Here is a 57,671-nt window from a genome sequence, read left to right as displayed (position 1 = left end):
GGTATCGTTTGCGTAGACCCGTCATACTTCACGTTGCAGGTGTGTTGGCTGCTTTCGTTCACCCCAGTCACTTACTTGAGTAAGCTCCTGGGGATTCGCTTAATTGCCGCCTTCCTGCAACCCGAACTATCTAGGGTATAGGCCTGTTTATGGTGAGTTAGAGTCTCTAACACTCATTGCATGAAACTGTTTGAGGGAGAGTAGATGTCTAAGCAGACCCCGCTGTATGACCAACACGTGGCGTGCGGTGCGCGCATGGTAGATTTTCATGGTTGGATGATGCCATTGCATTATGGCTCTCAAATTGATGAGCATCATATCGTGCGCCAAGATGCCGGTATGTTTGATGTCTCGCACATGACAATTGTCGATCTGCACGGTGCCCAAACCCGTGAATTCTTGCGTTATCTGTTAGCCAATGATGTTGCCAAACTGACCCAACCGGGCAAAGCCCTGTACACCGCGATGCTGAATGCTTCCGGCGGTGTTATCGATGATTTAATTGTCTACTTCCTGCGCGAAGACTATTTCCGTTTAGTGGTGAACTCCTCCACCCGAGAGAAAGATCTGGAATGGATCATTCAGCACGCTGAGCCTTATCAGGTGGGCGTGACGGTGCGTGACGATTTAGCACTGGTGGCGGTGCAAGGCCCGACAGCGCAACAGAAAGTGGCGACCTTACTGACTCCTGAGCAGCAACAAGCGATTACAGGAATGAAACCATTCTTTGGTATTCAAGCTGGTGATTTGTTTATCGCCACCACCGGTTATACCGGCGAAGCAGGCTATGAAATCGCGCTACCGAAAGAACAGGTGGTTGAATTTTGGCAACAATTGCTAGCCGCTGGCGTGAAGCCCGCCGGCCTTGGTGCACGTGATACTTTGCGCCTGGAAGCGGGGATGAATCTCTACGGCCAGGAAATGGACGAAAGCATTTCGCCACTCGCCGCCAATATGGGGTGGACAGTGGCCTGGTTGCCAGAAGACCGCCAGTTTATTGGCCGCGAAGCCCTGGAAAAACAGCGTGCGAACGGCACTGAGCAACTGGTCGGCTTGATCATGACTGAAAAAGGCGTATTGCGTAATGAGTTACCGGTGCATTTTTCTGATGCTTTAGGTAACCAGCATGTTGGTGTGATAACCAGCGGGTCATTCTCGCCGACACTGGGCTTCAGTATTGCTCTGGCTCGTGTCCCTGCGGGGATAGGTGAAAGTGCGGTGGTGCAAATTCGTAACCGTGAAATGCCGGTACGCGTCACAAAACCGGGTTTTGTGCGGGCGGGTAAGCCGGTCGCGCTGTAATTATTTAGAGTATTCCGCATTCTACGAGCCACACTTTTTGGCTCTACCCTTTTTAAGGAGCAGCAATGAGCAATGTACCAGCAGATTTAAAATATGCGTCATCCCATGAGTGGGTTCGTGCCGATGGCGATGGTGTGTATAGCGTCGGGATCACTGAGCATGCGCAAGAGTTACTGGGCGACATGGTGTTTGTTGATTTGCCGGAAGTGGGCAGTGAAGTTTCTGCGGGCAGCGACTGCGCTGTTGCCGAGTCAGTTAAAGCCGCTTCTGACATTTATGCCCCAATCAGTGGTGAAATCATCGCCGTGAATACTGAGCTGGAAAGCTCCCCAGAATTGGTGAATAGCGCGCCTTATACTGATGGCTGGCTGTTCAGCATCAAAGCTTCTGATGAGGGTGAGTTGGCGAATTTGTTAGATGCCGAGGCTTATCTGGCGACCATTGAAGAATAAATGAAAAAAGCCTGAGGTGAGTGAAGTGCAATGAGCTAAGGGTTGACCACGTCTACGGGTGCTCCGGTGGCTTACGCCACTACGACCCGAACGACGTGCTTTCCCTTAGTTCGGCTTTGTGAGTATTTCTAAAACCTCTCCAAGGCGCGGTTAATTTCAAATATCTCCCGTCCCATGCCCTATTCAGGAATGTGTAGCAAATGACTCAGAATCTCAGCCAGCTTGAACATAACGATGCTTTTATTCAGCGCCATATCGGCTCCTCAGCTGAACAACAACAGCAAATGTTGGCCGCTGTTGGTGCCAGCTCGTTAAGCAGTTTGATCCAGCAGATTGTTCCGGCAGATATCCAATTGCCAAGCCCACCACCAGTGGGCGATGCCGCGACCGAACATCAGGCGCTGGCGGAACTTAAAGGGATTGCCAGCCAGAATCAGCGTTATAAATCCTATATTGGCATGGGCTACAGCCCGGTTCTGACCCCGCCAGTTATCTTGCGTAATATGCTGGAAAACCCCGGCTGGTACACCGCCTATACTCCTTATCAGCCAGAAGTTTCACAGGGCCGCCTTGAAGCATTGCTGAATTTCCAGCAATTGACTCAGGATTTGACCGGTCTGGATCTGGCTTCTGCTTCTTTGCTGGATGAAGCCACCGCAGCCGCAGAATCTATGGCGTTGGCAAAACGTGCCAGTAAGCTCAAAGACGCAAATCGTTTCTTTGTCGCCGATGATGTCCACCCGCAGACCCTTGATGTGGTGCGAACTCGTGCTGAAACCTTTGGGTTTGAAGTGATTGTTGACCGCGCAGAAAAAGTGCTGGAGCTAGAGGGCGTATTCGGGGTGCTGCTGCAACAAGTCGGTACCACTGGCGAGCTGCATGACTACTCAGCGCTGCTGTCTGAGCTGAAAAAACGCAAAATCATTACCAGTGTTGCCGCTGATATTATGGCGTTGGTTCTGCTGACCGCACCGGGTAAACAAGGCGCTGACGTGGTATTTGGCTCGGCTCAGCGCTTTGGTGTGCCGATGGGTTACGGTGGCCCGCATGCTGCTTTCTTTGCTTGTCGCGATGAGTTTAAACGCTCAATGCCGGGCCGGATTATTGGCGTATCGCGCGATGCTGCCGGTAATACCGCGCTGCGTATGGCGATGCAAACCCGTGAGCAACATATCCGCCGCGAAAAAGCTAACTCCAATATCTGTACTTCTCAGGTGTTACTGGCCAATATCGCCAGTTTGTACGCGGTTTATCATGGCCCACAAGGCTTGCAGCGTATTGCTGGCCGCATTCACCGCATGACCGATATTCTGGCTGCGGGCTTGCAACAAGCCGGTCTGACTCTGCGTTTCCAGCATTGGTTCGACACATTAACGATTGAAGTCAAAGATAAAGCCACTGTACTGGCCCGTGCATTGAGCTTCGGTATCAATCTGCGCACTGATATTCACGGCGCTGTGGGCATCACGCTGGATGAAACCACTTCTCGCGAAGATATTCAAACCTTGTTCACCTTGTTAGTCGGTGATAATCATGGTTTGGATATTGATCAACTTGATGCCCAAATCAGTCATAATAGCCAGTCAATTCAATCGACTATGTTGCGCCAAGATCCTATTTTGACTCATCCGGTATTTAACCGTTATCACAGCGAAACTGAAATGATGCGCTATATGCATCGTTTAGAGCGCAAAGATTTGGCACTGAATCAGGCGATGATCCCGCTGGGATCTTGCACCATGAAGTTGAATGCCGCAGCCGAGATGATCCCGATCACCTGGCCGGAATTCGCTGAATTGCACCCATTCTGCCCGCCTGAGCAAGCTGCCGGTTATCAGCAAATGATTGGCCAATTGTCACAATGGCTGGTGCAATTGACCGGCTATGATGCAGTTTGCATGCAGCCAAACTCGGGTGCGCAGGGCGAATATGCGGGTCTGTTGGCTATCCGCCGCTATCACGAAAGCCGCAATCAGGCGAGCCGCCATATCTGTTTAATCCCAAGCTCTGCTCACGGCACGAACCCGGCATCGGCACAAATGGCCGGGATGTCCGTGGTGGTGGTGGCCTGTGATAAGCAAGGCAATATTGATTTGCACGATTTGCGCCAAAAAGCGGGCGAAGCGGGCGATGAACTCTCTTGTATTATGGTGACTTACCCGTCGACTCACGGTGTATATGAAGAAACCATCCGCGAAGTTTGTCAGATTGTTCATCAATTTGGTGGCCAGGTTTATCTTGATGGCGCGAACATGAATGCGCAGGTTGGGATTACTACACCGGGCTATATTGGCGCGGATGTTTCCCACTTAAACTTGCATAAAACTTTCTGTATTCCACACGGCGGTGGCGGCCCAGGTATGGGGCCAATTGGTGTTAAAGCGCACTTAGCGCCGTTTGTTCCCGGCCACAGTGTGGTGCAAATTGACGGCATGACCACCCAACAAGGTGCGGTTTCGGCGGCACCCTTTGGCAGTGCATCAATTTTACCTATCAGTTGGATGTACATCCGCATGATGGGGGCCGATGGGCTGAAGCAAGCCAGTCAGGTGGCGATTCTGAATGCCAACTACATTGCAACTCGTCTGAAAGAAGCTTATCCGGTGCTGTATACCGGTCACGATGGCCGGGTGGCGCATGAATGTATTCTGGATATTCGCCCGCTGAAAGAAGCGACGGGAATCAGCGAGATGGATATCGCCAAGCGCTTGATTGACTTCGGTTTCCATGCGCCCACCATGTCCTTCCCGGTGGCGGGCACACTGATGGTGGAGCCGACAGAATCTGAAAGTAAAGTCGAGTTAGACCGCTTTATTGATGCCATGCTGGCTATCCGCGCGGAAATCGAGAAAGTTGCCCGCGGTGAATGGCCACTGGAAGACAACCCGTTAGTGAATGCGCCGCATACTCAGGGCGAGCTGGTAGGTGACTGGCAGCATCCTTACAGCCGAGAGCTGGCGGTGTTCCCGGTCGCGGGTGTGATGGAGAATAAATATTGGCCGACCGTAAAACGTCTGGATGATGTGTACGGCGACCGTAATTTGTTCTGCTCGTGTGTGCCGATTTCCGACTATGAGTAATACGCGTTGTAAATGAAAAAGGGTCGCGCAAGCGGCCCTTTTGTTTTATTGGTATTTACCTGGCTAATGGCTACGCTTACTCTTCAAATTAAGAGAAATACATACGGCTGAATAAAGGGGCAGGGAGATGCATAAAAAAGTCGCGTTAGTGACAGGGGGCAGCCGGGGGATTGGCCGTGCTACGGCATTGTTGCTGGCAAAGCATGGTTATCGGGTCGCAGTAAATTATATCAATGATGAACAAGCCGCTCGGCAAGTGGTGGCCGAAATTGCCGCCTCGGGTGGGCTGGCGGTGGCAATACAGGCAGATATTGCCGATGAATATCAAGTGGTTGCGCTATTTGAAAAGCTTGAAGCCCAGCTAGGGCCGATCACCGCGCTGGTCAATAATGCCGGTATTTTATTCCCGCAAACCACCATCGAGGGATTAACTGCCGAGCGCATTAATCGAGTGTTGAGCACCAATGTGACGGGCTATTTTTTATGTAGCCGCGAAGCCGTCAAGCGCATGGCATTGCGCCATGGTGGTAATGGCGGCGCGATTGTTAATGTCTCTTCTGCCGCAGCCCGCTTGGGCGCACCGGGGGAGTATTTGGATTATGCCGCCTCCAAAGGGGCTATTGATACGCTGACGACCGGTTTATCATTGGAAGTGGCCGCAGAGGGCATCCGAGTTAATGGGGTTCGGCCGGGTTTAATCTATACCGATATACATGCCAGCGGCGGTGAGCCGGGCCGAGTTGACCGGGTGAAAAATTCACTGCCAATGAAACGCGGCGGACATCCACAAGAAGTGGCAGAAGCCATCGTCTGGCTGCTCTCAGAAAATGCCTCTTATGTCACTGGCAGTGTGTTGGATTTAGCCGGTGGGAAATAAGCGGGGATTTGGTTACTTCAACCAGCCTTTTTGCTGTGCTACCTGCAACTGTGGCAGCAAATACTGCCAAATTTCAGGATAGTATTCGGCAACTAATAGGTTGCGATCCAGCACTTGCTGCAACCGAATGCCATTTTCTATCCAACTTTGACCCTCAGTATGCAGATTAATCAGCATGGGTAAAATGCGATCCAGCACCGTCGCAAAGCGCGCCTCGGCAGTTTCTTCCGCTTCATACTCATCCCACAGCGCCATAAATTGTGCCCCTAATGCAGGGGGCAGCATGCCAAATAAGCGCTTGGCGGCAGCCACTTCTTGCTCATGAATAGCCGCTCTGGCCGCCAGATCATAAACGATGACATCACCGGCATCTATTTCGACAATATCGTGCAGCAGCGCCATTTTAATCACGCGATTAATATCAATATCTGAGCCAGCGTAGGGAGCCAAACTCATAGCCGCCACTGCGAAATGCCAACTGTGCTCGGCTGAGTTTTCCTGACGCAAACTGGCAATCACTTTGGTCCGGCGCTGGATATCTTTCAGCTTATCGATTTCCATCAGAAACTGAATGGTTTCGGTTAGTGGGCCGAAATCTAGTGTTGCTAATGACATAAATTACCCTTCGTTTTTGGCGCTGCAGCGGTGTTGCTGCTCTCACGCACCCGAATCACTGACTTGTGTCAGCTCATCGGGACTTATTCGTTTGCGGCCTACCTGCAACACCAATGACTTTGGGTAAACCCTTCGTTTTTGGCTGTTTTGGGCGCTGAGTAATAATTGCTGTTCCCAATAGATTTGTCACCTGAATACTTTGAACCACAGACATGACGGGTTACATGTATTGACAGAATATTTAAGCGTACACGTGTACACTGGAATTATTCTCAGTTAATCTGTTGGCAGTTTTTCTGTACCGATTTTGTACGGATTTTATACAGTCATTGTGCTCAGCGGATGAGATAACGATTCATTTTCAGGATAATCAGTATTGAAGAATAAATCAGTTATACCCACGGCCCCGGCCGCTCCTGGGGTAGCAACAACACCGTCTTACCCATGGGCGGAAGAAATAGCCAATAGCATCAGCCATGGTATTGGCGTGGTGTTCGGGATTATCGGTTTGGTTTTGCTGTTAGTGCAGGCGCTAGATAATGGGGCTGATACCAAGGCGCTGACCAGCTATAGCCTGTATGGCGGCAGTATTATTTTGCTGTTTTTGGCCTCAACGTTGTATCACGCCATCCCACATCGCAGGGCAAAGCTCTGGCTACAAAAATTTGACCATTGCGCCATTTACATATTAATCGCCGGGACATATACACCGTTTCTATTGGTGGGGCTGGATTCTCCCCTGGCTCGCGGTTTGATGGCCGTGATATGGGGGCTGGCACTGGTGGGCGTCATTTTCAAATTGGCCTTTGCGCATCGGTTTGAAGTGTTGTCATTAGTGACTTACCTGACGATGGGTTGGCTGTCATTGATTGTGATTTATCAACTGGCGGTAAAGCTTGAGATTGGCGGGTTAGCATTATTGGCGATTGGCGGCTTGTTATACACATTGGGGGTGATTTTCTACGCCTCTAAGCGCATTCGCTTCGGCCATGCTATTTGGCACGGTTTTGTGCTGGGCGGCAGTGTTTGCCACTTTATGGCGATTTATTTGTACGTTTAATCGTTGATTTTTAGGAGGCTGGAGAAGCCAGCCTCCCAGTATTAAATATTATTTATCTTCAGCCAATGAATAGGGTAACTGCTGAATACTAAGCACGCTTTCTACATCATCACGTACACGCAGCACACTGTCGGCGGCCAAATCATTATTCAGCACCGCTTGAACCCACACCGTGCCATCATTGAGCGCTATGGCGGCCAATACGCTACCGGTACGCCGCCAGTTATCACCTAATTGCCATTCTAAATCTTCACCGGCTGTTGGCACGCGACTGGCGCTGCCCGCTAACCAGTAAAGTGCGCGTTTGTTGGCACCCCGGTATTTTGCTCTGGCGACCATTTCCTGCCCGGTATAACAGCCTTTACTGAAGCTAATGCCATTCAACGCCTGAATGTTTGTTGCTTGCGGAATAAATTGCGCACTGTTATCGGTATCAATGATAGGAAAGCCCGCTTCTATATCCAATGCCAGCCATTGTTTACTGTCATTAAGCTGTGCTTGGTCAGACAGCTTTTCGACTAACTGCTGCGCTTGCTCGGCATCCATCACCAGCAAGAAACGCTCGGCGGGCAGTGAAAAATGCAACAGCGTGCTATTACCTTGCTGTACCACTGGGTGTTCAGCATCAGGCAATTCGGCGAAAATACTCGCCAGCGCGGTTTTTGCCTGTGCGCCCGCCACTCCTAATAAAGCGGCATCAGGTTGCGCGGCAATCACCACTTTGGAGAACACCGCATATTTCTTCAGCTCTCTTAACTGGTTATCAAGCACACTGCGACGTTCGATAAAGGCCAGCCCTTCACCACGATAAAATAACCGCAGATTGCTCCACATTTTCCCTTTAGCATCACAATGGGCGCACAGAACATGTTGGTCAGTGGGCAAAGCATCAATATCCGCCGTGACTTGCCCTTGCAGATACTTTACGCGGTCCGCACCAGTTAATGTCACCAGCGCCCAGTCATCAAGTGAAATCAATGTTAGTGGCAGCTCAGAAGAGGCGACCGGTGGTCGTGCAGTAAATGGAGTGTTATAAGCCATGGTTTACCTGAAAAGAAAGAGTACCTGCGGATAAATAACCTCTGCCCGCAAAGTACAGTGAACCGATACCCCAATGGTAAAATAGCCGGGTTGCTTTGCAAGCAGTAATTCCACGGATTGAGGATTATTATTCAATATCTAAATTCGACGATATCTGAGGTACAATAACCACAGATTTTATGGCGGAGTGCTGAATATGATTAAAAAAACAGCAAAAAAACCGCCATTTTCCTATCAGCATCCTTCATTGAGGAGTCAATCAGGACATGGAAATCGATAATAAAGCCCGCATTCACTGGGCATGCCGTCGGGGTATGCGTGAACTGGATATCTCTATCATGCCATTTTTCGAACATGAATATGATGGCTTGAGTGACAACGAAAAGCAGGTTTTTATTCGTTTACTTGAATGTGATGATCCAGACTTATTTAACTGGCTGATGAATCACGGGGAGCCGCAGGATAGCGAGCTGCGCCAAATGGTCAAATTGATTCAAATACGAAATAAAGCCCGTGGCCCAGTGGCGATGTGACCTGCGGGTATCCTGGCACACTCAACTCTTCTCCTTATTAGCGCATGGCGTTTTGGTGATACTTACATTGGTTGCGCCTTGGCCTCAGGGCTATACCGCACTGTGGTTAGTATTACTGACGCTGGTGGTGTTTGAGTGTATCCGCAGCCAGAAAAACATTAAGTCTTGTCAGGGCGAGATCAGGCTGAAACCCGGTAATGTGGTGCTCTGGAAAAGGCATGAATGGGTGGTCGTTAAACAGCCTTGGATCACTCGCTATGGCGTGTTATTGAGTTTACAACAGACAAGCAACCGCTCAACCCGTAAGCGTTTATGGTTGGCTGCTGACAGTATGCCAGAAGAGGAATGGCGGCAATTATGTCTGCTGTTGCGTCATTCGTTTGGCTCGGATGAGGGCATTAATTAATGAAGCCCTTAATCTGGCTGGTGGAAGATGAGCCGAGTATCGCCGACACCTTAATTTATACCTTGGAAAGCGAAGGTTTTACCCTCCGGTGGTTTGACCGGGGGCAACCCGCTCTTGCCGCCCTTGCTGATGGCCCGCCTGCGTTGGCGATAGTTGACGTGGGCTTACCTGATATCAATGGTTTTGATCTGTGCCGCCGCATATTGGCTCAGGTGCCGGAGCTACCTGTGGTGTTTTTAACCGCTCGTAGCGAAGAATTGGACCGGATTGTCGGTCTGGAAATCGGCGCTGATGACTATATTGCCAAACCTTTTTCACCGCGTGAGGTGAGCGCCAGAGTTCGCACCGTGTTGCGGCGGCTGCAAAAGTCACAAACACGAACTGTCTCTGCCACACTGCATCAATTCGGCCCTTTCACTCTGGACGAAGCAGGGGCGCGAGTTACTTATCATCAGCAGGTTTTATGGCTCACCCGCTATGAATATCTGTTGCTGAAAACATTATTACTGGCCCCTGAACGCGTATTTTCACGCCAGCAATTGATGGATATTGTCTGGGCGCAGGCGGAAGAGAGCCAAGACCGCACCGTCGATACTCACATTAAAACCCTGCGCTCAAAGCTGCGTATGACCTGTGATGAAGAATCACCGATCCGCACCCACCGTGGGCTGGGTTACAGCTTGATGTATCGAATATGAGCCATCACCCATGAAAATAGGTGTGCGTTTGTTGCTGGGCTATTTTCTGATAGTCGCCATTGCCGGTTACTTTGTCATTCGTATTTTCGTGCAGGAAGTAAAACCTGGCGTGCGGCGCGCCACCGAAGGGACATTGGTTGATACTGCCACTTTGCTGGCACAATTCGCCCGCCAAGATATGTTGCAAGATAAAGTCGCCGGTGGTCAGTTGGCGCAAGCTTTTGCTTCATTAAATCTGCGTCCAATCGGCGCGAATATTGAAGGTATCCGCAAGGATCGCAACGAATATCGGGTTTATTTAACCGATGCTGATGGGCGGGTGATTTTTGATTCATCCGGTAAAGCTGTCGGGCAAGACTATTCACGCTGGAATGATGTTTGGTTGACTCTGCGTGGCGACTATGGCGCACGCAGCACCCGCAGCGACCCCACAGACGAACAAAGTTCGGTGATGTATGTGGCAGCACCAGTTATTGTTGATAATAAAATTATTGGCGTGCTCAGTGTAGGCAAACCCAATATCTCTATGGCCCCGGTTATCAAGCGCAGTGAGCGCAAAATCTTGCTGGCGGGCGGGGTGTTGCTGGGGATTGCGTTGCTGATTGGTTTGGGATTTGTCTGGTGGATTAACCGGGCGATTGGCAAGTTGGTGGATTATGCCGAACGGGTTTCTGAGGGGCAGCGCGTTGCACTACCCGCGATGGGCAGCAGTGAACTGAATGATTTGGCGCGAGCATTGGAAAGTATGCGGCTCAAATTGGATGGCAAAGCCTATATTGAGCAATATGTCCATACGCTGACTCATGAGTTGAAAAGCCCGTTGGCGGCGATTACTGGCGCGGCTGAATTATTACGGGAATCCCCACCGCCGGCCACGGCTCAGCGTTTTTTACTCAATATTGAACAACAAAGTGCGCGTATTCAGCAATTAGTGGACAAAATGCTGATACAGGCTCGGCTGGAAAGTCGGGTTGATTTGCAACTCTCCCCAGTAGAAATAAGCCATATTATCAAACAAGCCATTAGCGCCAAAGAAGCTCAGGCAGCCAGCCGGGGAATTGCCTTGCGGCTCATCCGTGCCGATAGTGCAATGTTAACCGGCGATAGCTTGTTACTCAGTCAGGCGCTGACTAATCTTATTGATAATGCACTGGATTTTACTCCAGCGGGGGGCGAGGTGACAGTCAGTGGTGACCGGCAAAATGATAAATATCTGATGACAATTGAAGACACCGGCAGCGGTATCCCAGATTATGCGCAGGAGAAGATTTTTGACCGTTTTTATTCATTACCGCGGGCCAATAGCCCAAAAAGTACCGGACTGGGGCTGAATTTTGTGCGTGAAGTGGCAGCCATTCACCAGGGCAATATCTCCCTTGAAAACCGCCAGCCGCACGGGGTTTGTGCTCGTTTGACCCTGCCGCTAGATATCACTTAAACCGCTAACTTCACTTTCACTTCACATAGCCTCATTTTCCTTTCACTTCACTCACTTAAGCTGCTCTCCTGACCTTAAAAGGAGCGCAAGTCATGTTCAAATCTGTACTGTTTTGGAAAATAGCCGCGTTATTGGGACTCATTCTTTTGATGATGATTCCGAAAGAAATGCTTTTGAATGTTATTAATGAGCGCAGTGGCTATCGCCAAAGTGTGGTCGACAAAGTCAGTGACAGCACCAGCCGCGCACAAAAGATCCTTGGCCCGCTGATTGTGGTGCCTTACAGCGAATGGATTGAAACTGAAGTTGACGGCAAGAAGCAGGGGCAGCGGGTGAGCCGTCATCGCTACTTATTGCCAGAGGTGATGACAGTCACCGGCGCACCGGATGTAGAAGTCCGCCAATTGGGTATTTACCAAGCTCAGGTCTATCAGGGGAAGCTCAATTTCCATGGGCAATTTGAATCATCCTCGCTAGATGATTTAGACCGTGAAGATGTCACCATCGGCACACCGTCACTGGTGTTGGCGCTGAGTGATTCGCGGGGTATTCAGCAGATTTCGCCGTTAAGTCTGGGCGATACAAAAATTAATTTCGAACCGGGGTCTTTCTTGGGGCGCAAAGCGCAGGGGGTACATGCGCCGCTGACTATCGAGCAGGTTCGCCAGAGTAAATTTGATATTAACTTTACACTCACTCTCGCGGGCACGAATAGTCTGGCGGTGGTGCCTGTCGGGCGCAGCAGCGAACTGACTTTACAGAGCAATTGGCCGCATCCTAATTTTGTCGGTGAGTTTTTGCCCTTACAACGCAAGGTGGATGAAAAAGGTTTCCGCGCGCATTGGAGCAGTAACTGGCTGGCTAACAACATGAATATCAATTTTGCCGGTGACAATGTGCGCTTTGATTTTGACGAATTACCGGCTTTTACCACCAGCTTGATTGAGCCGGTCGATCACTATCAACTCACCGCGCGGGCCATTAAATATGCCATTCTGTTTATTGGCTTAACATTCTTTAGCTTCTTCCTGTTCGAGAGCCTGACGTCACTGCGAGTCCACCCGATCCAATATCTGCTGGTGGGTGCGGCATTGGTTTTGTTCTACTTAATGTTGCTGGCGTTCTCGGAACACTTTGGTTTTACGTGGGCTTATATTATCGCCAGTATGAGTTGTAGCTTATTGATTGCTATATATTTAAGTGCCGTATTAGGTGGGTGGCTACGCGGCGCATTATTTGCTGGAGGGTTATTGTTGCTGTACGGCGTATTGTTTGGTTTGCTGCAATCAGAAGACAATGCCCTGTTATTAGGCGCGGGTTTACTGTTTATTATTCTGGCCGCAGTAATGTTACTGACACGGCGGCTGGATTGGTACCAAGTGGCTTCCCCGCAACGTTTTGCTGGGCAGAAAGATTCTGCATCAACAGGCAGCGAACTGAACGCCGAAGCGATATCGAGCTGCGCTACTACGGCTGGAGGCGGCTCTCAAGATTCCTTCCGATTATGGAAATAACATAGCAGAAGTCAGCGCAGGGATAGCAAGCGGGCACAATAAGTGCCCGTTTGTCACATCCGTGCCACTACCATCAAAGCAAGGCGTCCATTTCGAGCAGGATTTGCTCACACCACTGTTCGATGCGCTCTTCACTTAAATCGTATTGATTGACCTCATCTAGCGCCAGGCCGACAAAGTGTTTGCCGTCAGTGCTGAGCGGTTTCGGGCTGGTAAACTCAAAGCCCTCTGTCGGCCAAAAACCAATAAATTTCACCCCCAGCGGGGCAATATGGTCGTGCAGCATCCCAAGAGCATCGAGGAACCATTCGCTATAACCGAATTGATCGCCCATGCCATACATGGCGACAATCTTTCCCTTCAGATTCAGTTGGGTTAATTGTGGCCAGACGGCTTCCCAATCTTCCTGTAATTCGCCGAAATCCCAAGTAGGAATACCCAGAATGAGAATGGAGTATTCTTCCATCAGGCGCGGGCTGACATCTTTTAGGTTATGTAAATCAACCAAATCTTCGCCGAGGATGTCGCGGATTTTTTCTGCCACTATTTCGGTATAGCAGGTGCTGGAGCCGTAAAAGAGACCAATCTTCATGATGTATAGCCATAGCATTACTAATAAGGAATAGTATCGAGTGTATCAGATTTGTCCCGTCATCAGGCATAATGGCAGCCCATCCCATCAAAGAGAGGAACAGTCATGCAACAGCAAAATAACCCGCTGATTGAACAGTTTCTTGATGCCTTGTGGCTGGAGCGGAATTTGGCGGAGAATACATTGGCCTCATACCGTTTGGATTTACATGCATTGAGCGGATGGTTAGAGCACCACGGTAGTGATTTATTGCGCGCCGGTTCGCAGGACTTGCAGTCATTCCTTGCCGAGCGTATTGAGGGCGGTTATAAAGCCACCAGCTCAGCCCGCTTGCTCAGTGCGATGCGCCGGCTATTCCAATATTTATACCGCGAAAAATTGCGCGAAGATGACCCGACCGCATTGCTGTCATCACCCAAATTACCGCAGCGCTTACCTAAAGATTTGAGTGAGGCGCAGGTTGACGCGTTGCTCAACTCTCCCAATGTCGATATTCCGCTAGAGTTGCGTGATAAGGCTATGCTGGAGGTGCTCTATGCCACCGGTTTGCGGGTGTCGGAACTTGTTGGACTGACCATCAGCGATGTGAGTTTGCGCCAAGGGGTGGTGCGAGTTATTGGTAAAGGGAATAAAGAGCGGTTGGTGCCTTTGGGCGAAGAAGCAGTGTACTGGATTGAGAATTACATGGAGCACGGCCGCCCGTGGCTTATCAATGGTCAATCGTTGGATGTGCTATTCCCCAGTAACCGCAGCCAGCAAATGACGAGGCAGACTTTCTGGCATCGAATCAAACACTATGCGATCCTTGCCGGTATTGATAGTGAACGGCTTTCGCCCCACGTATTGCGGCATGCTTTTGCCACGCACCTGTTGAATCACGGTGCGGACTTGCGTGTGGTACAAATGTTACTGGGCCACAGTGATCTGTCGACGACCCAGATTTATACCCATGTAGCGACTGAGCGTTTGAAGTTGCTACATCAACAGCATCATCCGCGCGCATAGTTGTTTTTTATGAAAACCACAGCGTGTGGAATAAAGATAGGATTTATAAATGAAAAGAAGTTTATTGCTGCTGCCGATTGTTATCGCCACCCTCACTGGTTTGGCTCATGCTGATGATGCCGCTATTCAACAAACACTGAAAAAATTGGATATCCAGAAAGCTGACATCCAACCATCGCCTATTCCAGGGTTGAGTTCAGTGATGACTGACAGCGGTGTGCTTTATATTTCCGCCGACGGCAAACATCTGCTGCAAGGGCCACTGTATGACGTGAGTGGTAACCAACCGGTGAATGTGACTAACCAGATGCTGCTGAAAAAATTGGAAGCATTGAGCAGCGAAATGATTGTGTATAAAGCGCCACAAGAGAAACACGTTGTCACGGTATTTACCGATATCACCTGCGGCTATTGTCATAAATTACACGAGCAGATGAGTGACTATAACGCGCTAGGGATTACCGTACGGTATTTGGCCTTCCCGCGTCAGGGTTTAAGCTCTCAGGCAGAAAAAGACATGCGTTCTATCTGGTGCATGGCTGATCGCAATAAAGCTTTTGATGATGCAATGAAAGGCACCGCGATATCACCAGCTACCTGTAAAACTGATATTTCCGAACACTATAAGCTCGGTGTTCAGTTTGGTATTCAGGGTACACCGGCCATTGTGCTACAAAATGGCACTATCGTTCCGGGATATCTGGAGCCGAAAGAAATGCTACAGATGCTGAATAAGCATCAGGCTTCCTCAAAAGTGGCGGGTTAATCACTCGTGACATTGAAAACTCAGCTTCGCCGTCGTGAGGCGGCTGATGATAGCCACTTGCCCACACAGTTACATCCGCTGTTGCGCCGTCTCTATGTCAGCCGTGGGGTAAAAAGTGCCGAGGAACTTGAACGTGGTGTAAAAGGCTTACTTGCATGGCAGCAACTCGACGGGATTGATGCCGGTGTTACTCTATTGCAGCAAGCATTGGCGGATCGACGGCGCATCGTGATTGTCGGTGATTTTGATGCTGATGGCGCGACCAGCACGGCGCTGGCAGTGCTGGCGTTGCGTAGCATGGGCGGCAGCAATATTGATTATCTGGTGCCCAATCGTTTTGAAGATGGCTACGGGCTTAGTCCTGAAGTCGTCGAGCAAGTTGCCGCCCGTGGTGCAGAACTGATTGTTACTGTTGATAACGGTATTTCCTCCCATGCTGGAGTGGACTTGGCTCATACCCTGGGTATCCAAGTGTTGGTGACCGACCACCATCTGCCGGGTGAAACCTTGCCTGCAGCTGAAGCTATCATTAACCCGAATTTGACCGGATGTGATTTTCTCTCCAAATCACTGGCCGGGGTGGGTGTGACTTTTTATCTGATGCTGGCGTTACGTGCTCGTCTCAGAGACAGTGGTTGGTTTGAGCAACGGGCTTTAGCTGTACCTAATTTAGCCGAGTTGCTGGATTTGGTGGCATTGGGGACTGTGGCTGATGTGGTGCCATTGGATGCCAATAACCGAATTTTGGTACATCAAGGGCTAAGCCGTATTCGCGCTGGAAAATGCCGTCCGGGGATTCGTGCATTATTGGAGGTTGCCAACCGTGATGCTCGCCAATTGGCGGCAAACGATCTGGGCTTCTCCCTTGGCCCACGGCTCAATGCTGCCGGGCGTTTGGATGATATGTCCATCGGAGTGGCGCTGTTACTTAGTGATGATATTGCTCAGGCCAGAGCACTGGCAATCGATCTTGATGCGCTAAACCAAACGCGCCGCGAGATAGAGCAAGGTATGCAAGTCGAAGCTTTGCAACTGTGTGACCAATTAGAGCGCACCAGCACAGAATTACCTTACGGTATCGCGATGTACCATCCAGAGTGGCATCAAGGGGTCGTCGGGATTCTAGCTTCACGTATTAAGGAGCGTTTCCACCGGCCAGTGATTGCTTTTGCTCCAGCAGGTGACGGTTTACTTAAAGGTTCGGGGCGCAGTGTGGCTGGCCTACATATGCGGGATGCTCTGGAACGACTGGATACCTTGAACCCAGGATTGATGTTGAAATTTGGCGGCCATGCCATGGCGGCGGGATTATCGTTGGAGCAGGATAAGTTCGATGAATTTCGTCAGCGCTTTGCAGATTTAGTCGGTGAATGGATGGATGCCTCACAGTTAGAGGGCGTTATCTGGTCAGACGGCGAACTGAAAGGCAACGAGTTATCGCTGGAAACCGCAGAGTTGCTGCGTGATGGTGGCCCATGGGGGCAATCCTTCCCGGAACCCACATTTGACGGGAAATTCCGCATCTTGCAACAACGGCTGGTGGGCGAACGTCATCTGAAGCTTATGATTGAACCCTTGAATGGTGGGCCTTTGCTGGATGCTATCGCCTTTAATATTGATACCACTTTATGGCCTGACAGCAGTGTGCGTGAAGTTAAGCTGGCTTATAAACTCGATATTAATGAGTATCGCGGCAATCGCAGTGTGCAATTACTGGTTCAGCACTTATGGCCTTATTAATTAGCTACGATATTGTTATATACCCAAAGTAGTTGGTGTTGCAGCAAGGCAGCAAGTGAATGACCCCCGATGAGCTGACATTAGTCAGTGATTCGGGTGAGAGAGAGCCGCTAACACAGCTGCAGCAGCAAATAGGAAAGGGATAGCTATAAATACAGTCAACTTGCTATAAACCGCCGTACAGATCCGTTAGAATTACGGGTTCTAATGACATTCCGTCATCTACGACCTAACGTAAGACTTTAAATTATGTTTGAAATAAACCCGGTAAAAAACCGAATTCAGGACTTGTCTGATCGGACGGCCGTTCTTAGGGGGTATCTTTGACTATGATGCCAAGAAAGAACGGCTGGAAGAAGTAAACGCCGAGCTGGAACAGCCCGACGTCTGGAATGAACCTGAGCGCGCTCAAGCGCTGGGTAAAGAGCGTTCAACGCTAGAAGAGATTGTCACCACCATTGATCAACTGGATCAGGGGATGGAAGACGTGTCTGGCTTGCTGGAGTTGGCTATCGAAGCTGACGACGAAGAGACATTTAATGAAGCGGTTGCCGAGTTAGATATCCTTGATGGCAAGCTGGGCCAACTTGAATTCCGCCGCATGTTCTCCGGTGAATATGATAGCGCCAACTGTTATCTGGACCTGCAAGCTGGCTCCGGTGGTACAGAAGCTCAGGATTGGGCCAGCATGTTGCTGCGCATGTACCTGCGTTGGGCTGAAGCTAAAGGTTTCAAAACCGAAATTATTGAAGAATCTGATGGTGATGTTGCGGGCCTGAAATCTGCCACTATTAAGATCATTGGCGAATATGCGTTTGGTTGGTTGCGCACCGAAACTGGCGTACATCGCTTGGTTCGTAAAAGCCCATTTGACTCTGGCGGCCGTCGTCATACTTCCTTCAGTTCTGCTTTTGTCTATCCAGAAGTTGATGACGATATTGATATCGAAATCAACCCGGCGGATTTGCGTATTGACGTTTACCGCGCATCTGGTGCGGGTGGTCAGCACGTCAACAAAACAGAATCTGCGGTGCGTATTACCCATATTCCGACCAATATTGTGACTCAGTGCCAGAATGACCGTTCTCAGCATAAGAACAAAGATCAAGCCATGAAACAGCTGAAAGCGAAGCTGTATGAGTTTGAGATGCAAAAGAAAAATGCTGATAAACAGATGCTGGAAGATAATAAGTCCGATATTGGCTGGGGTAGTCAGATCCGTTCTTATGTACTGGATGATTCCCGAATCAAAGATTTGCGTACCGGCGTGGAAACACGCAACACGCAAGCGGTACTGGATGGTGATCTGGACAAATTCATTGAAGCAAGTTTGAAAGCTGGGCTATAACGCTGGGCTATAAGGAACTGAGATGTCAGAGCAAAAACCACAAGTCGCTGAGCAAGCGCAAGAACTCAATAGTGAGTTACAAGCTCGTCGGGAAAAACTGGCTGCACTGCGGGAGAAGGGAATTGCTTTCCCTAATGATTTCCGCCGTGAGCATCTCTCTGACCAGCTACATGCTGAGTACGGCAGCAAAGAGAATGAAGAATTAGAAGCGCTGAATATAGAAGTCACTGTTGCTGGCCGTATGATGACTCGCCGTATTATGGGGAAAGCATCATTTGTGACGCTGCAAGATGTCGGTGGCCGTATTCAACTGTACGTTTCCCGTGATGACCTGCCGGAAGGCGTGTATAACGAAGAATTCAAAAAGTGGGATCTGGGCGATATCCTGGGTGCGCGCGGTAAGTTGTTCAAAACTAAAACCGGTGAGTTGTCTATCCACTGTAGTGAATTGCGTTTGCTGACCAAAGCACTGCGCCCATTGCCGGATAAATTCCACGGCCTGGCTGATCAGGAAACGCGCTATCGCCAGCGCTATCTGGATCTGATCGCTAACGATGAGTCCCGCAATACATTCAAAGTTCGTTCGCAAGTGATGGCCGGTATTCGTAGCTTCATGGTGGAAAAAGGCTTCATGGAAGTCGAAACACCTATGATGCAAGTGATCCCTGGCGGTGCTTCAGCACGTCCGTTTGTGACTCATCACAATGCGCTGGATATCGATATGTATTTGCGTATCGCGCCAGAATTGTATCTGAAACGCCTGGTTGTCGGTGGTTTTGAACGTGTGTTCGAAATCAACCGTAACTTCCGTAATGAAGGTGTTTCACCGCGCCATAATCCAGAGTTCACTATGATGGAACTCTATATGGCTTACGCGGACTACAAAGACTTGATCGTGCTGACTGAAGAGTTATTCCGCACTCTGACTGAAAATGTGCTGGGCAGCAGTGTGGTGCAGTATGGCGAACAGACATTTGATTTTGGTAAGCCTTTCGCCAAATTGACCATGAAAGAAGCTATTTGCAAATACCGTCCTGAAACCAATGTGGCAGATTTGGACGATATGGACAAAGCTGTGGCAATTGCCGAGTCATTGGGTATTAAAGTTGAGAAAAGTTGGGGCCTGGGCCGTGTTCAATGCGAGATCTTTGAAGAGACCGCCGAGAGCCATCTGATTCAGCCAACCTTCATTACTGAATACCCAGCCGAGGTTTCTCCATTGGCTCGTCGCAATGACGATAATCCGTTTATCACTGACCGTTTCGAATTCTTCATCGGTGGCCGTGAGATTGGTAACGGCTTCTCTGAGCTGAATGATGCTGAAGATCAGGCTCAGCGTTTTGCTGATCAAGTCAGTGCTAAAGAAGCTGGTGATGACGAAGCGATGTTCTACGATGAAGACTATGTTACCGCGCTGGAACATGGTTTGCCGCCAACTGCGGGTCTGGGCATCGGTATCGACCGTATGGTCATGTTGTTTACCAACAGCCATACTATCCGTGATGTTATCTTATTCCCGGCGATGCGCCCGGTAAAATAAGTTTATCCGGTTAACAGTAAATCTTATTAGGGCGCTATGGCGCCCTTTTTACTGAGCAAAACATCCGTGGTTATACTTTGTTTAATCTAATCGCTTAAAATACCGACGCTTAGACTATATCTTCACTTGCCCATGCCAAATAACCGGTTATAATGCAAACCGCACACCGAAGCGGGTGTAGTTCAATGGTAGAACGAGAGCTTCCCAAGCTCTATACGAGGGTTCGATTCCCTTCACCCGCTCCAACTTAACGTCTCTCAGTATCTCCCGAAGTCCATCAAACCCAGTAAATCTGCACTTTTCAGGCTAATCTAGTTATTCCTATATACATGTTCGTCTATTGAAATCTACTTATAGCGGGGGGTATATATGGGGGTATCAAATTATACCCACCTAAAAGGTACCCCCAGATGAAGCTAAACACCCGACAGGTTGAAACAGCCAAACCCAAAGACAAAGCCTATAAGCTCGCGGATGGGGGCGGTTTGTACTTATTGGTCAATACCAATGGCTCGCGTTATTGGCGTTTAAAGTACCGCTTTGCGGGGAAAGAGAAGTTGTTGGCCGTGGGGGTGTATCCAGACGTGTCGTTAGCGGTTGCCAGAGTAAAACGTGACGAGGCTAAGAAGATTGTCGCTGGTGGCGGTGATCCCAGCCAGAACAAACAACAGGAAAAACTAGCCCGACAAGGTGAAGCGACGAATACCTTTGAAGCTATCACCCGAGAGTGGTATCAGCGGCGTTATGATAGATGGTCTGAATCCTATCGTTTAGAAATGATGAGCACGTTTGAAAGAGATGTTTTTCCATATATCGGTTACCGGCCAATCAAAGAAATTAAACCACTTGAGCTAATGGCCGTGCTGTCCAAGTTAGAAAAACGGGGTGCCACTGAGAAAATGCGTAAGATTCGGCAGCGATGTGGTGAGGTTTGGAAATACGCCATCATCACAGGCCGAGCTGAATATAATCCCGCCCCTGACCTTGCCAGTGCTTTTGCTCCCCATAAACGCGAACACTATCCACATCTTACGATTAATGAAATCCCTGAATTTCTTTCCAGCCTTGCCAGTTATAGCGGCAGTATGTTGGTTAAATTAGCTATGCGGTTGCTTATCCTCACCGGTACCCGCCCGGGTGAATTGCGGCAGGCCGAATGGGCAGAGTTTGATTTTGATAATGCCTTATGGGAGATCCCCGCGGTGCGAATGAAGATGCGTCGGCCACATATGGTGCCGCTTCCGGATCAAGCCATTACGATACTAAAGCAGATTCAACCTATCAGCGGGCGCTATCAGTTTGTGTTCCCCGGCAGAATACAGCACAGCAAGCCTATCAGTGAGATGACACTCAATGTACTAATCCGACGTATCGGTTATGGAGGCAGAGCCACCGGCCACGGTTTTCGCCACACAATGAGCACTATTTTGCATGAGCAGGGCTTTAATACTGCCTGGATAGAAACACAACTGGCTCACGTCGATAAAAACAGTATTCGCGGTACCTATAATCATGCTCAATATCTGGATGGTCGCAGAGAAATGCTGCAATGGTATGCCGACTATATGGATAGCCTGGAAAATGGCGAGAATGTGATTCATGGCAGATTTGGGAAACGGGCATAGGGGAGGGATATTTGCTATCTGGCTGAAATAGTTATCCAAACTTTTTAAAGGCATCTCACGATGCCTTTTGCATTTAGGGGTTATTCGGCCTCGAGAGGCTCGCTGGTGGCTTGATGATAAGTTTGATGTAGCAGGTCTATTTGCTGTTGTAGGACAAAGTTGAGTATTTCTTTCACTTCCTGCGATTCGAGTGTGATAACGGCGTGGATCAGTGCACGACAGTGATCGATAACTTCTTCTAATTCTGGGGGCGTATTATCGTACATGGCGCACCTCCGGCGGGAGAGTGGCGGCCAGTGATGTTGGCAGGTGAAGAAAAGCGGTACGGCAAGGGGCTTTAGTCGTCGAATCCATGATGACAACCTCTCAGTTGATGGCTTTAAAATCACCACCAAGAGACGCTAACCTCAAGAGGGTGGTGAGCTGAACGAGGTTAGCGTAACCGGTCAACAGAGAACCCGGCGCATCTTTCGATGCCCCCGTCCAGCCCACCATTGCTTTTTCACAGGTGTAACTGTACCCGCACATAGTAACCGCCTGTGCGGTCGTGCGCTCTATTGAATTCCGGGACGCTAATCACGGCAGCGGAATTTGCCGCTGCGGGGGCACTATATCCGGCCATCTCCTACTGTTCAATTAACCAGTGGTAAATTAGGACAAACATTTTTGTAGATGCGAGAGGGGCCGCATTTGTGGGTGTAATGCGTATGTAATTCATCAATATTAATTATTATTTAGACTCATGTATTAGTTTTTAATAAGATTAAAATTAGCCAATAATCAGCTTTTTGTGTTGACCATGCTTACATATAGCTCTACTATTTGACCATAACAGCGGATGTGATCACTTATAAAAGTGAGGAAACGATGGTCAAGGTTGACTGGTCGAGGAAAGCGGTTAAGCAGTTACTTTCAATAGATGTCAGATATCGAAAATCCATCAGTGAAAAAGTGAATAAACTGGCAAATTTCCCTGCTGTTGATTTGGATATCAAAAAGTTACAGATGGGTACTGGCCAGTATCGGATGCGAGTGGGGAATTACAGGATTATTTTTCAGATTATAGAGGGAACCCCTGTGATATGTACGATCCAGGAAGTGAAACGCAGAACCACAACAACCTATTAGGCTAGCTCAGTAGATTTCCCCTCAAAGGTATGGCGTTATTTTTCTCAACTAAGGTGAATAAGATGGCAAAACTACAATACATTCATGATGAAGCAGGAAAGCCTCAGTTTGTGGTCTTACCCATTGCCGAATACCAACAGCTTATCTCTAATGCAAAGTATGAGGATATTCCCTATATTGCTGATAACGATGATGATCAGACCATCCCGAATGAGGTTGTTCAAATCATGGTAAACGATGGTGTCAGTTTGCTGGCAGCATGGCGTATCTACCGTGGTTTTTCGCAATATGAAATAGCAGAACTGCTTGGCACCACGCAATCCGCTGTATCCCAATGGGAAGCTGTAGATTCTCGCCCGCAGAAGAAAACCAGAGAGAAATTAGCAGCAATTTATAAATGCCGGGCGGCACAGATGATTTTGTGAGACAGAAAGTAAAAACGCCTCTATATAATATTATTAATACCGGAAGTTAGCGGTTGGTATGTCTACTGGGTAAGTATCGATTTTCTGTTAGAAGAAATAGACAACAAAATAGAGTCAAATATTTAAAGTCGGTCGTCAAAACTGTTACCACTGTCATTGGCTAATTTTAGTTTTTTACATATCATTTAGGAAATGCTTCTTTGCAATCAGGGATATGATGAAAAACCGGATACTGATCATCACCAGCAGCTTTGATCGCACATGTGACTACATCATGGCACGATACAAAGACATTGCTTTCTTCCGTTTAAATACAGATAACTGTTCAAACTATAGAATTAGTTACGATTTATCAGGGTTTAGAATCAAAGATAGTTCTGGTGATGAACTAAATTCAGCTAACTGTAAATCAATTTACTACCGTAAACCTGCATCTGAAGATCTTACTGGTGTGATTGACGCCCAGTATCAAGCCTTTTCTCACAAAGAAAGCCATTCGCTTATTGAAGGCATCGTTGAGAGTTTTTCTGGCCGATGTTTATCTAAGCCATCGGTCATGCGCAGAGCTGACAATAAAATTCTTCAGGCTTATTTAGCACAACGTGTTGGTTTTATTATTCCTGATTTAGTCATTACTAATGATAATTTAGCAATTTCTGCTTTAGAAGAACACAAGGCAATTGTTAAACCTTTATCAATAGGATCAGTCTCTTATGATAATAAAAAGGAATATGTTCAGACTAACGAGTATAATCTTAATATCAATAACGATAGTTTGAAATACTCTCCAGCATATTTTCAAAAATATATTAGTAAAGATTATGAAGTTCGGGCGACATTTGTATGTGAACAGGTATTTTCAGTAAAAATTGAATCAGAAAACAAAATAGACTGGCGCAAGAAAAACAATAATGTGAGTTATGAAATTTTTGAACTTCCAGAGGATATATATAATAAATGCCTGAAATTCATGTCCGAAAATAATATTAATTTTGGTTGTTTTGACTTCATTATTAATCAAGGTACTTGGTATTTCCTTGAAATGAATGCAAACGGTCAATGGGCATGGCTTGAGTTTGAGACGGGTATGATTATTTCTAAAACTATAGTGGACTACTTGAATGATGAGTAAATTTTTATTGATATTCAATTATCTACCATTTTTTCATATTTCCAACGATCAAAATTTTGGGACCTATAACGACCTTGATACTGCTCGTTATTCTCTGTTCTCGCTACCTTGGGGAAAATCTATTTTTTATCTTTTTACTCTGTATAAAAAGGATGATTCATATCATGTGGATTGCTACAAAAAACTTTCTTTTGATCAGGTCCAAAGCCGGGTAAAACCAAGTGAGATTGAGGAAAAAGTTGCTGTTTATAAGGAACATATAACCGGTATCTCTGACCAAGAAAGGGAGCGGCAAGAAGAATTTTTAAAAATCCGTATTACGGAGCTTACGGGGGCACTCTACTCACTACATAACAAAGTATCTTTCTACTCCACTATCGGTTTAGCACTACTTGGTTTTCTTGGGTATCTGTTAGGTGAAATTATCAATTCTAATGCTCCGATGGTAATGACATGGATTCTCTATACTTTATGGGGGGTTTCATCACTTTATGCATTAAATTTAGCATTATTTATTATTTCCTCTATTGCCATTAGTTCATTTTATCAATCTAGCTTTGGTGATCTAAAAAAAGATCCCAATAAAGCAGCATTGGCAATTTCTTTTTATAGGGATTGGTATGATATAAAAGATGCCGTCAGATATATCGCTAGTTTGGTAAAAAATATTGAAAAGTATCTTTATCGACTAATTTCCATATGTATTGTTACTTGGGTTTGTGTGTTTTTTATATCCAACTTCGGTTGGCATGAGTCTGAAAAATATTTCCATGCAGAAATTTATTATGATTTTGTCAATACAACAAAACTTAATTTTCAGCCGTTAGTATGACTAACATAATAGGGGTTAGATAGTATGAAGCCATACATTATGAATTATAGTGAAACGATCACTATGAAACAGTCTGTTGCGATCCAAAATACAAATATTTTGGATGTTACCACAAGAACATTCACTATTGAGACTGATGACCACGATGAAATTTTAGGGCTTGCAACAATAATTACTGAGCGGATTGAAAACTCAGATCGTGACGAAATAAGTGCATATTCTACTTTTCAAACAAATATAGTTGAAAATAGTGACAAAGATGAAATTTCCTGTGCTGGCACGATGGTCACTGCGGTAATTGAGAATTCTGATACTGATGAGTATTTGTTATTTTCAACAATGGAAACGAGAGAGTTAGAAGCGGCTGATTCGGACGAGATTTCTTATTTTATGTCTGATTCAACTATCATGACTAAAGTATTTGAAGCTACGGATAATGATGAATAATTCTGTTGTTATTCATTAGTGTATAGGCCCTTCCTAAGATAATTGTGGTCGGGCTAAATTGACTCCCCCTATATCCCCATCCCACCCCCACACTATTCACCCCCTTCACCAACCTACAAAATCACCCCCACACCCCTTGCCCACTCTGGCCTCAACCTCTCTGAACACTCACTCTCAGACTCTTCAGCAACTGTTCAGGTGTTCAGTTTTTAATACCTGCCATCCACGAATTAATGAACACATATGAATACTGACTGAACAGTTATTAGTAAACTATTCAGTCAGTTTTTATCTTTGTATTTCAATTAATTAAATCTATTTCTGAACACTCTGAATAAGCCAGAGGTGAGAAATAATTAGTGGGGTGGCTCTTCCGGTTGCGGGTGGTGGGGCAGTGCCAGGGCGGGGAGCCAGTCATTGGCGGTGTCGGATAAATCCATGTTGTAGCGGAACCCTTTGTCAGTTCTGGCTTTTTTGTATTCTGCGCCGAACTCTTTCATCACTTTGGGAAAATCTTTGCCGAATTTGGTCAATGATAATGAACGCTGATGGCCGTAAGCCTCCATATAAGCCAGATAAGCGTGATACAGATAAATGCGTGGGGCGCGCGGGGAAATTGCCAGCGTTCCCATATACATACCGACCGCCTCGCCCAGCTCGACAATGTGCGCACAGAAACCATAAAGCGGATCGGCATCTCGCTTAACCCCCATCGCCTCCCGTGAATCTCGCTGCTCAAGTAGCAACTTTCGCGCCTTGTCCTGATCGGCGAATTCGGCCAGCAGGCAGCGGATCACCACCGGCAGTTCTGCCGCGATTTTCTCGCCGAGCCGCGGATCTTTATCCGCCTCTTTCACTGGATGGTTGAACGCGAAAATCACCCGCCGTCGGGCAATACCGCCTTGCCGCTCAGTGAAACTCATCGGCTCGTTATTGGTCGCCAGCACCACGGCGGTTATCAAAGTGCTGAATTGTTTCTCATATTTGCCGTCGATTTCCACTAGATCCCCGCCGGTGATGGCTTTGATGCCCGCCCCCTCGCCGACATATTTCACCTGATCGGGCAGCGTAATCAGGCTTTTGCCGACAAACTGCGCGCGCCCTCTGGCCTGATCAAGCGCCGCCATATTGCCGGAGGCGGTGTTATGACGGCCTGCCAGCAAAGTGGCGATGTGGGTGAATACCGATTTCCCGCTGCCGCCCTCGCCAGTGACCTCGAGGAACAATTGCCAGTCGAAGCGGTTAGACAGGATGGTAAACAGCGCGGCTCTGATGCGGGCCATTTTGGGCCATTCGTCATTGGCCGCATGGGCCAGCCACTTGGTGAAATGCGGGGCGTGGTGTGCCAGATTTTCGTCTGGCTGCGGTTCGGTGAATATGATGTCGTTATGATGCTGCAACCAATCATTGGCGCGATGCGGCCGGAACTGTTTGGCTTTCAGGTCATAAACCCCATTCTGAAAGCCGATTAGGTGGCGCGGCGGCTCGGCCATGATCGGGATTTGCAGCTTCATCGCTTCAATGGCATTGCGGATACCGGCCGGTGAATAGGGCGTGTCGTTGGCGTTGAAAATCATCACCAGCTCGCGCCGTAACACACCATCGGGCAGCTTGCCCCAGCGCTCGCCATCATAGTGATAAACCGTTTCACTCTCAGCATGCACCGCAATCTGACCATAATGTTCGGCCAATAACTGCCCGCGCTGGCTGGCGGCCATTTGCGATAAGGCTGGATGTAACACTTTATTTTCAGCCACCGGACTCTCCGGCGGCGGCTGATACAAACCATGATAAAAGCTGTTACGCGCCTGCCCGGTACCGGCTTGCTGGCGGTAATCATCCCAATCGGCTTTATACGGGGTCGGCGGCAGTGTCACCCAACCATCGACCACGCTGGCCACTTTTTCTGCGGCCAGTTGACCGGTATTAGGCGTGCCTTGCGGGTTCACATCATTATCAGCCGCAATGATGATTTGCGCGGCACGCCAACGGGTACGGCATACCTGCGCCACCGGCAACAGATTACCGGCATCGATGGCGGCGATAATCACGGCGGCCGGTAGCAACAACGCCAGACTTTGCGCCGTGGCGTAACCCTCGGCCAGTACCACGGTTTCAGCCTGTTCCGGCAGCGGTTTGAGTGGGATAAACGCGCCTTTTTTGCAGCTACCAGCGATCAGCTTTTTCGTGCCGTCGGGCCGGATAATCTGTGCGCCGGTGCTATCACCCGCCATATTCTGCAATATCAGCAATAACGAACCATCCGGCAGAATAGGTAATTTATGGCCGCTCAGACCTTTATTAATTAAATAGCGAGATTCCCCTGGCGTAGCTTTTGCCATCAAAGAGGCCAGATCCGGCGCTTTAGATTTGGGTGAGATACCGAGAATATCGGCCACCAGCCGCGCGGCTTCTGTCAGCGAACATTGCCGGACATTTTTAACCAGATCCAAACCGTCGCCGGATCGTGGTTCGCACTGATTACAAAACCACGTTCCCGCTCCCTGACGGTCATCAAAACGAAAGCGGTCTTTGCCGCCACAGGCCGGACAGGGGGAGTGCTGTTTGCTGTGGCTGATCGCCAGCGCATCCAGAATAAAGCCCCATTTTCCGCGCGCCTGTGCCGCAACCTCGGCAATAAATTGATTCATGACTCTTCCTTTTTACGCCCGGTTTCCGGCGGATAAAATCCATTTTTGGGCCATTTTTAACACCCATAGCAATGTTTTAAATTTTATAAATACAATTTATATATCAATTAGATGCAGATAATCTGATTCTGCTGTCCAGTAGTTGCACCCAACGGGAATATTCGTAGACTCGCTGCATCCACCACGCCAACCTTGCTCCGTGGTGGATAAACGCCCCGATGGCATTGAGGCTTGTCGGGGCGTTCCTTTCGATATATCCGCAGCCGGAGGAAAATAACGTTTCTGTTATTTTTTAGCCTATGAACTACACCATTGAATATTACGATGACGACGTCATCACCCAGCTTCTTGCCCAACCCATCAGCTTGCAGGCCAATTTTATTAGCCTGGCTCAGCGCATGAAGCGCTACGGCGTTAGGATGGTTGATGCCACCCCGAAGCATTACGAAGAGGTGTTTGAGCTGTGTTTTTTTGAGCCGAAAGGCTGGAATCGCGTCATTTTTATGGCGCAAATAGACTGGCAGATTGTTATTTTGCATATTGTGGTGCAAAAAACGGCTTATATGCCGTGGAGAGAAAAGGGCAAGGCCGCCAAACGAATGAAGGAGTTGCGATTTGGATAATAAACGCCAACCACCGAAGCTCTCCCATGAGCAAGTGGTCGCCCGGATGCTAAAGAAACCGGCGGTGAGGGCAGAATACGAGCGGCTGGAGCGCCAGGATTTCGCCATCATTGATGAAACGTTAAAGGAAATACATTCCGAATAATGCTCCCGTGCATTCATTGCTTATTTTCCCGTGAATGTGCAATTTGCTGTTCAATCCAGTCATTCACCTCACTTTCAACAAACGCGATGGCCCGCCCGCCTATTTTTATCGGTGGTGGGAAGCGCTTTTGTTTTAAGAGTTTATAAACCCAAGGCCGGCTAAAACCGGTACGTTTTAATACTTCTGGCAATCGGATTAATGATGAATAGGTCATTCCATGACTCCTGTTATCTCTCGGTGGCTACTGAGTTAATTGAAACAAAATCAGGCCGTAATAGGGGGAAGTGGCAAATAAATAAAAGGAACCTTTATTCCGGTTGTTTTAGGTCAATCCGTAACGCGAATATGTTAGTTGGAAGCGAATACCGTAGTTGGAAACCTATAGTTGGAAACCAATAACGCCGAGTTGGAAATAAACTTCCGCTCGTCTAAGGATTATCGACCCCGGGCAGAGAAACAAGCAGCGCCTCGCTGATCAAGTTACTCATTTGCTTTTCGGTCACCATTTCTCTGCTGAAACCCGCGTTGAGCATAGCCTGAGTCGCCACCCGGGCAATGGCGGTTTTATTCATTTTGACGCCGCGCCGGCACTGCGGGTTGTTCCTGGCTAACGCGATTGCCATACCGGCAATAAACGCCAGCGCGGTTTCTTTACCCGCAAACCCACCCCAGTTCTCTTCCGCTTGCCGCTGCTCCGGCACCCGTACAGCGCCCGGAGGTAGCGGCCAGTGAAAGCCATTCACCTTAAGCCAGCTCTCCACTTCTACTTTTAATAAATAACCATCATGGCGAATATCTTTATTGGCATTGGTATAACTAATATCCCGACAACTTAATAGGTTGCAATCTACTGCATCCCATAATGATTTCTCATAATTAATTATTACCATTCCTACATCATCAGTTTGAATAGAATAAGGTATCACCCCGACAATTAATGCCGCAGTTTCTTTTATTGTGATATTAATTCTGGATAGAAATGGCGTTAACCATTCTGGTAATTTATCTTTAAGAATATTTTGATATTCTTCGTCACTATCACGCAGGTTAATCTGCAAAAGCTGTTCTATTTCAGTGCGGTTAAATCCGACGTAATCATAACAATTCATGCTGTTAATACCTTAGAAGGGAAGTTCGTGATCATCCTCCTCATCGGGCCGGTGATTAAATTCGCTAGGTTTATAACTTTCAGGTATCCATCCATCACAAGGCGCTCCATCCATTTTAGGGTTGGCCATCGCTGCCGAGAGCAGATCAAAATAGCAAAATTGGGGGTCATCAAAGCTGGGGGAGCGGATCATACCGAGCGCGTCCTGAATCAGTAACGGCGGTGAAACTGGCCTGGCATCCGTCAATTCTATCAGCAGCCAGTTGGCTATCTGCGCCTGACTCATCGCGGGGTGGAGACGTGAAATCCGCTGAATCAACTCCCTGATACTGATAAATTCCTGCTGCTTTGCCTTGAGCTTTTCCGCTGGGTTTATCATGAGATTACTCCTGTTATCTCTGGTTGGCCCTGCTTTGAATGATACCGAACATAATGGTTCAAAGTGAAAGTAGTAGGGGGATGGTGTTGATTTCAGTTCGGTATACAGTGATATTCAATAGGATGTATCGCCACGGGTTTTTGAGATAATCATAAAGTTACTTTTGAGATAATCTACAAATGATTATCTGTTAACATAATGGCTATAAAGTGTTTTTTAATCTATTTTTAAGATAATGATATTTACATATTTGAGATAATCTAACTTTATGCCTAAATTTAATCACTATGATTTAGCACTGTTAAACCCCAGTTTCGACTCGCCATTGGTTGATGCATTGACCGAGCTTGAGTTACTAAGGCACCTGCGCCTTGAAACTGATGTGCATCCTCTGTTATTTGCCCAGCTAAAAAGTATTTTTCATATGCTGGAAAGCTTGGGTTCAGCAAGAATCGAAGGTAACCATACAACGTTAGCCGATTACGTTGAAAGTAAAGTTGAAGGGGCTGAGGACTCCACGGATCAATTGAAAGAGATTGGCAACATCGAACATGCCATGAACTTTATTGATGAGCATCTGCATGCTGGTGAAGATATCACGGAGTATTTTGTCCGAGAACTGCACGCCATGACGGTAAATGGGCTTGAACGGGAAGGGGATAAAACGCCGGGAGCCTATCGCAGTCACGGAGTGAGTATTGTTCAATCAACTCATTTGCCGCCTGAATTCATGCATGTTCCGGCTTATATGCAGGAATTGGTCGGGTTTATGAACCGTGCAGACGCGCCAAAATATGATCTGATGAAAGTGGCTCTCGCACATCATCGTTTTGGTTGGATTCATCCATTTGGTAATGGCAATGGCAGAACAGTGCGCCTGCTGACTTATTCTTTGCTGATAAAGTACGGTTTTAATGTGAAAACCAGTGGGCGGGTACTAAACCCAACGGCGGTTTTTTGTAATGACCGAGAGCGCTATTACTCGATGCTGGCCGAAGCGGATACGGGGGCTGTTGAGGGGCTAGAGCAATGGTGCCTGTATGTTCTTACCGGTATATCGGCGGAGTTAAAGAAAGTCGATAAGCTCTCTAATCTTCACTTTTTAAACTCAAAAATTCTTTATCCAGCGCTCGAGTATTCCAAGGGACGGGGAGTAATCAATGAGACGGAGTCTACAATTCTTAAGCGAACCATTAGCCAGGGAACGGTAAAAGCCAATGATTTAAAAGAGGTTTTACTGGGATTAAAGTCGGCTCAAATTACCTATCAGATTGGTAAGTTAGTTGATCGTGGCCTTTTGCAACCGGTTGAAGTGGGATCTCGAATTTATACCGCCGGTTTTTCGAAATCCGATCTGATGCGTGGTGTCATTCATGCTTTGCGAAAAGAGGGGTTTATTCCAGATTTTTGATTTGAAGTTTGAGCTAAATAAGTTGGCGATGTCGAATCGCCAACTTAAATATCAATGTTTTATTTTACCAACTTGAGGAAAGTATCTTTAGGTTTAAGGGTTACATTGTTCCCTGAACCCTCAATAGCTTCCATAAAGAAATTATTATTGAAAGTTAGTGTACTTATCTCATCTAACGGCAAAGAAAGTTGATCGAGAATCTCCCCTCTTTTTATCCCTTTCGCGCGCATTGTGCTAAAAATCTTATCCAAAATTAAAGATTTTTCACGTTCAACTAATCCTTGCGGTTCAGATGTACGAAATCCCCTTCGGTTCAACTCAATACTCAATTGTCTATAATGCCACTCAGTTGAGAGTTTCAAATCAAACGTTCTTCGTACCAGCGACGCAAGAGATACTTTCCAATTCTTTTTCAGTTCGATTAAATGCTCTAATGAAGGCATTCGAGGCACTGTAGCCAGAACACTACGCTCAGGCATCAAAAATGAGGATGCAAAGCGATCTGCATCAAGCTCAGCTTGTCGCCCATTATTGCTGGAATGCTTATGTAAAACTAAATGCCCCAATTCATGGGCGGCATCGAATCGGCTGCGTTCTGGTGTTTTCATCGTATTTAGCAAGACAAAGGGTTTACCATTTGTCCAAAAAGAGAATGCATCGACCTCAACACAATTTTCAGCCAAGGAAAAGACTTTCACACCTTTAGATTCAAGTAGATGAATCATATTGGTTATTGATAACTCTCCGAGTCCCCATTGTTCACGTACAACACGTGCGGCCGTCTCTGGTTCTGAATAGTCATCAAAGCTACAGTCAGGAATTTTGGCTTGCGGAAGCTCGAACTGGCTATCTAACCAATTTGAAACCTCTTGCGCTAATTTACCTGCTGCAATAGCAGAGTCTCGCTTTTGGGCGCTTAACTTTGTCATCGCTCTAAAGCTTACCGCCTCAATATTAAGTGATGAAATATCCCCTGCCCGAAAAAAGTTAACTGGGTAATTTAGAACAGAAGCAATTCTCTCGATACTGTCACTCGCAACAGCATCAAAAAAGCCAGCTTTCTCATAGGTTGAAATAGTACGGCTTGTTAAGCCTGTGGCATCTGCCAAAGCTGTCTGAGTCAATCCTCTACGCTCTCTGGCAGTGCGTAATCTTTCGGAGTTAAACATGGTACATACTTAACCAACTTGTGAAATATCTATATCAATATCCGGTGTGAATTGAGGTTCTACGCCGATCATATCTACTGGACTTGGCCGTTTGGTATCCAAGATTAATCGAGTCGAAAAATCATTCACTATGTTTTTATCATTGTATGAAATCGGGCGTGAAAGCTCCGCTCTTATGCTCATTCTGCCGTTCTCGTCGACTTCATCAAGATCGTAAAGTAAAAACCATAAGTCCTTCCCTAATTTATTTGGTAAAAGGGGAGGCGATGCAGTATCCGAATTTTCGAAACCAAAGTCTAATTGCTTATCTTCAAATTTTAGAGCACCTTGCCCTGGGGTGTTGTTGAGAATTAACCCCATCAATTCCCTAGTAAAATCACCTTTCTTCATACGAGATTCTGGCCTACCCAACGCCAGACCTGTTTGTGTGCAACCACGGCAAAGATAAAGAGCGATCTGTCCGTTTGTCGTTAATTCAACATTCCTTACAGAAAGAGCTTTGAAGCCTTTAGGTGCTAAGATATCTCTAATTCCACTGACAGCTTCGCCGTAAAAATATTGCCCTCTGGAGGTCACTGGGTGGTTGCGAGTTGTTGAATATCGCCCTGAAAGCCCTCGCTCTAAAGGTGTTATGAGGTCATCTTGTGTTAAGCCAAGCGATTCTAAATATGAATCAACTTCATCTGATTCGTTGATGATGTGTGTAGGGGCAAGATTATCGGACCACATTATTTATAGCCTCGTATGTAATTTCTCTTTTTTATACCTCATTTGAGGTCTTAAAACAAGAAAATACTGTATGGTTATTCAGTTATGTGATGTGCAATGGGGAGGGCGCGTGATATACCTTATTAAAGCTGTAAATAGTTACTTTGGGAATCTTGCGCGATAAAGTTAAGAACTGTCCAAGTAATCCCAAATGTGTATAGGAATATGTATAGAATTATTTTTATAACTCATAGAATGGTCGTATTTAAAGGTGAGTAGGTACTTTGTTCGATTCCCTTCACCCGCTCCAAAAACTCCCTAACGTATTCATTCCTTAGCCTTTTTCTGATTCATACGTGACGGCGCTCGTGATCCTCCTACAAAGGGGTCATACAGCCGATGGCGCAGCGTGATAATCTCTATCGACGCCCAAGCGGTATCTATGTTCTGCGGATCACCGTTCCGGTTCGTTATCGCGCCCTGATAGGGCAGCGTGAAATTCATGCATCTACCCGCACAACCCACCTTGCAAATGCCAGAGCTATTGCCGCGCGTTTGCTGGAGAAGTGGTATGCGTCTCTGGAAGAGTTCAGGCAAGTGGATAAAGAGAAAATTAGGGGTAATGCCCCATTGTTGACTGGCGCTGGCAAAATCAGCCTGACGCTCTTTTGCGAGTCATTTGGGGTTGAGCTTGAGACTGTCGTCCAGCATCTTCTGGCAGACAATGTGCCGCTGTATGCCCTTGTATCGAACCAGCGTGGCTTTCTGATTGATGATTTCAGCACGCTTGAACGTGATCCTGAAACGCATGGGTTCGTTTTGAATAACATTGCGCATGACGGTGCCGAGGCTGCGGTGAACGGCTATATGCAGCTTTACCAGCCGCAGTTTGCTCTTGTTGAATTTCTGAAAGGGCAAGAGGTTGAGGTTACGGCATTCAGGGCTAACAATGGCAATCCTCTTTCCCTCTGGTTGTTGGATTTACCCGGGGTGACGCTGAATGCAAGTTCTTTGTTCATCAACAACGTGCAGGCTGAAAAACTGCGTAGTGCCTGGGATAAGGCGCTTACGAAATCAGAGCCAACATTAAGTGCTCTGCCATGCGCTCCGGTAGGTGTAACACCAGTGATTCCTGTGGCCGCTACCATCAACCCGTATTGCAACCCGACATATGCGAGCATGACGATTTCAGCATTGCTGGAAGCGTTTTTGGTTTATAAAAATACGGGCGATATCAAGTTGGCGAGTGAGGGGAAAATTCGTTCCAGAATCGAGCACTTTACGGAGATCATGGGCGAAATGTCTTTGAGTGAGTTGGATCGCGAGGTCGTGAAGGACTACGTGAACAGAATGCAGAATATGCCCGGTAATCTGTATTTGATGCGGCGAAAATACAAGATTTCTGATACGCAAAAGCTAATTGAAATAGCGCTAGCTGATGGCCAGCCAGTTATGAGCAGAGATGCCATTGGCAGGCATATTGAGTCACTGGGTTCTATGCTCAAATGGGCTAAGAGCGAACGTTACCTTTTTGATAACCCTGCTGAGAATGTGTTGGCTCAGCGCCGTGTGATGGTGCGTGAGCAGGATCGCCGCGACCTCTTCACCGACGAGGAACTAGAGCAAATTTTCTCGGCTGACTGGTTTAAGAAAGGCGCGGGAACGCCCAATCAATACGGACGTTATACGAGCTTCCGCCCGTTTCACTACTGGTTACCTCTGCTGGCATTATATGTGGGTGGGCGCATCAATGAGCTTTGCCAGCTTTATCTGGCGGATATTCGCGTGGATAAAAACGGTATTGCCTATATTGATTTTAACCTTGATGCGCCGGATAAGGTGATGGATGAAGAGGCGCAGGTTGGCGGTGATAAATCATTAAAGACGGTGAATGCGATCCGTCAGGTTCCAATTCATCCGCGACTTATCGAACTAGGGCTGCTGGAGTATGTAGATGCATTGAAAGCTGCCGGATATGATCGTCTTTTCCCTGAGTTGAAGCACAACAAAATCAAAGGATATCGTGCCGCCGCCTCAAAATGGTTTAACGAAAATTACTTTGGCAAAGTCCTTGGGTTTCCCCGTGACGATAAGAAAACGTTCCATTCGCTCCGGCATACTTTTATCAATGCCGTAGACGAGTTTGAGAACAATGAACGCACGATTGCGCAGCTTGTTGGGCATGTTCGTGGCAGCACCACCGCGATGACAACCTATCGTAAGGATGCCGATGTGGGAGAGCAATTTGGCGTGATTTCGCAGCTTTACTACAGTCTGCCTGATATTGCGCAGTTTGATACCGAGGCAGGTATCAAGGCGGTCATCGACGCACGGCGCAGGCATAAATCGTGAGATGTGCCAAACGCGCCAGGAAGCTCTATGGCGCATTTTTTATCAAGGGTAGTGGAAATCATGGTGCGGAATTTGCGGCGCTTTCGTAGCTCGACTGGCGCAGCTAGATGAATCAGATGTAACCTTCAACAAGCAGCCTCTTTCGCAACATTTAACCAACTAGCGGAGTATGGATGTTAATGGCGACCTACAGACAAATTGCCGATGATGTTAAATCCCGGACGGGGAAAGCAGTCAAAACATGCTGGATCGCTCATGTTAAGTCATTGCATGGGCTAACCCGTGGCGTATCACCGACCCGGATCAGCATCGAAAGCCGGGTTTATCCTTGCCCTGATAAATGGGTTGCGGAGATCGAGCAATCAATGAGAAATCTGGGTGAGCTTTAGCTTTACCGCGTCGCTTAACTTTGGAGGGTGTTTGCCTCTATAAGGAAAAGCCTGCGACCGCCGAAGTTTTTGAACGCAATGCCTGAAAGTGGGGCTGGCAAACCTAGGACATCCACTTTTTCGCAGCAGATTTATCCGGCTGCATTTACACCGGGAACCGTTGAAGGTTAACAGCTATCGGTTCAGGTTTGTGTGTTGCGAAGGCGAGAAGAACAGCAGACTTACTTCTGAAAGGAACGGTTTGATACAACGAGCAAGAGAAAAGCGTAATTGTTAAAAATGTTAAAACATAAAGTGTTCTTTAAAATGTTAATCCTTCCTCGGGGGGGAAGCCGGACATATCAACCCTAAGGCCATCTGAGAAGATAGCCTGTAGGTTTGCTCGGTTCCCCTTGCCAGATGAAGATCAAGTCTTCCTCGTGGTGTGACGACCTTTCTTGAAAGATGCATTATGCGCAAAAGTAGCTACTCAAGAATCCGCCGATATCTACTTTCACCCTCTGCTTGGCTGCATCAAACGCTTGCGCGCCCTACCTACCACAATCAACGTTACGCAGAGTTCCCATCCTGACGTTTTCCGCAAAAGAGCGGTGATGCTCCACCAACCCGGACCGGTTTACCGCATGAGATAGGTGTCAGGGCCAACATAGCACACGCTGAATTTCAATAAAACTTATAAATATCAGTGAGGTGCGTTCATATTTTGAAAGCACTTCAGGTAAGTCTCTATTTGTTATCACTTTTCCCGTTTTAGACCCTTTGAGTAAGGTATTATTGAACCATCAAAAATATTTGCTCTGATGTTATGAGGTTTAACTCTATGGATTTACTAACTTTTATCAGCGCCATAAGTTGGCCTGTTGTTTTTTTTATTGTTGTTCTTATGTTCAGAAAGTTGATTGTTCAACGGCTTAAGTCTTTCGAGGGGTTCGGTCTTAAAGTGGATATGGTGGAGGAGCAAAAACAACTGATTGAAAATCCAAGCAAAGTCGTAACGGATCACCGGGCGCTTTCGCGTCAAGTTGTCTCTTCTCATTTCAACGCTGAGGGAGATATAGGATACGCTTTATATTCGAATGGCATATTAATTCAAAAGCTTAAAATTACGATTTCAGATTTAAATCGTTTTCGTGATACGCCAGTTCATTTCCCAATTGCTTTCCCTATTATGGTCCTGAATGTGCAATTTATCGGTGGCTCGACTCCTGATGTGATTGAAATGAATAGAGGTAGTATTACTTTGCGCTTTACGAATCACAAACCCAGTCATGACACTGAGCTAATTAACATCATCGTAGTAGGTATGTAGGCTTATACGCGCCAATAAACGACCGGTTTCCGACACCTCCCAATCGCACGCTTTTACACTGTTGGAAAATTAGCCTTGGTTTTTCTGTCAGGCCATCCTAAGTTGACACTGTTTTCTGGCAGGGGCCGGATGAGGATATGATTATGGCGAATTTTGGCTATGGGCGTGTGTCTACAATGCAGCAAGTTACGGAGAACCAGCGGCTGGAGCTTGAGCAAGCTGGGTGGACGTTCGACTTTTGGTTTACTGATGTGGTCAGTGGGAAAGTTCCGGCAATTCAGCGTAAGGCGTTTGCTGAAATGCTTGGCAAAATTCGAACAGGCGAAACGCTGGTTGTTGCAAAACTCGACCGTTTGGGGCGCGATGCTATTGATGTGCTCCAGACCGTCCGACTGTTATCTGATCGGTGCAACAAGGTGATCGTCCACCAGCTTGGCAATACTGATCTCACCTCAACTGCTGGTAAGCTGCTACTGTCTATGCTGGCCGCAGTTGCGGAGATGGAGCGTGACCTACTGATCGAACGCACCCAGGCGGGGTTGTCGCGAGCAAAAGCCGAAGGCAAGAAATTGGGCAGACCGTCTAAAATCGCACCAGAAGCCCGTAGAGCGATTATAGAGAAAAAGAATAGCGGCGTGAGTGTCAGCGCGTTAGCGCGTGAATATGGTGTTTCCAGAGCGACTGTAGCAGCTATTATCGATTGAATATGGAGAGTTTATGGCTTACACAGCAACAGTTATACCTGTCATGATTGCATCCCCTGGTGATGTTGCCGATGAGAGACAAGTCATTCGTGACGTGATTCATGAGTGGAACGATATAAATTCAGCTCGTTCGAAAGTAATGCTTACACCTGTCGGGTGGGAGACACACACATCGCCTGAACTTGGAATTCGACCTCAGGAGCTAATTAATCAGCGATTACTTGTAGAGTGTGATTTATTAATTGGTGTTTTTTGGACCCGGTTAGGTTCACCGACTGGAAACGAGTCCAGTGGAACAGTTGAAGAAATATATCGGCACTTAAATGCAAATAAACCAGCAATGATTTATTTCTCAGCTAAACCAGTAGCGCCGGATACCATCGATGTAAATCAACATAAAGCGCTCACTGAATTTAAAGCAGAATGTATGAGCAAAGGGTTAATCGAACATTTTGACAATCTGAAAGATTTTAAACACCAATTATATAAACAGTTATCATTAACTCTTGCTGGTAACGAATATTTACAGAAACTGATTAAGGGGAAGAACAACACCGGCTCATCGATGGCGGAAAATGTATCAGAGCCTGCGATATCAGATGATGCTCTGCATGTCTTACGAGTCGCTTGTGAAACAGGTGATGGTTCAATTCTGATGTTAAATGTTTTAGCTGGCACAATTATTCAAGTTGGTTCGCAAGTTATTAATGCAGAGAGTGCCAGAGAGCTGGCTAGATGGAAAAGTGCGATTAAAGAGCTGCAATTTAATGGGTTGATTATTGCTCAAGGTTATAAAGGTGAAGTATTCGAAGTAACACATAAAGGATGGAGTATTTTTGAATCGCAATGATGCGTGTAAATGCTTTCTAAGGTAACGGGGGAGTTAATCTCCCCCAGTTGTTACTCAAATGAAGCTGCGATGACTTCCCCTGTGTTGGCGTTAAAAACACAAAAATATTGAAGTGGTGTTTGCATCCCAAGGCTATTAATCGCCTTAGCTTGTTGCCCGAACATTTGAATAGTTCGCTTTTTCTCGTCGTGCCAGAGGTAGGTGTTGAAAACCGGCTGCGCTTCGCTTTCCTGCCACACATGGCGAAACGTCGCTTTTTCATCCATCACCTGCTTGCACTTTTTGACGGGGTTATTATGTGCTTTTGCATAGCATTTTGGGTCGTTAGTTGAGCACAAGGCATTTTGTTTTTCTGGCGGGTGTTCAGCGCTAACAGCAGAAAATGCGCATAAGCCAAGCACCAAGGAGAGAGTGCCCAGAGCCCCCCATGCAACTGCACGTAGCGTGCTGATCTGCCGTTTTGATACAACATGAGCGACCACACTATAGCTGGCCCAGCTAAGAGCGGCTCCCGCTGCCATCGATAATAAAAGGTCTGCTCCCGCCATGATTCCCTCACTTTCCAAACCACATCGCGCCTAATAGCGAACGATGTTGACGCCCAACCGATGACGATCATCATACTTGTTGGGTTTTAAATGTCACTATTGGTGTTTATTTTGAATCTTATGGCGATTGTCATGATACAGGCGACTAATGCGAGTGACTAAACTCGCTGAGGCGATACTGGATTCAAAATGTCTCACATAGAGCGTGGCCTTACAGTGGTCTAAATTGCACATTCAGTGCATGAGAAAATCCCTGAGAATACAGTTTGGCGAGCGGGTAAAAGAACTGCGCATTGCCACCGGAATGAGCCAGGAAGCATTTGCTGATCGGTGTGGGTTTGCGCGTAGCTATATGAGCCGCATTGAACGTGGTGGTTCTAATGCGTCACTTGATGCGATTGAGGTGCTGGCTAACGCTCTGAGTGTTGAACCGTGGCTGTTGTTAACGACTGATTCATCCGAAGCTAACGACCCGGAACAGTTGGTTCCTTATGCTGCTGATGGCTCGTGTTTTCATCCAGGACTGGCGAGCACCCGCGATGGTTCGTTTGGTGTTGGTGATAAAGCGGCTCAGAAGCGTTTTGGCTCGTTTTCCGAAGCGCTTGAGTATCTCCGTAGCATGGAGACAGCAAAATGGCGTAGGCCCAATGCCAGTGGCAACTGGGGTATCGTATCAGCGGTTCGTTGGGACAAGCTGAGAAAGTAGCTCAGGTGTAAGTTTCAGATTTTAAATTACTGAATAAATAAACAGCTACCGCATACGGTGAATGACCGCACGTTTTATCTGGCACTGATAACTATCAGCATTCCTAAAACACTAAAATACGGGTGCGTTACGTAGGCGTTACAGTGGCGTTTCACTTCAGCAATGGAGAGTGCTTTTGAAAAATAATCATTTGATATCATATGGTTTCCTAACCTCGCTGAGTGATATTGAATTACTGTCGCTTCACTCCGAAATTTTAACGCAGTTGCGTTTTAGAGGTGTCATTCGCACCAAGAATAATCCTGTTGGTGACTATGCTGAATGGCTGGTTTCTAAAGCTCTGGGTATGACTCTTCTCAGTAATTCGTCTGCGGGCGCTGATGCCATTGATGCTGATGGCATGAAAGTGCAGATCAAAGCGAGAAGAGTTACGCCTGATAATCCTTCCCGGCAGCTTAGTGCCTTGCGTAACTATGAGGCAGCCGATTTTGATTATTTAATCGCGGTTATTTTCGATGAAACTTACAACGTTCTTGATGCCTACAAAATCCCGCACGAGGTAATACGAGATTACGCTCGGCATAGTGATCACGTTAACGCACATATCGTTAACCTTAAGGGAGCGATTCTTAATGATCCCCGAGTTAGTTCTATCAAAGAAAACTTGACTGTCAGCAACTCAGTTTCAGCAAATGATGCATCTATCCAAGAAGCTGTGGAGAACGTTTTGGAGCGGCAAGAGAGGATAACAAGCCACGCTACGCTGGCTGAGCACCTCAAGGCTATCGGAATGGAGTGTTTCGTAAACTACTACCATCATTTTGCCGATTCAAATTTATCAAGCGCTGATATCATTGAGCAAATGCACTCATGCGAGGGATATACAGAGAAAAGCTGTCGGACCCGTCTTAGTAAAGCACGAAAAGTGATCAGGGATGGTTTAAGTATTGAAGCGCTGACGTTGATCGCTGACTCAGGGCGAATACAAAATTCTGTCAAAAAAGACGCACTTAAACTTATCAGCGATCTTAAGTAGCACGTGTTGTAGTTCCTCCTACAAAACCCTCCTACAATGCATCAAGTTTTTATTAATAAATCCATGGGATTACGAGATATTTGGAGCGGGGGTGATTTCCCTTCACCCGCTCCAACCTTACGTCTCGCAGTATCTCCCGAAGTCCATCAAACCCAGTCATAGCAAGATTTAGGCCACTGTTGTTGTCTCTTGACGGCTATTGTTGCTCAAGGGAATCCACATACAAACGTGTATAGTTATCTGTATAGAAATTCTCTACACTCCAAATTCTATACAGTGCTGGCCGCATAGAAAACTAGACCAACAGATAAGCAGATAAATAAAAATTAAGCAGATAACAGGTATCGGCAGATGCCTTTCAATGTGACTTATTCCAGCGGTAAACTCACCAGTGGTTTGACTTCGCGCAGGACGAATGTCGTTTGCATCTCTTTAATCCCCGAAAGTCGGCGGATGACCGACATCGCGAAAGTGGAAAAACTGTCGAGATCCTCGGCCACCACTTGCAGCAGAAAGTCCGCATCCCCTGCAACGGCATAGCAAGCAATCACCGGTTTTAGCGCCCCAACCTGCATTTCAAACAACTTCGCTTCTTCTTCACTGTGACTGTCAATTTTCACCCGAATAAAAGCCAAAATCCCCAACCCTATTTTCCGTCGATCAATATTGGCTTGATAACCGGTAATAATGCCACTTTCTTCCAACTGCTTCACCCGCCGCCAACACGGGGAGGTCGCCATCCCCACTTTATCGGCCAACTCTTGGTTAGCCATCCGGCCCGTGTGCTGTAATTGTTTTAAAATTTTTATATCTGCCGGCGTTATTAATGATGTTGGCATTTTCTACCTGATTATTGTTTTGTATGGGTATGATTTACCCATATTAGCGGAATGAAGCTGATAAAAGAAAGCACTTACCTACGCCGGAGAGATAAGATCTTGGGTACAAATCATCAGGAAAAGGGTATGGCTGTGGCAGAACAAATGCGGATTGCAATTATTGTTAATCCTGAGCTTCCGGTTGGCTTGATTGCTAATACCACCAGTGCGGTGGGGATTGGTCTGGCGGCAAAATTTCCACAATTGGCGGGAGCAGTATTATCCGATTCGGTGGGGAAAGAAATTGATGTTAGCTCAAAATTGCCGGTACCTATTTTGCAAGCGAATGCTGTACAGATAAGAGAAGTTTTGCTGAAAGCTTTGGCGGCGACTCATGAGCGGGCGATTGTGCCTTTTCCTGCATTTGCGCGCTCGATGCACAGTTACCAGGATTATGAAAAGGCGTTTCCATTACATTCTTTGGCTGATGAACAGTTGGATGGTTTGGGATTGGTGGGGCCGGAGAAGTGGGTGCGCTCATTGACTGGCGCGTTAAAACTGTTGCGTTAAGCTTTTGTTTATTAATATGAAAAATAAGCGGGTTCAAGAATCGAACCCGCGTGTAATGACTGGCAGTATGTTTCTTCGTCGATTAACCAAGCTGACTTAACTGCAATGTATGACTGGCAACCCCGTTGATATACAACTCGCGGCGCTCGTGCTCCGGGAGAGTTATTGTCAGTTCATGCCAGGCGGGTTGATAACTTCCCGTGCGGCTGAAAGTCATATCAATGCGGTGATTATCCGTTGTCACCTGCCAGCTCAGCCATAATGCATGACCTTGCTGCCAGCGGTGGCTTTCACCATCATCTTCAAACAGCATCCCACTAGATTGGCCGCCCCCTTTCGTCGGGTACAGCACTAACTCGCGTTGGGTATCTTGCGCAGCATTCACAAAAGCAATACGTCGTGACAGCGGCAGCGCGGCACCGGCCCGCACTAACAGAGGTAGGCGCTCCAGTGGCGCTTCTAAAACAATAGTTTGCCCGCCGCTATACCACTGTCCAGTATAGAAACAATACCAACCGACATTATTATCTGGCAAATAGACCTGACGTTGGCGCTGGCCCGATTCCACCACACTGGCAACCAGTAAATCACGGCCCAACATAAAGTCGTCATTTTCATTAAACGTGCTGCTATCATGCTCATGATCGAGGAAAGTTGGGCGCAACATCGGCTCATCATCATGAGTGGCTTGCCATTGTAATGTGTAAAAGTAAGGTAATAGCCGATAGCGCAGCGCCATTGCATCGCGAATCATTGGCGTGGCAGCGGGATACATCCACGGCTCATTGACAGTGTTATCGTCATTCCATGAGTGAATGGTAAATCGCGGATGCATCACGCCGTTTTGTACCCAGCGAATAAATAATTCAGCTTCCGGTTTATCGCCCGAAAAACCGCCGACATCATGGCCGAGGTTATACAACCCAGATAGGCTCATGCCCAGCCCCATGCGGATGTTATAGCGCAGAGTTTGCCAGCTGGTGCGGTTATCACCACTCCAGGTTTGGGCGTAGCGCTGCATCCCGGCACAGCCGGAGCGTGATATCAAATATGGGCGCATTTCTGGCGCGAATGCCTGTTGAGCTTCCATTGAGGCCCGCATCATCAGCAGAGGCATCACCGGCCTGATGTGTTTGATGGCGATGGATTCACCGAATCCATTACATTGCGCTTCGCCATCCCACACTTCGTATTCATTATTATCATTCCAGGTGGAGCCAATCCCCAGCTCTAGCAGTTGCTTAGTGACGTTTTCCTGCCACCAATCCACGGTTTTGGGGTTGGTAAAATCAAGGTGAGAACCTTCATCATCCCAAAATGAAGAGCGCTCCGGCAGCCCGGTTTCGCCATCACGAATAAACAAACCGCGCTCTGCAACTTCCTGATATTTAGGATGATCCTGCAATAAACACGGTTTGATATTGGCCGCCAGTTTGATACCCGCTTGCAGGAACGCCTGGCTCATCACCTTGGGCTGCGGCACTTTGTCGTTATTCCAGTTAAAGACATAGCGCTTATTATTGATGGAGGTGTAGCCGGATGAGAGCTGGAATGAGTCACAGGGGATATCATGCTGCTGACACAAAGTAATGAACTTTTGTAACTGCACCTGTGCATCGGGGGCATCGGTGTAGTGCATGGTGGAGCCGCTGTAGCCGAGGCTCCATTTCGGGCCAAATTGGGTTTTACCCGTCAGACGAACAAAGGCTTTAGTCACATCCAGCACTTTCGGGCCGAGGAACATATAGTAATCAAGGTCACCGGCTTCGGCCTGATAACGGCGATAAGCCAGATGATAATTATCAATCTCGTTACCCAAGTCCAACCAGCAGCTGCTTAAATTGTCATAGAACAGGCCGAAGCTGACATCATCACGGCGAGTAATGGTGAACGGAATATGCTTGTAAAGTGGGTCAGTGCTGGCGGCGTTGTAGCCCATGGCATCTAAATTGCGCATTTCAAAGCGGCGACCCGCGCGGTTAAGGTCACCGGCTTTCTCACCCAGTCCATAATATTGCTCATTAGGATAGCGGCGCTGATAGTGAGCAATCGCTTCTCCTTGTGGGCTGAGTAAATAAGCGCTGGTTGGCCTATCTGCTGCTAGTGGCTGCCATTCGCCGTGCTGATTCTTATATTCCCACTCCAAATACAGCGGTTGATGAGTAGTGACTCGCAAACAGTCGGTGGTCACTATCAATTGTTGTTCATGGTGCTGTAACTGATAGCCCGGCACGGAGAAACCCGCCAAACTCAGGCGGTCACGCCCAGACCACGGCACATCTCCTTCTGGCGCGATGCTCCAGGTGCGGTTCAGTGCCAGTTCGCCATTGCGTTTAATCAGCACGCGGCAGAGATTTGGCTCTAATACATACAGACAAAATATATGACGGTCATCAACCAGTAATTCCAAATGGTCGGGAAATTCATTGATTAATAACCATTTTTTTAATGTTTTCATCTTAGTTTATCTCTTAAAGGGTATAGCATCAGGCGGCCGGTTGGGCTTTATTGCGGCGCTCAGCAAACAGGGAGACCAGGAACACGGCACCAATCAAATCGAAGAAGCCCATGGCGATAAATAGTGGGTTAAAGCCGATAGTGTCGGACACCGCACCGATTAATAAAGTAAACAGGAAACTGGCTATCCAGGCCGAAGAACCTCGTAGCCCGTTGACAGTGGCCACCTGATTTTTATCAAAGGATTCAACCACTAATGCGCTGAGCATGCAGGAGATAACCTGATGACCAAAGCCGCCAATCGAGATTAATGCAATCGCCAGATACGGGCTTTCGGTGATGGCGACAAAGGCCAGTGAAATCATCATGAAAGCACCGGTGACCGAGCTGGCCACCACCGAGTTAACGCGGCTGCAGCCAAACCATTTTTGATAGAGTTTAGTTAAGTAGCCACTGGCAACACTCCCGATATCTGCCGCGAGGAAGGGCAGCCAGGCGAACATGGCGATTTGCTTCAAATCCATGCCGCGCTCGGTCGCCAAATACAGCGGAACCCAGAAACTAAAAACGGCCCATGCCGGTTCTGCCAAGAATGCGGGGATAGCAATGCCGTAGAATTTTTTGTTTTTGCTGAGGATAGCTAAGGATTTCAGGAACGGCAGCCGCGGTAATACTGGCTCATTATCCTGATGAATCAGTTCAAACTCTTCTTTACTCAGATTGGGGTGGGTATCTGGTGAATGATAAAAACGCCACCATAACAGCACCCACACCATGGCTAAGGCACCGGAGAAGAGAAATGCACCTTGCCAGCCGAGGGCAACATGGGCCAATACAATAATCGGTGGCGCTAACATTGCGCCGATAGAGAAGCCGACGCCAGCCCAGCCCGCTGCAATCGGGCGCTCTTTTTTCGGGAACCAATCCGAAATAGCTTTGGCGTTTGCCGGTGTGGCGGCGGCTTCAGCACTGCCCATAAAGAAGCGCAGTACGGCCAGTTGGAACCAAGTGCCCGCTCCGGCGTGCATCATACACACCACCGCCCAAACACTGGCGCAGATCAGGAACCCCATCTTCAAACCGATGACATCAATTAACCAGCCACAGAGCGGCTGAAATACGGTGTAAGCCAACTGGAATGATGCCACTATCCACGAATATTGTTCAGTGGTCATATTCAGACTGGTTTTTAACTCAGGGGCGAGGATACCCAGCGAGTTACGGGTAATATAGTTAACAGTGACCCCAAGTAGAAATAGCGCCAGCATCCACCAGCGTAATGATTTTATTTTCCGTCGCCCAACAACTTTTGCGGATTGATTAATCTCAACACTCATCCCTGCCTCCTGGTGCCAGTTGGTAGTAAAGTATTAGTCGGTAGCAAATTAACCGGACCAACTTATTATTTTGGTAAGATCCATTTTTTGGTTATTAAGATTAAGCTGAGTTTTAATGTGATTCCTCTCACACTAAAATAGGCCAATAAAGTTTAAAAATTTGATATTGTTAGTGTTTTTATTTTTAATCAAAAATAACCGGACTGATAAGTTTTTAAAATTGGTTTACCAAAACTTGATTATTTTGGTTAAAACAAGGTAACTAGCTTAAATTGGCTTTAATACGCATTTTTTTGAAAGTATTTTCATAAGCTGAATAATATTTCAGCATTTGTATTGGGAGACGCCCTGAATAAGGGATTTACTGGTCATGAAAATTTTTTCATTTGCTAATTTGAGAGAGATCACAAAATGAATGGAAAGCTAAAAATACAAGAAATAGCTAATCAGACTGGCCTTTCAATTAGCACAGTATCCAGAGTGTTAGCCGGTAAAGCGAATACCAGTACGAAAGCAAAACAGCGGGTTATGGCCTATGCGCAATCGCAGGGAATTTTGCAGAATTTATCTAGCGGGCGGTTAATGCTCAATAACATTATGGTATTTGCGCCACACCGGGCTTTTGATGTGCGCACTGATATCTTTTACTACAAAGTCATTCAGGGAATAACTGAAGCGGTCAGTCAACATGAGGTAATGATTCGCTACTGCGGGTTATCTGAAACTCACTGCGATATTTCCCTATTTCTGGAAAAAATGACCCATCCGCAGACGGAAGCGGCAATTATTATTGGCATCGATGACCCACGGGTTCATACCTTAGCGGCTGGTGTGCATAAGCCGTCGATATTAATAAACTGCCGCGACAAAGAAATGTCACTGGACAGTGTGTCTCCTGATCACCAATTGATCGGCGAATTTTCTGCCAACTATCTGATACAACAGGGGCATCGGCGTATTTTAACCTTGCAGTGTTTGCGGCGTAACACCATGGAGTTGCGGCTGGTGGGAATTAAAGAGGCATTCGCCAGCAATAATATGCATTTTGATGATAACCAGCATCTGGTGACCACTCATGGTTTTGGCGCAGAAGAAGCCGAGCAAGCAATCACCGCCTTTATGGCCAGCTGTGAGGATAAGAGCCAGCTGCCGACGGCTATCTTGGCGGGGGGCGATTATATGGCGGTTGGTGCTGTTAATGCGCTGAATAAATTGAATATAAACGTGCCAGAGAGTGTGTCGGTCATGAGTATGGATGGTTTTAATTTGGCTGAAATCCATGATGTTCCACTCACGGCGGTGCATGTCCCGCGCGATGAGCTGGGGGCGGAAGCTATCCAGCTATTACAACGGCGTATATTGCGGCCAGATGCTCCGTTCAGTAATACCCTGTTGCCTGGCAAATTAGTTGTTCGTTCCTCGGTGAAGCAGGTTAACCAGAAAAGAACCCTGCCAGCGGCCAGTAAATCTACGGATCGGTTATATGATTGGTGACGTACAAACAATATCAGAATAATTTTACGCAAATAGAGGCCGATCACCCACAAGTAAGCAGTTACCGCTATAGTTTACTGTTAGGTTTACCCACTTGATGGGGTTGAAAAAATTTAAAATAGACATAAATAGGTTTTATCTAAGTCTGCTGGGGATATACCTAATTGAACATTGAATGTAAGGATATAACCGCATGGAATTCAAAGACTATTATGCTGTTATGGGCCTCGAGCCCACGGCTTCCTTAAAAGAAATTAAAACAGCCTATCGCAGGCTGGCCCGTAAGTATCACCCGGATGTCAGTTCTGAAGCTGATGCTGAGAGTAAGTTTAAAGAAGTTGCCGAGGCTTACGAAGTATTAAAGGATACCGAGCGGCGAGCTGAGTATGACGAATTAAGATTGCACCGTAATGACCCTAGGTTTGGCCAACATCAGTTTGATCAACGACAGGCCGCGGGTGGTCAACAATGGCACAGTCGTGCCGGTGCCGGCGCTCACGATTACTCTGACTTTTTCGAATCCTTCTTTGGTCACCGCGCTTCTTCAGCTCAACACTCATCTCATGGAGTGCGTGGGCAGGATCTTGAGATGGAATTACCCCTCTTTTTAGAAGAAACGTTAGCTGAACAAACTCGCTCGATCTCTTACAAAATACCGACCATTGATGAATCGGGCTTCCCAGGTGCTGAAACCGCGAAGACATTGAAAGTAAAAATTCCTGCCGGTGTGGGTGATGGTGAGCGCATTCGCCTTAAAGGGCAGGGGGCACCGGGTATTGCAGGCGGGGCCAATGGTGATTTATTCCTAATTATTCGTATTGCACCACATCCGTTGTTTGATATTGATGGGCAGAATTTACAAATAGTCGTACCGCTAGCCCCATGGGAAGCGGCATTGGGGGCCAGTGTTGAGGTGCCGACCCTGACGGGGAAAATTGCCTTAACCATCCCGGCGGGTAGCCAAAGTGGTCAGCGGTTGCGCATTAAAGGCAAAGGTCTGGTCAGCAAAAAAGGAACTGGCGATCTGTACGCAATCCTCAAAGTGGTCATGCCACCGAAACCAGACGAGAAAACGCGGGCGCTTTGGCAACAACTGTCAGAGCAGGCGGCATTTAATCCTCGGACTGGGTGGGAGTAACAGATTATGGCTGAAATAGAAATTACCTACACCCTAACTGAATTATGCCAGTCAACGGGGATAATGCAGGATGAATTGGTCGAGGTCGTCGGGCTGGGTGTGATTGTGCCGTTAGAGCCGACAGACAGAGTTTGGATTTTTGATGCGGATGCATTGAACTGTCTTAAACGCGCCCGGCGCTTGCAAAATGAGTTGGATCTGGACTGGTCAGGTGTCGCCATGACCTTGACTCTGCTGGAGAAAATTGAACAGCTCAAGAAAGAAAACGACCAATTGCGCAGGCAACTTGACCGTTTTGTTCAAACATCTTAATACGGCTAACGCGGGTTGGTGCTCATAGCCCAACCCGATGCCGATTGTTTTATATCCGCGCCACAATATTCAGCCCTGTTTCGCCGGGCTGGGGAGGGCAGAAAATGCCCCTTTTATCCTATTAAATCGGGCCTCTCCCAATAATTATGATTGCAGCCTTCACGATATTTTCTAACTTTAATGTTTTATTTCAAAAATAGGCCTCAATCCCCACCTAATTCTTGTCAGTCATAACCCTCTAAAGACTGCTGACGCCGCCATCGACCCGAAACTCCGTTCCGACCACGAAACTGGATTCATCCGAAGCCAGAAATACTGCTGCGTGCGCAATTTCAGCCGGTGTCCCCATTCTTTTAATCGGCACTAACTGGCGAATTTGCTCCGTCAGTTTTTCTTCTTCACTCCCTGATAACCCTAGCTTTTGCAGGGCCGGAGTTTGTGTCGGCCCTGGGCTTAACCCATTAACCCGAATTCCTCTTGCAGCCCACTCGCCGGATAAGGTGCGCGCAAGAGAAAGCAGCCCCGCCTTGCTAGCGGCATAGACACTGCTTTGGGGCAAACCAATATGGACACTTGCTGAACCGCAAAGAATGACAGAAGCGGGGTTAGCCAGCAGTGGAAGCAATGATTGCAACAGGAAAAAAGGGCCTTTTAGATTGGTTGATATCACTCGTTCAAAGCTAGCTTCATCCCACTCTTCTATTAGATTGTGAGTCACATCACCAGCATTGATATAAACAACATCCAAACGTGGCCAGCTTTCAGCAAGTTTAGCCGCCAGTTTTGATTGGTCAGCGATATTGCGGGCATCACTTTTTAATAGCCAAACATGCTCTCCGAGTTCGGCATGTACCGCTTGCAATGCGGCTTCATTTCGGCCGGTAATCGCGACAGTTGCCCCCTCGGCCAAGAACTGGCGCGCCGTTTCTAACCCGATACCGCTAGTACCACCGGTAATCAATGCATACTTATCTTTCAAACGATTCATGATGAGCCTTCCTATTGGGAGCAATGGAAGACTATTTTTAATACAAAAGTATCTAAAGTATAGTAGGTACCAATTTGATACTAAGGATGAAACAGGAACGTAATGACAGCTTATCAGCCCCTCGCAGCTAAAAATAAATCGCTATCCGATGGAGTTCGCGCGGAAGAAAAGTGCCCAATGGTGCAATTCGTTGAGCTTATTGCCGGGAAGTGGGCAATTCCTATTCTCTATCGTTTGATCGTGACTGCTGGCCCGATTCGATTTGGCGAGCTACAGCGGGCGATTGCCCCTATTACCCAAAAAGAGCTGACCCGACAACTGCGGGCTTTCGAGCAACGTGGGTTGGTCCACCGCACAATTTATGCCGAAGTGCCGCCACGTGTTGAATATGAGATTACCTCTTTAGGACAAACATTAAAGCCAACACTGGACTCTCTGGCGCAATGGATGAGGGATAACCATCGAGAACTTAATAACAACATGTAATTCGGAGGGTTAGAAATCAAGAATAGGCTTATTTTTTGGTAATCTATCTATTATCTATCGTGTAAAACAAGTTGGATGTACTACATTTAATAGGCTGCTCACTAATTGTGCAGCATCGAAAATAACAACAATAGTTTCAAGGAGAGAGTATGAGTAAGATAACAGGTTGTTGTTCAGAAGATAGCCATCCAAATAGCCGAAGGACCGTGCTAAAAGCTGCTTTGGGCATCACCGCTGCGGGTGTTATTGGCGGGATTGGGCTAGGGTTACCTCAGATATCATATGCAGCTTCCCTGACACGAGAAGAACGGGATAAATTAACACCCGACCAGATAGTGGAAGGATTGAAGCAAGGTAATAAAAGATTTGTTTCTGGGAAAATGCAGCAACACGATTATCTCGCACAAAAACGCAGTAGTGCAGAGGGGCAATTTCCTTCGGCCGTTATATTGAGCTGCATTGATTCTCGAGCGCCAGCTGAAATTGTTCTGGACACAGGAATTGGTGAAACATTCAATGCCAGGATTGCCGGTAACATTTCTAATGATGATTTATTAGGTAGCATGGAGTTTGCTTGTGCCGCCGCGGGGGCAAAGGTTATTTTGGTCATGGGGCATACTGCATGCGGTGCTGTCAAAGGTGCTATTGATAACGTAGAACTCGGCAACCTGACTGGCCTCCTCGATAAAATTAAGCCCGCGATTGCAACGACTCAATTTGATGGTGAGAAGAGTGGCAAAAACGAAAAATATGTAGATGCTGTTGCGAAGAATAATGTAAAACACACTATTGATGAGATTCGTAAAAATAGCGAAATAATTAATAAATTAGAGAAAGAAGGGAAAGTGAAAATAGTAGGCAGTATGTATAACTTAAATGGCGGTGAAGTCGAGTTCTTCATGTAATAAGTTGAGTTTCTCAATTCCCCTTGAGCGCATTCAAGGGGAATATCAAATATTTTTCAATTTAATATTTATATATCCTTTAATTTTTTTTGTTGACGTAACACCCTTGGTCATAATTAAAATTTGTGATTATATGTTTAAAGCAAGTCTTGCACGATAAAACAGAAATTTCCATATGGTGATGGGCGTTTTTTAGTTAAACTCCGAGCTATATGAATTATATAAATCAATAAATAGACCTTACAGATAGAAGTAAAAATGACATATAATGTTATTATTATGTTTCAATAATGAATAGCTTTATTTGACATTATTAAACAACATTTATTCCTTGAGTTTTTTAATTATTATTGTATGTTAACTCAGTGGTTGCGTGTATTTTTCTAAATGAATAAAGTAATATATAGATATTTTAAATGGAAGCGTTCCCTTCATAGGGCTGAGTTATTTCATTTTTGGTGATATAGGTTTCAATTGTATTGTTATACAATCTTACTGTTTATTTTTTGCCTATGATTGGAATGTTTTTTGTGTGGGAAAACCATTTAAAACATCAAATATAATTAAAAAATATAATTTAATTGGATTTATTCATTAAGTAAGCACGATACTAATCACTAGTTCTCTTATCACATCTGTAGTGTGATTTATTATTATTAACTGAGTGAATATATTTGTAGGGGTTATATATGTACGTTGATACAGTCTCTGTTGTTTCTGGCAGTAAATTCATTGATATTAATGGTAAAGGGGTGATTGATTATGAAAAAGAGATATCACTGGATTGCTGTATGAATAAAATACATTTCCACTCTAAAAAATTAACCATTGATATTAATGAAAAACAAAAGAGATTGGTGATGTGTCTGTTTAATGATGTTAATAGAAAACAAGATATCATTAAAGTTGTTTGGTATGAGAATCATAAGAGCATTTCAGATAATAATTACCATCAATTAATACATAAATTCAGAGTGCATTTGAAGAATGCCGGCATACCTGATGGGATCGTAAAAACCATAAATAGATACGGACTCAGATTAGACTCTGGGATATTGAGCGCGATGGTATCAAATAATACAACTGATAGGTTTGTTGGTTATTGATAATAGTTGTCTATTTTAATATTAAACTAAAATGCGTATGAGAGGCTAGGGTGTTATCATTTTTTAACCTGATACTTATAACACCCTATAAAGTATTGCTTAATAGAAAAAATATCATATTAGAAATTATTCTCATATCGTACTTTTTTTATCAAGTTAGCGTTGGTTTTAATATGGTAATGGAGAGAAATAAAAGAAAAGTCCCATCATTATATGAGGGGGAATGGAGCAATAACTTTATAAGTAAAACTAAAATGGTAGAGGATATTAAAAACTCTATTGTTTTTAAAAGAAAAGACAATGATAAAGAAATAACTCCAGAGATAGTGAATATTTTAAACTCACCAATTTATACTGGTACTCTAAAATTAGTGGGTGTATTGGAGCATACGGATGAGGCAAGCTCTATTGTAATTTTAGAAATTGATGGGAAACAAAATTTATACTTAGAGGGTGATAAAGTAGAGGCTGTTACTATTGTTAAAATATTAAAAGACCGGATTATAATCAATGAAAATGGAGAGCACTACATACTCGTGATGTTATAGATAAATCACCCTGATTTGTTGAGAAAGGTGTTTTCATGTACTACTACAATAAAATATTTATAGCCTATACTCATGTGGTTGGTTTTTTTTTAAGATTCAGTCCGTTTTATATTAATTTATTTAGATTGGTAATTTTAGCTTCTTATTTACCTGCGGTAGTCTATGGTGCTAACTTTTCCGCATCATTCAGAGATGCTGATATAAAAGAGTTTATTAATACGGTGAGTAAGAACATTAATAAAACTATAATTATAGATCCCAAGGTTCAAGGGGTAGTCAGCGTTCGTAGCTTTGAGCAATTGGATAAAGATAAGTATTATCAATTCTTTTTAAATGTACTTGATGTTTATGGGTACACAGTTGTTGAAATGCCTAATAATATATTAAAGGTCATCCCTGCAAAACGTGCAAAAAACTCCGTTGTTCCGCTGCAAAAGAATGCAGAAGAAACCCAAGGTGATGAGCTTATTAACCGAGTATTTAAACTTAAATACATTTTAGCTAAGAACTTGGCTCCATTACTTCGCCAGTTAAATGATAATACTGAGTCAGGAAGTATCATTCACTATGACCCATCAAACGTAGTGCTTATTACAGGGCGTGCAGCAGTAGTAAATCGTTTATATAGTATTATTAGTACATTAGATCAACCTGGAGATGCAGAAATTGAACTCTATCAATTGAATCATGCTATCGCCGCCGATATTATTAAATTAGTCAATCAAGTTATAAATCCAGTAAATACAACTAAAAAAGATTTATTTAATGCTGGGAAAGTCATTGCAGATGAGAGAACTAACTCAGTCTTAATCAGTGGTGATAGTCATACCAGAAAAAGAGCCATTAAAATGATAAAGAGGCTTGACCATCAACAAGATAGTTATGGCACGACTAAAGTTATTTATATGAAGTATGCACAAGCATCGAAGTTATTGGATGTATTAAATGGTGTCAGCAGTGGCGTTCAAAGTGACAATGCCAAAAAAATAGCGGGGAAGAGCAACGCTAGAAATGTGTCTATAAAGGCATATGATCAAACAAATGCTTTAGTGATTACTGCTCATCCAAAAATAATGAAAGAATTAGATCAGGTTATTGAAAAGCTAGATGTCAGACGTGCTCAGGTATTGGTCGAAGCGATTATAGTTGAAACTCAAAATGGAGAAGGACTGAATCTGGGTATTCAATGGGCTAATAAGTTTCATGGAGGGATCAATTTTATCCAAAATCCAGATAGTATAAGAGCAAATAGCAGTAGTGAAAATCCCCTTCCTATGGTGATATCAGGATTAACAGCTGGTTTTTACAAAGGAAATTGGAATGGTCTGTTCACTGCTCTAGCAACTAATTCAAATAATAATATTCTCGCAACCCCAAGTATTGTCACTCTGGATAATATGGAGGCAGAGTTCAATGTCGGTCAAGAAGTTCCGGTGCTTACCTCTACACAAACAACGGCCACAGATAAAGTATATAACTCGATTTCGAGACAATCTGTTGGTGTTATGTTGAAAGTCAAACCACAGATAAACCAAGGCGATTCAGTTTTGCTAGAAATTCGGCAAGAAGTATCAAGTGTTGCTGACAGATCTGATGCTAATGCCAATAATTTAGGTTCGGTTTTTAATAAGAGAGTAGTTAATAATGCAGTATTGGTTAAAAGTGGTGAAACAGTTGTCGTTGGGGGACTATTAGATAAAAAATTGAATAAAGTCATAAATAAAGTTCCTTTTTTAGGTGATATTCCTTTAATAGGCCGACTATTTCAGCAGAGGAAAGAAAAGATTGAGAAAAGTAATCTGATTCTCTTTATCAGGCCGACAATACTCAGAGAGACAAGTGACTATAGTAAAGCAACAGCAGATAAATATACTGAACATAATAATTTATATTCTATAGATATAAAAGAACCGCTGGAAGTATTATCAGAAAAAATAAAAAATGATGAATTTAATTCTCTTAAAAACGATATAGTAGAGTTTTATGAAATGATAGGGGTAAAAAAATGACCCTCATAAAATCTGAATTATTGCCATTAGCGTTTAGCTGGGCCAAGGATAATGGTGTTATTTTAGTACCGGTTAAACAAGGTTACCAAATTATTTGTCGTGACTCCGCTTCTCTTGAGTCAATACTTGAAGGTAACAGAGTTGGCAATCGCCCTATTGGGCTTCAAATTGTAACTGATGATGAGTTTGACACTCAACTTGCTGCTGTATATCAGAATAGCTCAGTACAATCACATAAAATAATGAACGCTATAAGTGATGAAATTGCTATTTATTCATTTAGTAGTGAACTTCCAATTAGTGAGGATTTACTCGATAGTAATAATGAAGCTCCAGTAATAAAACTAATAAATACAATATTGGTAGAAGCTATAAAAGAATTGGCATCAGATATACACATAGAATCTTTTAGTGAGAAAGTAATTATAAGATTTCGTGTTGATGGTGTGTTAAAAAATATATTAGAGCTACAACGTAGGGTTGCGTTACTATTGGTTTCGAGAATTAAGATTATGGCAAAGTTAGATATTGCAGAGAAACGTATCCCACAAGATGGCCGTATAGCACTCAGTTTAGCAGGGCGATCATTGGATGTTCGCGTTTCGGTATTACCAGTAAATCATGGTGAGCGAGTTGTCATGCGTCTATTAGATAAGAATAGCCTTAAACTAGATCTAGAATGTTTGGGAATGTCGAAAAAAAACAGCCATATCATGAAAAAATTGGTTGTTAAACCCCATGGTATTATATTAATTGTTGGGCCTACCGGCGCAGGTAAAAGCACTACGCTCTATGCTGCGTTAATGGGAATAGACGCATGCGAAAGAAATATCATGACAGTGGAGGACCCTATTGAATTTGACATAGATAGAATTTCTCAGACACAAGTTAATTCAAAGATTGATATGACTTTTTCACGTAGCTTAAGAGCAATTCTGCGCCAAGACCCTGATGTTATTTTGATCGGTGAAATACGAGATGTAGAAACCGCACAAATAGCAGTTCAAGCTTCTTTAACTGGGCATTTAGTTTTATCAACATTGCATGCTAACAGTGCGATTGGTGCTGTCACTAGACTCAAAGATATGGGGATTGAACCATTTATGTTATCTAGTTCTTTGTTGGCTATTTTATCTCAACGCTTAGTTCGACGATTATGTGCTGAATGCCGAGAACAGTGCCCCTACCTACAGGATACTCTGCAAATGTTGAATATTCATGATCAAATTCCTATAGAGGGATATGGATTTCGTGCGGTTGGCTGTAATAATTGTAATAAAACAGGTTATCGTGGCCGAATCGCTTTACACGAATTACTGATTATCGATAACAATTTACGTGAGGGTATTTATAAAGGGGGAAGCGAACTTGAATTAAGTAAAATAGCTAAGGGATATATACGCAGTATAGAGCAAGATGGTATTGAAAAGATAGTTGGAGGCCTCACAACAATAGAGGAAGTGATGAGGGTAAGTTTAGAAGATAAGTATGCCAAAGTTTAATTATTTAGCTATTAATAATAAAGGGGTGAAAATAAAAGGCAATATTGAAGCTGAGAATATATTAGCGGCCAGACATGTTATTTATCAAAAAAAAATGGTTTTATTAAAAATTAAAATTAAACATGAAAGTTTGTTTTTACGCTGGGATAAGTGTTTTAAAAAAATAAATAACATGGATCTTATTTTAATTACCAGGCAGATGTCTATTTTAGTCAATGCTTCAATCCCATTAGATGAAGCACTAGAGATAATTGAAAAGCAAAGTACGAAAAACAATGTTAATAGTGTGATTAATGAGATAAGGAAGAAAATCCTTG

Annotated in this window: 57 protein-coding genes, 1 tRNA gene and 1 pseudogene (1 of these 59 cut by a window edge); 43 read left to right on the top strand and 16 right to left on the bottom strand. The window is 45.8% G+C overall.

Annotated elements, in window-relative coordinates; all coding sequences use genetic code 11:
* The first annotated feature begins 204 nt into the window (after positions 1–204).
* The 4 genes from gcvT (at position 205) to OP863_RS15775 (ending at position 5,711) form a co-directional block, all read left to right on the top strand.
* Complete coding sequence (gene gcvT, locus OP863_RS15790; RefSeq protein ID WP_145589611.1) at positions 205–1,302, top strand: glycine cleavage system aminomethyltransferase GcvT; 1,098 nt, start codon at positions 205–207, stop codon at positions 1,300–1,302.
* Positions 1,303–1,367: 65 nt separating this feature from the next.
* Positions 1,368–1,754: a glycine cleavage system protein GcvH gene (gcvH, locus tag OP863_RS15785; RefSeq protein ID WP_038631060.1), complete on the top strand. Its 387-nt coding sequence runs from the start codon at positions 1,368–1,370 to the stop codon at positions 1,752–1,754.
* A 200-nt stretch (positions 1,755–1,954) separates the two neighbouring features.
* Positions 1,955–4,834, top strand: coding sequence for an aminomethyl-transferring glycine dehydrogenase (gene gcvP / locus OP863_RS15780; protein WP_145589610.1), 2,880 nt, complete (start codon positions 1,955–1,957; stop codon positions 4,832–4,834).
* A gap of 127 nt (positions 4,835–4,961) precedes the next feature.
* Complete coding sequence (locus OP863_RS15775) at positions 4,962–5,711, top strand: SDR family oxidoreductase (RefSeq protein ID WP_050292113.1); 750 nt, start codon at positions 4,962–4,964, stop codon at positions 5,709–5,711.
* 12 nt (positions 5,712–5,723) lie between these two features.
* Here the strand turns inward: OP863_RS15775 and OP863_RS15770 are convergent, their stop codons facing one another.
* Positions 5,724–6,326, bottom strand: a complete 603-nt coding sequence (locus OP863_RS15770; RefSeq protein WP_145589608.1) for an HD domain-containing protein — start codon at positions 6,324–6,326, stop codon at positions 5,724–5,726.
* Positions 6,327–6,702: 376 nt separating this feature from the next.
* Between OP863_RS15770 and trhA the strand changes: the two genes are divergently transcribed.
* Positions 6,703–7,386, top strand: coding sequence for a PAQR family membrane homeostasis protein TrhA (gene trhA / locus OP863_RS15765; protein WP_038631068.1), 684 nt, complete (start codon positions 6,703–6,705; stop codon positions 7,384–7,386).
* A gap of 48 nt (positions 7,387–7,434) precedes the next feature.
* On the opposite strand, the gene ygfZ is transcribed toward trhA, so the two are convergent.
* The gene (gene ygfZ, locus OP863_RS15760; protein WP_265525526.1) at positions 7,435–8,427 is read right to left on the bottom strand and encodes a tRNA-modifying protein YgfZ; all 993 of its coding nucleotides are present in this window, start codon (positions 8,425–8,427) and stop codon (positions 7,435–7,437) included.
* A gap of 266 nt (positions 8,428–8,693) precedes the next feature.
* On the opposite strand from ygfZ, the gene sdhE reads away from it, so the two are divergent.
* The 5 genes from sdhE (at position 8,694) to creD (ending at position 13,016) form a co-directional block, all read left to right on the top strand.
* Positions 8,694–8,960 carry an FAD assembly factor SdhE gene (gene sdhE / locus OP863_RS15755; RefSeq protein ID WP_038631072.1) on the top strand — a complete coding sequence of 89 codons (267 nt, stop codon included), beginning with the start codon at positions 8,694–8,696 and terminating at the stop codon, positions 8,958–8,960.
* A complete protein-coding gene (locus OP863_RS15750; protein ID WP_038631074.1) occupies positions 8,941–9,366 on the top strand; it encodes a protein YgfX in 426 nt (141 codons plus the stop codon). Before sdhE ends, OP863_RS15750 begins: the two co-directional genes overlap by 20 nt.
* On the top strand, positions 9,366–10,064 hold the full coding sequence (creB, locus tag OP863_RS15745) for a two-component system response regulator CreB (protein WP_265525525.1): 699 nt from the start codon (positions 9,366–9,368) through the stop codon (positions 10,062–10,064). Before OP863_RS15750 ends, creB begins: the two co-directional genes overlap by 1 nt.
* 10 nt (positions 10,065–10,074) lie before the next feature.
* Complete coding sequence (gene creC, locus OP863_RS15740) at positions 10,075–11,502, top strand: two-component system sensor histidine kinase CreC (protein ID WP_145589604.1); 1,428 nt, start codon at positions 10,075–10,077, stop codon at positions 11,500–11,502.
* A 92-nt stretch (positions 11,503–11,594) separates the two neighbouring features.
* Positions 11,595–13,016 carry a cell envelope integrity protein CreD gene (creD, locus tag OP863_RS15735; RefSeq protein ID WP_265525524.1) on the top strand — a complete coding sequence of 474 codons (1,422 nt, stop codon included), beginning with the start codon at positions 11,595–11,597 and terminating at the stop codon, positions 13,014–13,016.
* 73 nt (positions 13,017–13,089) lie between these two features.
* On the opposite strand, the gene fldB is transcribed toward creD, so the two are convergent.
* A complete protein-coding gene (gene fldB, locus OP863_RS15730; protein WP_265525523.1) occupies positions 13,090–13,608 on the bottom strand; it encodes a flavodoxin FldB in 519 nt (172 codons plus the stop codon).
* Between the two features lie 105 nt (positions 13,609–13,713).
* On the opposite strand from fldB, the gene xerD reads away from it, so the two are divergent.
* From xerD to OP863_RS15695, 7 genes are all read left to right on the top strand, one after another.
* Positions 13,714–14,613 (top strand): site-specific tyrosine recombinase XerD, encoded by a 900-nt coding sequence (xerD, locus tag OP863_RS15725; protein ID WP_019078983.1) that lies wholly within the window; start codon positions 13,714–13,716, stop codon positions 14,611–14,613.
* A gap of 49 nt (positions 14,614–14,662) precedes the next feature.
* Complete coding sequence (gene dsbC, locus OP863_RS15720) at positions 14,663–15,379, top strand: bifunctional protein-disulfide isomerase/oxidoreductase DsbC (RefSeq protein ID WP_145591729.1); 717 nt, start codon at positions 14,663–14,665, stop codon at positions 15,377–15,379.
* Between the two features lie 6 nt (positions 15,380–15,385).
* Entirely contained in the window at positions 15,386–17,119 is a 1,734-nt protein-coding gene (gene recJ, locus OP863_RS15715) for a single-stranded-DNA-specific exonuclease RecJ (RefSeq protein ID WP_265525522.1), read from the top strand.
* Positions 17,120–17,368: 249 nt separating this feature from the next.
* A protein-coding gene (gene prfB, locus OP863_RS15710; protein WP_120011449.1) for a peptide chain release factor 2 occupies positions 17,369–18,467 on the top strand; the annotation gives its coding sequence in 2 pieces (ribosomal slippage) (positions 17,369–17,443 and positions 17,445–18,467; 1,098 coding nt in all).
* 22 nt (positions 18,468–18,489) lie between these two features.
* Entirely contained in the window at positions 18,490–20,007 is a 1,518-nt protein-coding gene (gene lysS, locus OP863_RS15705; RefSeq protein ID WP_038631089.1) for a lysine--tRNA ligase, read from the top strand.
* A gap of 171 nt (positions 20,008–20,178) precedes the next feature.
* Positions 20,179–20,252: transfer RNA gene (locus tag OP863_RS15700), tRNA-Gly, on the top strand.
* A 165-nt stretch (positions 20,253–20,417) separates the two neighbouring features.
* On the top strand, positions 20,418–21,632 hold the full coding sequence (locus tag OP863_RS15695; RefSeq protein ID WP_265525521.1) for a tyrosine-type recombinase/integrase: 1,215 nt from the start codon (positions 20,418–20,420) through the stop codon (positions 21,630–21,632).
* 80 nt (positions 21,633–21,712) lie between these two features.
* Here the strand turns inward: OP863_RS15695 and OP863_RS15690 are convergent, their stop codons facing one another.
* The gene (locus OP863_RS15690) at positions 21,713–21,898 is read right to left on the bottom strand and encodes a hypothetical protein (protein WP_181255307.1); all 186 of its coding nucleotides are present in this window, start codon (positions 21,896–21,898) and stop codon (positions 21,713–21,715) included.
* A gap of 601 nt (positions 21,899–22,499) precedes the next feature.
* On the opposite strand from OP863_RS15690, the gene OP863_RS15680 reads away from it, so the two are divergent.
* The 5 genes from OP863_RS15680 to OP863_RS15660 all read left to right on the top strand — a co-directional run bounded on the left by OP863_RS15680 (position 22,500) and on the right by OP863_RS15660 (position 25,596).
* Positions 22,500–22,760 (top strand): type II toxin-antitoxin system RelE family toxin, encoded by a 261-nt coding sequence (locus OP863_RS15680; protein WP_038631095.1) that lies wholly within the window; start codon positions 22,500–22,502, stop codon positions 22,758–22,760.
* Between the two features lie 62 nt (positions 22,761–22,822).
* Complete coding sequence (locus OP863_RS15675; RefSeq protein WP_050298254.1) at positions 22,823–23,185, top strand: helix-turn-helix domain-containing protein; 363 nt, start codon at positions 22,823–22,825, stop codon at positions 23,183–23,185.
* 274 nt (positions 23,186–23,459) lie between these two features.
* Positions 23,460–24,317, top strand: a complete 858-nt coding sequence (locus OP863_RS15670; RefSeq protein WP_265525520.1) for a hypothetical protein — start codon at positions 23,460–23,462, stop codon at positions 24,315–24,317.
* Positions 24,307–25,149: a hypothetical protein gene (locus OP863_RS15665; RefSeq protein WP_219651610.1), complete on the top strand. Its 843-nt coding sequence runs from the start codon at positions 24,307–24,309 to the stop codon at positions 25,147–25,149. Before OP863_RS15670 ends, OP863_RS15665 begins: the two co-directional genes overlap by 11 nt.
* 24 nt (positions 25,150–25,173) lie before the next feature.
* Positions 25,174–25,596, top strand: a complete 423-nt coding sequence (locus OP863_RS15660; protein ID WP_265525519.1) for a hypothetical protein — start codon at positions 25,174–25,176, stop codon at positions 25,594–25,596.
* A 356-nt stretch (positions 25,597–25,952) separates the two neighbouring features.
* On the opposite strand, the gene OP863_RS15655 is transcribed toward OP863_RS15660, so the two are convergent.
* The gene (locus OP863_RS15655; RefSeq protein ID WP_265525518.1) at positions 25,953–28,247 is read right to left on the bottom strand and encodes a primase-like DNA-binding domain-containing protein; all 2,295 of its coding nucleotides are present in this window, start codon (positions 28,245–28,247) and stop codon (positions 25,953–25,955) included.
* A 299-nt stretch (positions 28,248–28,546) separates the two neighbouring features.
* Between OP863_RS15655 and OP863_RS15650 the strand changes: the two genes are divergently transcribed.
* Together OP863_RS15650 and OP863_RS15645 are read left to right on the top strand one after the other, a co-directional pair.
* Positions 28,547–28,870 (top strand): type II toxin-antitoxin system RelE/ParE family toxin, encoded by a 324-nt coding sequence (locus OP863_RS15650; RefSeq protein ID WP_005158305.1) that lies wholly within the window; start codon positions 28,547–28,549, stop codon positions 28,868–28,870.
* Positions 28,863–29,015 carry a hypothetical protein gene (locus OP863_RS15645; RefSeq protein ID WP_164971237.1) on the top strand — a complete coding sequence of 51 codons (153 nt, stop codon included), beginning with the start codon at positions 28,863–28,865 and terminating at the stop codon, positions 29,013–29,015. The genes OP863_RS15650 and OP863_RS15645 overlap by 8 nt, the downstream gene beginning before the upstream one ends.
* Positions 29,016–29,028: 13 nt before the next feature.
* Here OP863_RS15645 and OP863_RS15640 read toward each other — a convergent pair whose 3' ends face one another.
* The 4 genes and pseudogenes from OP863_RS15640 to OP863_RS15625 all read right to left on the bottom strand — a co-directional run bounded on the left by OP863_RS15640 (position 29,029) and on the right by OP863_RS15625 (position 30,502).
* Positions 29,029–29,229, bottom strand: a complete 201-nt coding sequence (locus OP863_RS15640) for a helix-turn-helix transcriptional regulator (RefSeq protein ID WP_049604475.1) — start codon at positions 29,227–29,229, stop codon at positions 29,029–29,031.
* A gap of 214 nt (positions 29,230–29,443) precedes the next feature.
* A complete protein-coding gene (locus tag OP863_RS15635) occupies positions 29,444–29,776 on the bottom strand; it encodes a hypothetical protein (protein WP_265526271.1) in 333 nt (110 codons plus the stop codon).
* A gap of 114 nt (positions 29,777–29,890) precedes the next feature.
* Positions 29,891–30,124: pseudogene (locus OP863_RS15630) on the bottom strand (hypothetical protein); the annotation flags it as partial.
* 12 nt (positions 30,125–30,136) lie between these two features.
* Positions 30,137–30,502 (bottom strand): hypothetical protein, encoded by a 366-nt coding sequence (locus OP863_RS15625; protein ID WP_265525517.1) that lies wholly within the window; start codon positions 30,500–30,502, stop codon positions 30,137–30,139.
* A gap of 268 nt (positions 30,503–30,770) precedes the next feature.
* On the opposite strand from OP863_RS15625, the gene OP863_RS15620 reads away from it, so the two are divergent.
* Entirely contained in the window at positions 30,771–31,913 is a 1,143-nt protein-coding gene (locus OP863_RS15620; RefSeq protein ID WP_265525516.1) for a Fic family protein, read from the top strand.
* A 59-nt stretch (positions 31,914–31,972) separates the two neighbouring features.
* Here the strand turns inward: OP863_RS15620 and OP863_RS15615 are convergent, their stop codons facing one another.
* Positions 31,973–33,082 (bottom strand): helix-turn-helix domain-containing protein, encoded by a 1,110-nt coding sequence (locus tag OP863_RS15615; RefSeq protein WP_145537592.1) that lies wholly within the window; start codon positions 33,080–33,082, stop codon positions 31,973–31,975.
* Positions 33,083–33,091: 9 nt separating this feature from the next.
* Positions 33,092–33,811 carry a hypothetical protein gene (locus tag OP863_RS15610; RefSeq protein WP_145537590.1) on the bottom strand — a complete coding sequence of 240 codons (720 nt, stop codon included), beginning with the start codon at positions 33,809–33,811 and terminating at the stop codon, positions 33,092–33,094.
* A 378-nt stretch (positions 33,812–34,189) separates the two neighbouring features.
* On the opposite strand from OP863_RS15610, the gene OP863_RS15605 reads away from it, so the two are divergent.
* The 5 genes from OP863_RS15605 to OP863_RS15585 all read left to right on the top strand — a co-directional run bounded on the left by OP863_RS15605 (position 34,190) and on the right by OP863_RS15585 (position 39,394).
* On the top strand, positions 34,190–36,142 hold the full coding sequence (locus OP863_RS15605) for a site-specific integrase (RefSeq protein WP_265525515.1): 1,953 nt from the start codon (positions 34,190–34,192) through the stop codon (positions 36,140–36,142).
* 179 nt (positions 36,143–36,321) lie between these two features.
* A complete protein-coding gene (locus OP863_RS15600) occupies positions 36,322–36,531 on the top strand; it encodes a hypothetical protein (RefSeq protein WP_265525514.1) in 210 nt (69 codons plus the stop codon).
* Between the two features lie 820 nt (positions 36,532–37,351).
* Positions 37,352–37,840: a hypothetical protein gene (locus OP863_RS15595; protein WP_265525513.1), complete on the top strand. Its 489-nt coding sequence runs from the start codon at positions 37,352–37,354 to the stop codon at positions 37,838–37,840.
* 143 nt (positions 37,841–37,983) lie between these two features.
* The gene (locus tag OP863_RS15590) at positions 37,984–38,544 is read left to right on the top strand and encodes a recombinase family protein (protein ID WP_265525512.1); all 561 of its coding nucleotides are present in this window, start codon (positions 37,984–37,986) and stop codon (positions 38,542–38,544) included.
* Between the two features lie 13 nt (positions 38,545–38,557).
* The gene (locus OP863_RS15585) at positions 38,558–39,394 is read left to right on the top strand and encodes a hypothetical protein (RefSeq protein ID WP_265525511.1); all 837 of its coding nucleotides are present in this window, start codon (positions 38,558–38,560) and stop codon (positions 39,392–39,394) included.
* Positions 39,395–39,444: 50 nt separating this feature from the next.
* Here the strand turns inward: OP863_RS15585 and OP863_RS15580 are convergent, their stop codons facing one another.
* A complete protein-coding gene (locus tag OP863_RS15580; RefSeq protein ID WP_265525510.1) occupies positions 39,445–39,942 on the bottom strand; it encodes a hypothetical protein in 498 nt (165 codons plus the stop codon).
* 241 nt (positions 39,943–40,183) lie between these two features.
* Here OP863_RS15580 and OP863_RS15575 point away from each other — a divergent pair, with 241 nt between their 5' ends.
* Complete coding sequence (locus OP863_RS15575) at positions 40,184–40,648, top strand: helix-turn-helix domain-containing protein (RefSeq protein ID WP_265525509.1); 465 nt, start codon at positions 40,184–40,186, stop codon at positions 40,646–40,648.
* Between the two features lie 175 nt (positions 40,649–40,823).
* Positions 40,824–41,684: a DUF6998 domain-containing protein gene (locus OP863_RS15570; protein ID WP_265525508.1), complete on the top strand. Its 861-nt coding sequence runs from the start codon at positions 40,824–40,826 to the stop codon at positions 41,682–41,684.
* Between the two features lie 368 nt (positions 41,685–42,052).
* On the opposite strand, the gene OP863_RS15565 is transcribed toward OP863_RS15570, so the two are convergent.
* A complete protein-coding gene (locus tag OP863_RS15565; protein ID WP_265525507.1) occupies positions 42,053–42,523 on the bottom strand; it encodes an Lrp/AsnC family transcriptional regulator in 471 nt (156 codons plus the stop codon).
* Between the two features lie 126 nt (positions 42,524–42,649).
* On the opposite strand from OP863_RS15565, the gene OP863_RS15560 reads away from it, so the two are divergent.
* On the top strand, positions 42,650–43,072 hold the full coding sequence (locus tag OP863_RS15560) for a DUF2000 domain-containing protein (RefSeq protein ID WP_186368336.1): 423 nt from the start codon (positions 42,650–42,652) through the stop codon (positions 43,070–43,072).
* An 82-nt stretch (positions 43,073–43,154) separates the two neighbouring features.
* On the opposite strand, the gene OP863_RS15555 is transcribed toward OP863_RS15560, so the two are convergent.
* Both OP863_RS15555 and OP863_RS15550 read right to left on the bottom strand, forming a co-directional pair.
* Positions 43,155–45,530, bottom strand: coding sequence for a glycoside hydrolase family 31 protein (locus OP863_RS15555; protein ID WP_265525506.1), 2,376 nt, complete (start codon positions 45,528–45,530; stop codon positions 43,155–43,157).
* Positions 45,531–45,558: 28 nt separating this feature from the next.
* The gene (locus OP863_RS15550; RefSeq protein WP_038631120.1) at positions 45,559–46,866 is read right to left on the bottom strand and encodes an MFS transporter; all 1,308 of its coding nucleotides are present in this window, start codon (positions 46,864–46,866) and stop codon (positions 45,559–45,561) included.
* A gap of 411 nt (positions 46,867–47,277) precedes the next feature.
* Here OP863_RS15550 and OP863_RS15545 point away from each other — a divergent pair, with 411 nt between their 5' ends.
* The 3 genes from OP863_RS15545 to cbpM all read left to right on the top strand — a co-directional run bounded on the left by OP863_RS15545 (position 47,278) and on the right by cbpM (position 49,810).
* Positions 47,278–48,360: a LacI family DNA-binding transcriptional regulator gene (locus tag OP863_RS15545; protein ID WP_145589598.1), complete on the top strand. Its 1,083-nt coding sequence runs from the start codon at positions 47,278–47,280 to the stop codon at positions 48,358–48,360.
* 193 nt (positions 48,361–48,553) lie between these two features.
* The gene (cbpA, locus tag OP863_RS15540; protein ID WP_265525505.1) at positions 48,554–49,498 is read left to right on the top strand and encodes a curved DNA-binding protein; all 945 of its coding nucleotides are present in this window, start codon (positions 48,554–48,556) and stop codon (positions 49,496–49,498) included.
* A gap of 6 nt (positions 49,499–49,504) precedes the next feature.
* A complete protein-coding gene (cbpM, locus tag OP863_RS15535) occupies positions 49,505–49,810 on the top strand; it encodes a chaperone modulator CbpM (RefSeq protein WP_038631126.1) in 306 nt (101 codons plus the stop codon).
* A 238-nt stretch (positions 49,811–50,048) separates the two neighbouring features.
* Here cbpM and OP863_RS15530 read toward each other — a convergent pair whose 3' ends face one another.
* Entirely contained in the window at positions 50,049–50,798 is a 750-nt protein-coding gene (locus OP863_RS15530) for an SDR family oxidoreductase (protein ID WP_265525504.1), read from the bottom strand.
* A 102-nt stretch (positions 50,799–50,900) separates the two neighbouring features.
* On the opposite strand from OP863_RS15530, the gene OP863_RS15525 reads away from it, so the two are divergent.
* The 7 genes from OP863_RS15525 to OP863_RS15495 all read left to right on the top strand — a co-directional run.
* Positions 50,901–51,284 carry a winged helix-turn-helix transcriptional regulator gene (locus OP863_RS15525; protein ID WP_145591330.1) on the top strand — a complete coding sequence of 128 codons (384 nt, stop codon included), beginning with the start codon at positions 50,901–50,903 and terminating at the stop codon, positions 51,282–51,284.
* A gap of 149 nt (positions 51,285–51,433) precedes the next feature.
* Entirely contained in the window at positions 51,434–52,189 is a 756-nt protein-coding gene (locus OP863_RS15520) for a carbonic anhydrase (RefSeq protein ID WP_038631132.1), read from the top strand.
* Positions 52,190–52,878: 689 nt separating this feature from the next.
* Complete coding sequence (locus tag OP863_RS15515; RefSeq protein WP_038631135.1) at positions 52,879–53,295, top strand: winged helix-turn-helix domain-containing protein; 417 nt, start codon at positions 52,879–52,881, stop codon at positions 53,293–53,295.
* A gap of 173 nt (positions 53,296–53,468) precedes the next feature.
* Positions 53,469–53,843 carry a type II secretion system protein N gene (locus OP863_RS15510; RefSeq protein WP_265525503.1) on the top strand — a complete coding sequence of 125 codons (375 nt, stop codon included), beginning with the start codon at positions 53,469–53,471 and terminating at the stop codon, positions 53,841–53,843.
* A gap of 35 nt (positions 53,844–53,878) precedes the next feature.
* Positions 53,879–55,852: a type II secretion system secretin GspD gene (gene gspD / locus OP863_RS15505; RefSeq protein WP_265525502.1), complete on the top strand. Its 1,974-nt coding sequence runs from the start codon at positions 53,879–53,881 to the stop codon at positions 55,850–55,852.
* A complete protein-coding gene (gene gspE / locus OP863_RS15500) occupies positions 55,849–57,354 on the top strand; it encodes a type II secretion system ATPase GspE (protein ID WP_050292094.1) in 1,506 nt (501 codons plus the stop codon). The genes gspD and gspE overlap by 4 nt, the downstream gene beginning before the upstream one ends.
* Positions 57,341–57,671, top strand: the beginning of a protein-coding gene (locus OP863_RS15495; protein WP_265525501.1) for a type II secretion system F family protein. The gene runs 878 nt beyond the window's last position; only the first 331 of its 1,209 coding nucleotides appear in the window; it begins with the start codon at positions 57,341–57,343; the stop codon falls past the right edge of the window. The genes gspE and OP863_RS15495 overlap by 14 nt, the downstream gene beginning before the upstream one ends.

The sequence above is a fragment of the Yersinia sp. SCPM-O-B-9106 (C-191) genome (assembly GCF_026183365.1).
In the GTDB taxonomy this organism is placed as follows: Bacteria; Pseudomonadota; Gammaproteobacteria; order Enterobacterales; family Enterobacteriaceae; genus Yersinia; species Yersinia rochesterensis.
Note: the sequence above shows the minus strand (reverse complement) of the source record. Positions and strands in the feature narration are given on the sequence as shown.

Coding starts and splice junctions, on each gene's coding strand:
- gcvT (WP_145589611.1), top strand. CDS start 205: ATGTCTAAGCAGACCCCGCTGTATGACCAACACGTGGCGTGCGGTGCG.
- gcvH (WP_038631060.1), top strand. CDS start 1,368: ATGAGCAATGTACCAGCAGATTTAAAATATGCGTCATCCCATGAGTGG.
- gcvP (WP_145589610.1), top strand. CDS start 1,955: ATGACTCAGAATCTCAGCCAGCTTGAACATAACGATGCTTTTATTCAG.
- OP863_RS15775 (WP_050292113.1), top strand. CDS start 4,962: ATGCATAAAAAAGTCGCGTTAGTGACAGGGGGCAGCCGGGGGATTGGC.
- OP863_RS15770 (WP_145589608.1), bottom strand. CDS start 6,326: ATGTCATTAGCAACACTAGATTTCGGCCCACTAACCGAAACCATTCAG.
- ygfZ (WP_265525526.1), bottom strand. CDS start 8,427: ATGGCTTATAACACTCCATTTACTGCACGACCACCGGTCGCCTCTTCT.
- sdhE (WP_038631072.1), top strand. CDS start 8,694: ATGGAAATCGATAATAAAGCCCGCATTCACTGGGCATGCCGTCGGGGT.
- creB (WP_265525525.1), top strand. CDS start 9,366: ATGAAGCCCTTAATCTGGCTGGTGGAAGATGAGCCGAGTATCGCCGAC.
- creC (WP_145589604.1), top strand. CDS start 10,075: ATGAAAATAGGTGTGCGTTTGTTGCTGGGCTATTTTCTGATAGTCGCC.
- creD (WP_265525524.1), top strand. CDS start 11,595: ATGTTCAAATCTGTACTGTTTTGGAAAATAGCCGCGTTATTGGGACTC.
- fldB (WP_265525523.1), bottom strand. CDS start 13,608: ATGAAGATTGGTCTCTTTTACGGCTCCAGCACCTGCTATACCGAAATA.
- xerD (WP_019078983.1), top strand. CDS start 13,714: ATGCAACAGCAAAATAACCCGCTGATTGAACAGTTTCTTGATGCCTTG.
- dsbC (WP_145591729.1), top strand. CDS start 14,663: ATGAAAAGAAGTTTATTGCTGCTGCCGATTGTTATCGCCACCCTCACT.
- lysS (WP_038631089.1), top strand. CDS start 18,490: ATGTCAGAGCAAAAACCACAAGTCGCTGAGCAAGCGCAAGAACTCAAT.
- OP863_RS15695 (WP_265525521.1), top strand. CDS start 20,418: ATGAAGCTAAACACCCGACAGGTTGAAACAGCCAAACCCAAAGACAAA.
- OP863_RS15690 (WP_181255307.1), bottom strand. CDS start 21,898: ATGTACGATAATACGCCCCCAGAATTAGAAGAAGTTATCGATCACTGT.
- OP863_RS15680 (WP_038631095.1), top strand. CDS start 22,500: ATGGTCAAGGTTGACTGGTCGAGGAAAGCGGTTAAGCAGTTACTTTCA.
- OP863_RS15675 (WP_050298254.1), top strand. CDS start 22,823: ATGGCAAAACTACAATACATTCATGATGAAGCAGGAAAGCCTCAGTTT.
- OP863_RS15670 (WP_265525520.1), top strand. CDS start 23,460: ATGGCACGATACAAAGACATTGCTTTCTTCCGTTTAAATACAGATAAC.
- OP863_RS15665 (WP_219651610.1), top strand. CDS start 24,307: ATGATGAGTAAATTTTTATTGATATTCAATTATCTACCATTTTTTCAT.
- OP863_RS15660 (WP_265525519.1), top strand. CDS start 25,174: ATGAAGCCATACATTATGAATTATAGTGAAACGATCACTATGAAACAG.
- OP863_RS15655 (WP_265525518.1), bottom strand. CDS start 28,247: ATGAATCAATTTATTGCCGAGGTTGCGGCACAGGCGCGCGGAAAATGG.
- OP863_RS15650 (WP_005158305.1), top strand. CDS start 28,547: ATGAACTACACCATTGAATATTACGATGACGACGTCATCACCCAGCTT.
- OP863_RS15640 (WP_049604475.1), bottom strand. CDS start 29,229: ATGACCTATTCATCATTAATCCGATTGCCAGAAGTATTAAAACGTACC.
- OP863_RS15625 (WP_265525517.1), bottom strand. CDS start 30,502: ATGATAAACCCAGCGGAAAAGCTCAAGGCAAAGCAGCAGGAATTTATC.
- OP863_RS15620 (WP_265525516.1), top strand. CDS start 30,771: ATGCCTAAATTTAATCACTATGATTTAGCACTGTTAAACCCCAGTTTC.
- OP863_RS15615 (WP_145537592.1), bottom strand. CDS start 33,082: ATGTTTAACTCCGAAAGATTACGCACTGCCAGAGAGCGTAGAGGATTG.
- OP863_RS15610 (WP_145537590.1), bottom strand. CDS start 33,811: ATGTGGTCCGATAATCTTGCCCCTACACACATCATCAACGAATCAGAT.
- OP863_RS15605 (WP_265525515.1), top strand. CDS start 34,190: ATGGCGCAGCGTGATAATCTCTATCGACGCCCAAGCGGTATCTATGTT.
- OP863_RS15600 (WP_265525514.1), top strand. CDS start 36,322: ATGGCGACCTACAGACAAATTGCCGATGATGTTAAATCCCGGACGGGG.
- OP863_RS15595 (WP_265525513.1), top strand. CDS start 37,352: ATGGATTTACTAACTTTTATCAGCGCCATAAGTTGGCCTGTTGTTTTT.
- OP863_RS15590 (WP_265525512.1), top strand. CDS start 37,984: ATGGCGAATTTTGGCTATGGGCGTGTGTCTACAATGCAGCAAGTTACG.
- OP863_RS15585 (WP_265525511.1), top strand. CDS start 38,558: ATGGCTTACACAGCAACAGTTATACCTGTCATGATTGCATCCCCTGGT.
- OP863_RS15580 (WP_265525510.1), bottom strand. CDS start 39,942: ATGGCGGGAGCAGACCTTTTATTATCGATGGCAGCGGGAGCCGCTCTT.
- OP863_RS15575 (WP_265525509.1), top strand. CDS start 40,184: ATGAGAAAATCCCTGAGAATACAGTTTGGCGAGCGGGTAAAAGAACTG.
- OP863_RS15565 (WP_265525507.1), bottom strand. CDS start 42,523: ATGCCAACATCATTAATAACGCCGGCAGATATAAAAATTTTAAAACAA.
- OP863_RS15560 (WP_186368336.1), top strand. CDS start 42,650: ATGGCTGTGGCAGAACAAATGCGGATTGCAATTATTGTTAATCCTGAG.
- OP863_RS15555 (WP_265525506.1), bottom strand. CDS start 45,530: ATGAAAACATTAAAAAAATGGTTATTAATCAATGAATTTCCCGACCAT.
- OP863_RS15550 (WP_038631120.1), bottom strand. CDS start 46,866: ATGAGTGTTGAGATTAATCAATCCGCAAAAGTTGTTGGGCGACGGAAA.
- OP863_RS15545 (WP_145589598.1), top strand. CDS start 47,278: ATGAATGGAAAGCTAAAAATACAAGAAATAGCTAATCAGACTGGCCTT.
- cbpA (WP_265525505.1), top strand. CDS start 48,554: ATGGAATTCAAAGACTATTATGCTGTTATGGGCCTCGAGCCCACGGCT.
- cbpM (WP_038631126.1), top strand. CDS start 49,505: ATGGCTGAAATAGAAATTACCTACACCCTAACTGAATTATGCCAGTCA.
- OP863_RS15530 (WP_265525504.1), bottom strand. CDS start 50,798: ATGAATCGTTTGAAAGATAAGTATGCATTGATTACCGGTGGTACTAGC.
- OP863_RS15525 (WP_145591330.1), top strand. CDS start 50,901: ATGACAGCTTATCAGCCCCTCGCAGCTAAAAATAAATCGCTATCCGAT.
- OP863_RS15520 (WP_038631132.1), top strand. CDS start 51,434: ATGAGTAAGATAACAGGTTGTTGTTCAGAAGATAGCCATCCAAATAGC.
- OP863_RS15515 (WP_038631135.1), top strand. CDS start 52,879: ATGTACGTTGATACAGTCTCTGTTGTTTCTGGCAGTAAATTCATTGAT.
- OP863_RS15510 (WP_265525503.1), top strand. CDS start 53,469: ATGGTAATGGAGAGAAATAAAAGAAAAGTCCCATCATTATATGAGGGG.
- gspD (WP_265525502.1), top strand. CDS start 53,879: ATGTACTACTACAATAAAATATTTATAGCCTATACTCATGTGGTTGGT.
- gspE (WP_050292094.1), top strand. CDS start 55,849: ATGACCCTCATAAAATCTGAATTATTGCCATTAGCGTTTAGCTGGGCC.